Origin of the sequence: Collimonas sp. NPDC087041 (assembly GCF_044745265.1) — a bacterium.
Taxonomy (GTDB): domain Bacteria; phylum Pseudomonadota; class Gammaproteobacteria; order Burkholderiales; family Burkholderiaceae_D; genus Collimonas.
In genome coordinates this window covers 57,672-115,342 of the sequence record NZ_JBIUZX010000010.1, presented here as the reverse complement: position 1 = coordinate 115,342, position 57,671 = coordinate 57,672, and the positions used below count along the sequence as shown (strand labels likewise).

At 54.0% G+C, this 57,671-nt stretch carries 49 protein-coding genes and 1 tRNA gene; 32 read left to right on the top strand and 18 right to left on the bottom strand.

Annotated elements, in window-relative coordinates; genetic code table 11:
* Positions 1–191 precede the first annotated feature (191 nt).
* From rfbB to waaC, 19 genes are all read left to right on the top strand, one after another.
* Positions 192–1,271 (top strand): dTDP-glucose 4,6-dehydratase, encoded by a 1,080-nt coding sequence (gene rfbB, locus ACIPF8_RS18025; RefSeq protein WP_400423616.1) that lies wholly within the window; start codon positions 192–194, stop codon positions 1,269–1,271.
* Positions 1,271–2,170: a glucose-1-phosphate thymidylyltransferase RfbA gene (gene rfbA / locus ACIPF8_RS18020; RefSeq protein WP_400423777.1), complete on the top strand. Its 900-nt coding sequence runs from the start codon at positions 1,271–1,273 to the stop codon at positions 2,168–2,170. Before rfbB ends, rfbA begins: the two co-directional genes overlap by 1 nt.
* A gap of 2 nt (positions 2,171–2,172) precedes the next feature.
* Positions 2,173–2,718 carry a dTDP-4-dehydrorhamnose 3,5-epimerase gene (gene rfbC / locus ACIPF8_RS18015; protein ID WP_400423614.1) on the top strand — a complete coding sequence of 182 codons (546 nt, stop codon included), beginning with the start codon at positions 2,173–2,175 and terminating at the stop codon, positions 2,716–2,718.
* A 50-nt stretch (positions 2,719–2,768) separates the two neighbouring features.
* Positions 2,769–3,641 (top strand): dTDP-4-dehydrorhamnose reductase, encoded by an 873-nt coding sequence (rfbD, locus tag ACIPF8_RS18010; protein ID WP_400423612.1) that lies wholly within the window; start codon positions 2,769–2,771, stop codon positions 3,639–3,641.
* A gap of 69 nt (positions 3,642–3,710) precedes the next feature.
* On the top strand, positions 3,711–4,646 hold the full coding sequence (gene rfaE1, locus ACIPF8_RS18005) for a D-glycero-beta-D-manno-heptose-7-phosphate kinase (RefSeq protein ID WP_400423611.1): 936 nt from the start codon (positions 3,711–3,713) through the stop codon (positions 4,644–4,646).
* Between the two features lie 8 nt (positions 4,647–4,654).
* Positions 4,655–5,650 (top strand): ADP-glyceromanno-heptose 6-epimerase, encoded by a 996-nt coding sequence (gene rfaD / locus ACIPF8_RS18000; protein ID WP_400423609.1) that lies wholly within the window; start codon positions 4,655–4,657, stop codon positions 5,648–5,650.
* Positions 5,651–5,657: 7 nt separating this feature from the next.
* Positions 5,658–6,884, top strand: coding sequence for an oligosaccharide flippase family protein (locus ACIPF8_RS17995; RefSeq protein WP_400423607.1), 1,227 nt, complete (start codon positions 5,658–5,660; stop codon positions 6,882–6,884).
* A gap of 49 nt (positions 6,885–6,933) precedes the next feature.
* On the top strand, positions 6,934–8,124 hold the full coding sequence (locus tag ACIPF8_RS17990) for a glycosyltransferase family 9 protein (RefSeq protein ID WP_400423606.1): 1,191 nt from the start codon (positions 6,934–6,936) through the stop codon (positions 8,122–8,124).
* Positions 8,125–8,515: 391 nt separating this feature from the next.
* Positions 8,516–9,379, top strand: coding sequence for an oligosaccharide repeat unit polymerase (locus ACIPF8_RS17985; protein ID WP_400423604.1), 864 nt, complete (start codon positions 8,516–8,518; stop codon positions 9,377–9,379).
* Positions 9,376–9,951, top strand: a complete 576-nt coding sequence (locus tag ACIPF8_RS17980) for an SIS domain-containing protein (protein ID WP_400423602.1) — start codon at positions 9,376–9,378, stop codon at positions 9,949–9,951. The genes ACIPF8_RS17985 and ACIPF8_RS17980 overlap by 4 nt, the downstream gene beginning before the upstream one ends.
* Positions 9,948–11,084 carry an NAD-dependent epimerase/dehydratase family protein gene (locus ACIPF8_RS17975; RefSeq protein ID WP_400423600.1) on the top strand — a complete coding sequence of 379 codons (1,137 nt, stop codon included), beginning with the start codon at positions 9,948–9,950 and terminating at the stop codon, positions 11,082–11,084. Before ACIPF8_RS17980 ends, ACIPF8_RS17975 begins: the two co-directional genes overlap by 4 nt.
* Positions 11,081–11,626 (top strand): serine O-acetyltransferase, encoded by a 546-nt coding sequence (locus tag ACIPF8_RS17970; protein ID WP_400423598.1) that lies wholly within the window; start codon positions 11,081–11,083, stop codon positions 11,624–11,626. Before ACIPF8_RS17975 ends, ACIPF8_RS17970 begins: the two co-directional genes overlap by 4 nt.
* Positions 11,619–12,641, top strand: coding sequence for a hypothetical protein (locus tag ACIPF8_RS17965; RefSeq protein ID WP_400423596.1), 1,023 nt, complete (start codon positions 11,619–11,621; stop codon positions 12,639–12,641). The genes ACIPF8_RS17970 and ACIPF8_RS17965 overlap by 8 nt, the downstream gene beginning before the upstream one ends.
* Before the next feature lies 1 nt (position 12,642).
* A complete protein-coding gene (locus ACIPF8_RS17960) occupies positions 12,643–13,596 on the top strand; it encodes an NAD-dependent epimerase/dehydratase family protein (RefSeq protein ID WP_400423594.1) in 954 nt (317 codons plus the stop codon).
* Positions 13,593–14,153 carry a sugar transferase gene (locus ACIPF8_RS17955; protein ID WP_400423592.1) on the top strand — a complete coding sequence of 187 codons (561 nt, stop codon included), beginning with the start codon at positions 13,593–13,595 and terminating at the stop codon, positions 14,151–14,153. The genes ACIPF8_RS17960 and ACIPF8_RS17955 overlap by 4 nt, the downstream gene beginning before the upstream one ends.
* 75 nt (positions 14,154–14,228) lie before the next feature.
* The gene (locus ACIPF8_RS17950) at positions 14,229–16,157 is read left to right on the top strand and encodes a polysaccharide biosynthesis protein (protein ID WP_400423590.1); all 1,929 of its coding nucleotides are present in this window, start codon (positions 14,229–14,231) and stop codon (positions 16,155–16,157) included.
* Positions 16,158–16,201: 44 nt separating this feature from the next.
* Positions 16,202–16,522 carry an H-NS family nucleoid-associated regulatory protein gene (locus ACIPF8_RS17945; protein WP_400423588.1) on the top strand — a complete coding sequence of 107 codons (321 nt, stop codon included), beginning with the start codon at positions 16,202–16,204 and terminating at the stop codon, positions 16,520–16,522.
* Between the two features lie 202 nt (positions 16,523–16,724).
* Positions 16,725–18,113: a phosphomannomutase/phosphoglucomutase gene (locus ACIPF8_RS17940; RefSeq protein WP_400423586.1), complete on the top strand. Its 1,389-nt coding sequence runs from the start codon at positions 16,725–16,727 to the stop codon at positions 18,111–18,113.
* Positions 18,114–18,136: 23 nt separating this feature from the next.
* Positions 18,137–19,168 carry a lipopolysaccharide heptosyltransferase I gene (gene waaC / locus ACIPF8_RS17935; protein WP_400423585.1) on the top strand — a complete coding sequence of 344 codons (1,032 nt, stop codon included), beginning with the start codon at positions 18,137–18,139 and terminating at the stop codon, positions 19,166–19,168.
* Here the strand turns inward: waaC and ACIPF8_RS17930 are convergent.
* The 7 genes from ACIPF8_RS17930 to fdnG all read right to left on the bottom strand — a co-directional run bounded on the left by ACIPF8_RS17930 (position 19,130) and on the right by fdnG (position 28,556).
* A tRNA-Sec gene (locus ACIPF8_RS17930) sits at positions 19,130–19,225 on the bottom strand. The two genes, waaC and ACIPF8_RS17930, sit on opposite strands and share 39 nt — an antisense overlap.
* A 169-nt stretch (positions 19,226–19,394) precedes the next feature.
* On the bottom strand, positions 19,395–21,335 hold the full coding sequence (gene selB, locus ACIPF8_RS17925) for a selenocysteine-specific translation elongation factor (RefSeq protein ID WP_400423583.1): 1,941 nt from the start codon (positions 21,333–21,335) through the stop codon (positions 19,395–19,397).
* Positions 21,332–22,789: an L-seryl-tRNA(Sec) selenium transferase gene (selA, locus tag ACIPF8_RS17920; RefSeq protein ID WP_400423581.1), complete on the bottom strand. Its 1,458-nt coding sequence runs from the start codon at positions 22,787–22,789 to the stop codon at positions 21,332–21,334. The genes selB and selA overlap by 4 nt, the downstream gene beginning before the upstream one ends.
* Positions 22,790–23,734 carry a formate dehydrogenase accessory protein FdhE gene (gene fdhE, locus ACIPF8_RS17915; protein ID WP_400423580.1) on the bottom strand — a complete coding sequence of 315 codons (945 nt, stop codon included), beginning with the start codon at positions 23,732–23,734 and terminating at the stop codon, positions 22,790–22,792.
* A 144-nt stretch (positions 23,735–23,878) separates the two neighbouring features.
* Positions 23,879–24,520 (bottom strand): formate dehydrogenase subunit gamma, encoded by a 642-nt coding sequence (locus ACIPF8_RS17910; RefSeq protein WP_400423578.1) that lies wholly within the window; start codon positions 24,518–24,520, stop codon positions 23,879–23,881.
* Positions 24,517–25,479, bottom strand: a complete 963-nt coding sequence (gene fdxH / locus ACIPF8_RS17905; protein WP_400423577.1) for a formate dehydrogenase subunit beta — start codon at positions 25,477–25,479, stop codon at positions 24,517–24,519. Before fdxH ends, ACIPF8_RS17910 begins: the two co-directional genes overlap by 4 nt.
* 8 nt (positions 25,480–25,487) lie before the next feature.
* A complete protein-coding gene (fdnG, locus tag ACIPF8_RS17900; protein ID WP_400423576.1) occupies positions 25,488–28,556 on the bottom strand; it encodes a formate dehydrogenase-N subunit alpha in 3,069 nt (1,022 codons plus the stop codon).
* Positions 28,557–28,785: 229 nt separating this feature from the next.
* Between fdnG and ACIPF8_RS17895 the strand changes: the two genes are divergently transcribed.
* From ACIPF8_RS17895 to ACIPF8_RS17875, 5 genes are all read left to right on the top strand, one after another.
* Entirely contained in the window at positions 28,786–29,667 is an 882-nt protein-coding gene (locus ACIPF8_RS17895) for a Kdo hydroxylase family protein (protein WP_400423574.1), read from the top strand.
* Positions 29,668–29,705: 38 nt separating this feature from the next.
* Positions 29,706–30,995: a lipid IV(A) 3-deoxy-D-manno-octulosonic acid transferase gene (waaA, locus tag ACIPF8_RS17890; RefSeq protein WP_400423775.1), complete on the top strand. Its 1,290-nt coding sequence runs from the start codon at positions 29,706–29,708 to the stop codon at positions 30,993–30,995.
* 2 nt (positions 30,996–30,997) lie between these two features.
* Entirely contained in the window at positions 30,998–31,768 is a 771-nt protein-coding gene (locus tag ACIPF8_RS17885; protein ID WP_400423572.1) for a YdcF family protein, read from the top strand.
* A 267-nt stretch (positions 31,769–32,035) separates the two neighbouring features.
* Positions 32,036–33,037, top strand: a complete 1,002-nt coding sequence (locus tag ACIPF8_RS17880; protein ID WP_400423570.1) for a glycosyltransferase family 8 protein — start codon at positions 32,036–32,038, stop codon at positions 33,035–33,037.
* A 132-nt stretch (positions 33,038–33,169) separates the two neighbouring features.
* Entirely contained in the window at positions 33,170–34,414 is a 1,245-nt protein-coding gene (locus tag ACIPF8_RS17875) for an O-antigen ligase family protein (RefSeq protein ID WP_400423568.1), read from the top strand.
* A gap of 91 nt (positions 34,415–34,505) precedes the next feature.
* Here ACIPF8_RS17875 and galE read toward each other — a convergent pair whose 3' ends face one another.
* From galE to ACIPF8_RS17855, 4 genes are all read right to left on the bottom strand, one after another.
* On the bottom strand, positions 34,506–35,564 hold the full coding sequence (gene galE / locus ACIPF8_RS17870; protein WP_400423566.1) for a UDP-glucose 4-epimerase GalE: 1,059 nt from the start codon (positions 35,562–35,564) through the stop codon (positions 34,506–34,508).
* Between the two features lie 136 nt (positions 35,565–35,700).
* Positions 35,701–37,143, bottom strand: coding sequence for an efflux transporter outer membrane subunit (locus ACIPF8_RS17865; protein ID WP_400423564.1), 1,443 nt, complete (start codon positions 37,141–37,143; stop codon positions 35,701–35,703).
* The gene (locus ACIPF8_RS17860) at positions 37,136–40,288 is read right to left on the bottom strand and encodes an efflux RND transporter permease subunit (protein ID WP_400423562.1); all 3,153 of its coding nucleotides are present in this window, start codon (positions 40,286–40,288) and stop codon (positions 37,136–37,138) included. Before ACIPF8_RS17860 ends, ACIPF8_RS17865 begins: the two co-directional genes overlap by 8 nt.
* A gap of 11 nt (positions 40,289–40,299) precedes the next feature.
* Positions 40,300–41,508, bottom strand: a complete 1,209-nt coding sequence (locus tag ACIPF8_RS17855; RefSeq protein WP_400423560.1) for an efflux RND transporter periplasmic adaptor subunit — start codon at positions 41,506–41,508, stop codon at positions 40,300–40,302.
* A 241-nt stretch (positions 41,509–41,749) separates the two neighbouring features.
* On the opposite strand from ACIPF8_RS17855, the gene ACIPF8_RS17850 reads away from it, so the two are divergent.
* Entirely contained in the window at positions 41,750–42,394 is a 645-nt protein-coding gene (locus tag ACIPF8_RS17850) for a TetR family transcriptional regulator (protein WP_400423558.1), read from the top strand.
* Positions 42,395–42,506: 112 nt separating this feature from the next.
* Here ACIPF8_RS17850 and ACIPF8_RS17845 read toward each other — a convergent pair whose 3' ends face one another.
* The 4 genes from ACIPF8_RS17845 to ACIPF8_RS17830 all read right to left on the bottom strand — a co-directional run bounded on the left by ACIPF8_RS17845 (position 42,507) and on the right by ACIPF8_RS17830 (position 45,785).
* Entirely contained in the window at positions 42,507–43,808 is a 1,302-nt protein-coding gene (locus tag ACIPF8_RS17845) for a TolC family outer membrane protein (protein ID WP_400423556.1), read from the bottom strand.
* Positions 43,809–44,009: 201 nt separating this feature from the next.
* On the bottom strand, positions 44,010–44,333 hold the full coding sequence (locus ACIPF8_RS17840) for a rhodanese-like domain-containing protein (protein ID WP_400423555.1): 324 nt from the start codon (positions 44,331–44,333) through the stop codon (positions 44,010–44,012).
* A gap of 8 nt (positions 44,334–44,341) precedes the next feature.
* Positions 44,342–45,001, bottom strand: coding sequence for a protein-L-isoaspartate O-methyltransferase (locus ACIPF8_RS17835; RefSeq protein ID WP_400423554.1), 660 nt, complete (start codon positions 44,999–45,001; stop codon positions 44,342–44,344).
* A 130-nt stretch (positions 45,002–45,131) separates the two neighbouring features.
* The gene (locus ACIPF8_RS17830) at positions 45,132–45,785 is read right to left on the bottom strand and encodes a TetR/AcrR family transcriptional regulator (RefSeq protein WP_400423553.1); all 654 of its coding nucleotides are present in this window, start codon (positions 45,783–45,785) and stop codon (positions 45,132–45,134) included.
* Between the two features lie 254 nt (positions 45,786–46,039).
* On the opposite strand from ACIPF8_RS17830, the gene ACIPF8_RS17825 reads away from it, so the two are divergent.
* The 5 genes from ACIPF8_RS17825 (at position 46,040) to recQ (ending at position 50,704) form a co-directional block, all read left to right on the top strand.
* Positions 46,040–46,303, top strand: a complete 264-nt coding sequence (locus ACIPF8_RS17825; protein ID WP_400423773.1) for a YkgJ family cysteine cluster protein — start codon at positions 46,040–46,042, stop codon at positions 46,301–46,303.
* 80 nt (positions 46,304–46,383) lie between these two features.
* Complete coding sequence (locus ACIPF8_RS17820) at positions 46,384–46,917, top strand: DUF1439 domain-containing protein (protein ID WP_400423552.1); 534 nt, start codon at positions 46,384–46,386, stop codon at positions 46,915–46,917.
* A 107-nt stretch (positions 46,918–47,024) separates the two neighbouring features.
* Positions 47,025–47,870 (top strand): undecaprenyl-diphosphate phosphatase, encoded by an 846-nt coding sequence (locus tag ACIPF8_RS17815; RefSeq protein ID WP_400423550.1) that lies wholly within the window; start codon positions 47,025–47,027, stop codon positions 47,868–47,870.
* A 75-nt stretch (positions 47,871–47,945) separates the two neighbouring features.
* Positions 47,946–48,818, top strand: coding sequence for an undecaprenyl-diphosphate phosphatase (locus ACIPF8_RS17810; protein ID WP_400423548.1), 873 nt, complete (start codon positions 47,946–47,948; stop codon positions 48,816–48,818).
* Positions 48,819–48,859: 41 nt separating this feature from the next.
* On the top strand, positions 48,860–50,704 hold the full coding sequence (recQ, locus tag ACIPF8_RS17805) for a DNA helicase RecQ (RefSeq protein ID WP_400423546.1): 1,845 nt from the start codon (positions 48,860–48,862) through the stop codon (positions 50,702–50,704).
* 101 nt (positions 50,705–50,805) lie between these two features.
* On the opposite strand, the gene ACIPF8_RS17800 is transcribed toward recQ, so the two are convergent.
* Positions 50,806–51,984 carry an FAD-dependent oxidoreductase gene (locus tag ACIPF8_RS17800; protein ID WP_400423544.1) on the bottom strand — a complete coding sequence of 393 codons (1,179 nt, stop codon included), beginning with the start codon at positions 51,982–51,984 and terminating at the stop codon, positions 50,806–50,808.
* 127 nt (positions 51,985–52,111) lie between these two features.
* Positions 52,112–52,219: a rubredoxin gene (locus ACIPF8_RS17795; protein WP_400423771.1), complete on the bottom strand. Its 108-nt coding sequence runs from the start codon at positions 52,217–52,219 to the stop codon at positions 52,112–52,114.
* A 248-nt stretch (positions 52,220–52,467) separates the two neighbouring features.
* Between ACIPF8_RS17795 and ACIPF8_RS17790 the strand changes: the two genes are divergently transcribed.
* Positions 52,468–54,780, top strand: coding sequence for an NADP-dependent malic enzyme (locus tag ACIPF8_RS17790; RefSeq protein WP_400423542.1), 2,313 nt, complete (start codon positions 52,468–52,470; stop codon positions 54,778–54,780).
* A 204-nt stretch (positions 54,781–54,984) separates the two neighbouring features.
* On the top strand, positions 54,985–56,637 hold the full coding sequence (locus ACIPF8_RS17785) for a 3-(methylthio)propionyl-CoA ligase (protein ID WP_400423540.1): 1,653 nt from the start codon (positions 54,985–54,987) through the stop codon (positions 56,635–56,637).
* A gap of 18 nt (positions 56,638–56,655) precedes the next feature.
* On the opposite strand, the gene ACIPF8_RS17780 is transcribed toward ACIPF8_RS17785, so the two are convergent.
* Complete coding sequence (locus ACIPF8_RS17780) at positions 56,656–57,573, bottom strand: 5'-nucleotidase (protein WP_400423539.1); 918 nt, start codon at positions 57,571–57,573, stop codon at positions 56,656–56,658.
* Positions 57,574–57,671 lie beyond the last annotated feature (98 nt).

Here is a 57,671-nt window from a genome sequence, read left to right as displayed (position 1 = left end):
GCAACAAAATGTTACATTGCTTACCCTATTACACAGGGTTAAAGATGGTTAAATGTTATTTAGGTAACTTATATTGGCCGCCAATAGTGGATAATTCGGGGTTACGCTCGGATTTTGTGAATTCGAAAAGCGCGGGGCTCGTGTAGCTCGTTGCGCATGGTTCTTCGGAGCTCTATTTTTAGGACATATATATGATTTTTGTTACTGGCGGGGCCGGCTTTATCGGTTCCAATTTTGTACTCGACTGGTTGGCGCAAAACGACGAGCCGGTAATTAATTTCGATAAGCTGACTTACGCCGGCAACATGAATAACCTGGCCAGCGTGCGCCAGGATCCGCGTCATATTTTCGTGCAGGGCGATATCGGCGATACCGCACAGGTTGCGGCCCTGCTGGCGCAGCACAAGCCGCGCGCCATCGTCCATTTTGCAGCAGAGAGTCACGTGGATCGTTCGATTCACGGCCCGGCAGCTTTTGTGGAAACAAACGTCAATGGCACTTTCGGTTTGCTTGAGGCCACCCGTGCCTACTGGAACGCGTTGCCTGACGCCGAGAAGGCCGCATTCCGCTTCCTGCATGTTTCGACCGACGAAGTCTATGGCACGTTGGGCCCGAATGACGCGCCGTTTACCGAAACCACCCAGTACGCGCCGAACAGCCCGTATTCGGCATCGAAAGCAGCCTCGGATCATCTGGTGCGCTCCTATCACCATACCTATGGCTTGCCGACCCTGACCACCAATTGTTCAAATAACTACGGCTCCTATCACTTCCCGGAAAAACTGATCCCGCTGATCATCACCAACGCCCGCGCCGGCAAACCGCTGCCGATATATGGCGACGGCCAGCAAGTGCGCGACTGGCTCTATGTAAGCGATCACTGCGCGGCAATTCGTCGGGTGCTGGAAGCAGGCAAGCCCGGTGAAGTCTATAACGTCGGCGGCTGGAACGAGAAAGCCAACCTGGACGTGGTCCATACGCTGTGCGATATCCTCGACGAACTTGATCCCAAAGCCAGCGGCAGCTATCGTGAACAGATCACTTACGTCACCGACCGCCCCGGCCATGATCGCCGCTACGCCATCGACGCCCGCAAGATCGAGCGCGAGCTGGGCTGGAAGCCGGTCGAGACATTCGATACCGGTATTCTCAAGACAGTGCAGTGGTATCTGGCCAACCAGGAATGGGTTAAAGATGTCCAGTCCGGCGATTACCTGAAGTGGGTCGAAAAAAACTACGAGCAACGTCAGAATCCGGTGGAGACCAAGTAATGACAGCGCCAACATCCCCAAGCCGCAAGGGCATCATCCTTGCCGGTGGTTCGGGCACACGTTTGTACCCGGTCACCATGGCAGTGTCAAAACAGCTGCTGCCGGTCTACGACAAGCCGATGATCTACTACCCGCTGACCACGCTGATGCTGGCCGGGATACGGGAAATCCTGATCATTTCGACGCCGCAGGATACGCCGCGCTTCAAGGAGCTGCTTGGCGACGGACGGCAATGGGGCATTGAACTGAGCTACGCAGTGCAGCCAACTCCCGACGGCCTGGCGCAAGCCTTCATTATCGGCCGCGATTTTGTCGGCGACTCGCCTTCGGCGCTGATCCTTGGCGATAATATCTATTACGGGCATGATTTCGAAAATCAGTTGCGTGCTGCTTCGGCGCGTACTGAGGGTTCCACGGTCTTTGCCTATCATGTGCACGATCCGGAACGGTATGGCGTGGTCGAATTTGATGACCAGCGCTGCGCCGTCAGTATTGAAGAAAAGCCCACCCAGCCGAAATCCAACTACGCCGTCACGGGGCTGTATTTCTACGACAACAAGGTGTGTGACATCGCTGCACGTATAAAACCGTCACAACGAGGTGAATTGGAAATTACTGACGTCAATCGATCCTATCTTGAGGCACATCGTCTGAACGTCGAATTGATGGGACGTGGCATGGCGTGGCTCGATACAGGGACGCATGAATCTCTGCTTGAGGCAGGGCAGTTCATCGCTACGATTGAAAATCGGCAAGGTTTGAAGGTTGCATGTCCAGAAGAGATTGCGTATCGCAAAGGTTATATCTCGGCTATGCAATTGGAAGCATTAGCGCAACCCCTGAAGAAAAATGGATATGGTCAATATTTGTTGGGCCTATTAAAAGATAAGGTATTTTGAACATGCAAGTGCAAACCACACATATTCCCGGCGTCTTTATTTTTGAACCAAAAGTTTTTGGCGACGACCGCGGTTTTTTTTACGAAAGCTTTAATGAACGCCGCTTCCAGGAGCTGACAGGTGTCAGCACGAGTTTTGTCCAGGACAATCACTCAAAATCTGCGAAGAACGTTTTGCGCGGCCTGCATTACCAGATTCGGCAGCCTCAGGGTAAATTGGTCCGGGTTGTTGCTGGCGAAGTTTTTGACGTTGCGGTTGATATTCGCAAGAGTTCACCGACTTTTGGCCAATGGGTCGGGGTGACTTTATCAGCTGAAAATAAGCGCCAGTTATGGATTCCCGAGGGCTTTGCACATGGCTTTGTGGTGACCAGTGAGTCAGCAGAGTTCCTGTATAAAACCACCGATTATTGGGCGCCAGAGCATGAACGTTGCATTCTATGGGATGACCCGGCTATTGGAATCAAATGGCCCAACGATAATATTCCACTGCTATCGGGAAAGGATCAGGCCGGAAGTCTGCTGGCGAATGCGGAGTTATTCGCATAATCGGTGAAGTATTTATTTTGATTAATTATTACCTGAATAAAGAATAAGCAATGACTCGAATCTTGTTAACCGGAAAGAACGGCCAGGTCGGATATGAGCTGGAACGTAGCCTGCAAGGCTTGGGCGAAATCATTGCGGTTGACCGCAGTCGGATGGATTTGTCTGATCTAGACCAAGTGCGTGATGTTATTCGGCAAGTAAAGCCTGACCTGATCGTGAATCCGGCGGCATACACTGCAGTAGATAAGGCGGAAACCGAGCCGGGGTTGGCGATGCGCGTTAACGGCGAAGCACCAGCTGTCATGGCTGCCGAAGCGAAGAAGCTGGGAGCCGCCCTTATTCATTACAGTACCGATTATGTTTTCGACGGTACAAAGAATTCACCTTATGCCGAAGATGATGAAACCAATCCGATCAATATCTACGGTAAATCGAAGCTGGCTGGTGAACTGGCAATACGGGAAGCCGGTATTCCACATCTGATTTTACGCACGAGCTGGGTATACGGAATGCGAGGTAAGAATTTTCTGTTGACAATCCTGCGGCTTGCACAGGAGCGCGATGAACTGCGCATCGTTGGCGATCAATTCGGTGCGCCGACATGGAGTCGTACCATTGCCGAGGTCACGTCTCACATTGTTGCCCAATTAAATGTAGCTGGAGATTCCGCCACGTGGTGGCGCGAGAATCAGGGAACCTATCACTTGACAGCGCAGGGAAATACGTCCTGGGCAGGGTTCACGAAGCAGATACTGGCCAATGCCAAATCACAAAAATCTGTCCTGGTGTCGGCAATCACCACCGCAGAGTATCCGCTGCCAGCAAAGCGGCCTCAATATTCGGTGATGTCTTCGGAAAAATTGATGGGGCGATTTGGTGTGCTGCCAACTTGGGATATGGCACTTGGACTGTGTCAAAGTTAATTTCTTTCAGACTGCGAAAGTGGTAAGCAGATGTCCGGGATACTCCGGTAATCACGATAAGTATGCATTATGAATAACGAGAATTTGAAAAATAAACTATCTGGCGCGAAAGTCCTTGTGGTTGGGGACGTCATGCTTGATCGTTACTGGTTTGGTGACGTCGACCGGATTTCTCCTGAGGCGCCGGTGCCCGTCGCCAGAATCAAACGCAAGGAAGATCGTGCCGGGGGCGCAGCGAATGTTGCGCGTAACATTTCCAGCTTGGGTGGCGGGGTAACTCTTTTATCTGTGATCGGAGATGATGAGGCGGGGGACACCCTGGAAAGACTGCTCAAGGAAACTGGCGTCAATACCAATTTGTATCGCGATGGAAAAATTTCTACGACGGTCAAATTGCGCGTTCTTTCGCGCCAGCAGCAACTAATCCGAATCGATTTCGAAGAGTTGCCAACTGATGAAATTTTGTCGAATAAGTTGGATGTTTATTCCCAGCTCGTCCACGAACATGATGTTGTTATTCTGTCGGACTATGGCAAGGGTTGCTTAATGTATGCAGATGCCATGATACGCGCCGCTCGGGGCCAGAAAAAACCGATTCTGGTAGACCCTAAGGGAAGCGATTATAGCCACTACAAGGGGGCAACGCTGTTGACTCCGAATCGGAGCGAGTTTCAAGCCGTTGCTGGTGCTTGGACAAGCGAAACTATACTGACCGAAAAAGCGCGTAAATTACGGCGGGACTTGAATCTGGATGCGTTGTTGGTGACACGCAGCGAAGACGGCATGACGTTGTTCACGGAAGATCGGATCATCCATGAGCCGACCGTTGCGCGCGAAGTCTATGATGTCTCGGGAGCGGGTGATACTGTTATTGCAACCTTGGGCTTGATGCTAGCTGCCGGTTGCGAGTATGCCGAAGCGATCAATATTGCAAATAGGGCAGCAGGCATTGTCGTCGGCAAATTGGGCACGGCCGTTGTAACGCAAGACGAATTATTTTGTTAAAGGAATATATGTACATTGTTGTAACTGGAGCGGCAGGCCTGATTGGTTCCAATATCGTCAAGGCACTGAATGATCGCGGCCACAAGAACATTATTGCAGTCGATAATTTGACCAGAGGAGATAAATTCAAGAATCTGGTTGATTGTGATATCGCTGATTATCTCGATAAGGAAGCGTTTCGGGAAAAAATAAGCAGTAAATTCTATGATGGAAAAATTACTGCCGTCTTTCATCAAGGTGCCTGCTCCGACACGATGGAGCAGGATGGCAAGTATATGATGTCAAATAATTATCAATATTCATTGGTGTTATTGGATTATTGCCAAGAAAACAGTGTTCCATTCCTCTACGCATCTAGTGCCGCCGTGTATGGCAAAGGCACCGTTTTCAAGGAAGAGCGCGAGTACGAAAATCCACTGAATGTGTACGGCTACTCGAAATTCCTTTTTGACCAGATCGTGCGACAGCGCATGTCGGATCTGAAATCCCAAGTCGCGGGGTTCCGTTATTTCAACGTGTATGGTCCACGCGAAGGCCACAAGAATCGCATGGCATCCGTTGCATTCCATCACTTTAACCAGTTCCATGAGCACGGGAAGGTTAAACTTTTTGAAGGGCGCGATGGGTATGCCGATGGCGGCCAATTGCGTGATTTCGTATCCGTGGAAGATGTGGTCAAAGTAAATATGTGGTTCTTTGATCATCCGGAAAAATCTGGAATATTCAACTTGGGAACTGGCCAATCTCAGCCCTTTAACGACATTGCCATTGCGGTGGTGAACACCTCCCGGGAACTACAATCCCTGCCGCCTTTGACAAAAGAGGAAATGATTACCGGAGGGATTCTTGAGTACATCAAATTCCCCGAAGCGTTGATTGGCAAGTATCAATCTTTTACCCAGGCGGATATCACTAAATTACGATCAGTCGGCTATTCTGAGCCATTCCTTACTGTGGCTGAAGGGGTAAATCGTTATATAAAAAATTGGTTGAATAACCAATAATATTATTTTGTTTAAAAATATACTTGGCAATTCGATTCTCACGGCGCTGATCCGTGGGGCTTCATTCGGCGTAAGGATTTTTGCCCTACTGATTTCGGCGCGCTATTCTGAGCCTGCATATTTCGGGACAATTGCCCTATTTTTTACGGTCGCAGAGATCGGGCGCCTGGTTGCCGATTTCGGGGTCGATACGTATACGATGCGAGAGTATGCGTCTCATCGCAATAAGCAAATGCTTGAGCGCACCATCGGCTCGGCCATCTGCGTGAAAATTACATTCGGAATACTTGTCTCATGCTTGGGACTAGGAGTGATGTGGTATTTGCGAAGTGATAATTTTTTATTGATGCTTCCATTTGCATTGATGATTATTTCTCCTCTGATAATGAACTTGCCGATAAATTTCTTTATCGCAAAAATGAGGGGGCGCCATATTGTTTTCTTTGTATTGGCCGCAGGGCTGATGTCATTGGTGATCTTTTATTTAATATTTGCAGTAATCAAAAAGCCACAAGCGGCTTTCTTTATCATCCCCATCATTGAAAGCATTGTCGGACTTGTCTTGATATGTAAGGTCCCGGTCATCAGGCGCAGCTTGCACAGCCTTCACTTTGATGGCATGGTTGAGTTGATAAAAATGACACTGCCCATTGCAGTTGCGACAATATTGGGCATTGCCTATGGTCGAATGGATGTCTTTTTTCTCGAAAAATTTCGCTCCGCTGAAGAGCTGGGTTTGTATGCATTTTCGGTCCGCCTGGTTGAACCTTTTCAATTTATTGCCGGTGCATTGGCTGTAAATGCGTATGGGCATATTGCTTCTTCTTTGAAGAAATCGGCAATAGAGAGTGCCAACATGAATTCCAGATACAGGAAAGTAATGGCGATTTATGCAGCAATAGCATTTGTTTTGATTTTAATAATTGCGAATATTTTTCTCGGATCTTTATTTGCAAAATATGCTGTCACGCAGTGGATGTTGAATATTGCAGGAATTATATTGATATTTAAGTGTGGCAATCTGATAACCACTTCCGGCATTCAGGCCCACGGAAAATATAAATTCATCACGTCAATTGCTATCTGGAATTTTTCCTTTTTGATAATTGCCATGTTTATTTTGGTGCCACGAATGGGGGCGTATGGTGCTCTCATATCTGTGCTGACGATGGAAGCTACCAATTTTTTATTGCAAAATTATTATTTGAGAAAATTGCTGGTAGAAAAGTCTTAGAATGATACAAAAAATATTAATAAAAGCATTCATGAGAGGGAGTGTCGGGTTGGCACTGCTGCTCGCTTTTTTCCTGAAGCTTGTGATGAAACAATCTTCAGGTGAAAAGATGTCAATACTTCTAATTCGCTTGGATCAAACTCTAGGCGACAGTGCAATGAATTCGCCACTTTTGAGAGAGTTGCGAAGGGCTTACCCGGATGCAGAATTGTCATTGGTTGTCCATCCGAGAATTTTTGAAATGGTGAGATTTTGTCCTTATGTCGACAGGATTCATACCTATGACTGGGGCACATCATTATCTAAAAGCTTGATCAAGCGACATTGGTTGAGTTTGAAATTTTGTTACCAGAATTTACGATTTAAAAAAATCGATTTAGCAATGGTTCCGCGTTTCGATGAGGATCATCACGCCGGGTTTATCGCATTGTTTAGTGGGGCAACGCGGCGTATTGCCTATACAGAAAGAGCTTCCGCGCGTAAAAAAATTCTGAATGCAGGCTTTGATCATCTTTATACAGATATATTGCCCGCTCAGGGAATTGAGCATGAGGTGGAACGTAATCTGAACATGGTTCGATATCTGGGATTTCAGCCTCAGAGCGAGGAAATGGAGTTTTGGTGCGGCAAGGATGATGATGCGTATGCAAAAAAAATCTATCTGGAGCATGGTATCGATCTGAAGGAAACAATATTGGTTGGCTTGGGGCTTTCAGGTGGATATTCAGCTTTAAAGCGCTGGCCTATTGAATACTATATTGAACTGGCCGGTTCAATATTGGGAAAATATAAAAATAGAAATGTCAAATTTTTACTGGTCGGCGGCAAGGAAGATGTCAATCTGGGGGCGAAATTTCAAGAAGCATTGCCTCTGAATACAATTAACATGATTGCAAAAACCAGTATTTTGCAAATGGGTGCTTTATTAAAAAGTGTTAATTATTTCATAGGAAATGACTCGGGAGCGATGCATGTTGCCGTTGCTAATAGCGTAAACGTCATTGGTATTTTTGGATCTAGCTGTCACCATCGTTTCGGAGCCTGGGGAGTTCGATCTCATTCTGTCTCCCTGGAGTTGGATTGTGGGCCGTGCAGGACAGGGCACGTAATTGACAGGTGTGGGAAATGCATATACGAGTCACCAAAATGTATGGATGATTTGATGCCCAATCAAATATCACAAAAAATTGATATTGAAATACTCGAAAATATTCGGCCGTTCACCTCGCAGAGTCAATAAATAAAAGTGAAATATGTATCAGTATTCAATCATTGTCCTTGTTCTTTTGTCACTATTTGTTTTTTGGTTGATTTTTTATGGCATTAAAATTTACAAAACTCCTTTAAACCCGTTGTCATTCTATTTGGCATTTGATAGTGGATTACGAGTAATTTTAAGTTGTTCGTTAATATATTATTTTAATTACACCGAATTTTCTGATGGCGACATTGTTGATGCGCTGGCATTACATTCTCTATATGTCGTATGCTTTTCCTTGCCATTTTTGATACGGCCTCGTTGGCTGTTAATTCTAGCGGATCGGCTAACAAAATTAGTTTCTTTGAGAATGCCAAGAACGAAAACTAAATTTTCGATCATTGTTTTTTTTCTGATTTGCATATTTGTTTTTGTGAACTTCTACCTTTTAGCGACTGCGGGTGGAGGAGGAGCATTATGGTTATCTGACCCCAGAGAGGCATATCAATATAATAAATTTGGAGCTGGTAATTATTATCTTTTCTGGATTTGGGGAATTTCTTTTCTTTTGTTGTATATCTTATATACAATCAGGCCAACGACAAAATTAGAGTTTCTCAAGATTTCTCCATTGCTAATGATAATTTTGTGTTCGACATATTTTACCGGTTCGAAGCAAGTGTTGATGGTGAATTTGCTTTTAGTGATATTTTATTATGTGAACTATGTTAAGCCGATAAGATTGAAGTATTTTGTTCTGCTGGCAGCCGGCCTACTAGCAGGCTTTCTATCGTTGCAATTGATTCAGGGAACAACTACGGATTTGGGTGGCGCATTTGCATATTTTGATTATTTTCAAAAAACCATTGAGTTTGTTTCTAAATATGACCAGATCGGACCCAAATACGGTGAGGCTTTTTTAAGTAGTTTTTGGGGGTACATACCTAGATCATTCGCCCCAGACAAACCTTTGGTTTATGGACAAATTCTCATTCAGGAATTTTTATATCCTGGGGCTGCAGATGCGGGCTATTATCCGGCTTTTAGTCCCTGGTCTTTTTTGTATTTGGATTTTTGGATTTTTGGCGTGGCCATATCAGGTTTTTTTTCTGGAATTCTTTCATGGGTTTTTTACGAATTATTTATAAAAAATAAAGATGATATATTTTTATTTTCATTAGCGGTTCAGGCAACAATATCGCTATATATGGTGCCGTTGCATGGTGAACTTTACTTGGCTGCCTGGTTTGTATTGCAGAGAATTATTTTAAATTTTGGATTACTGAGAGTGAAATGACCATTTTTTCTGAATCATTAAAACAGCATGTTGAATTATTTCAAAAAATTGTAGCAATGGAAACTTTAGTTGATGCCGCTGCTGCAATTTGTGCGAACTCGATAAAAAATGGGAATAAAATTATTTTCTGTGGGAATGGTGGATCTGCTGCCGATTCTCAGCATATTTCTGCGGAGTTGGTTGGACGTTTGGTCGATGATCGTCCGGCATTGCCCGCATTGTCATTAACAACGGACACCTCCGCATTGACATGCATTGCAAACGACTACGGCTACGAACAAGTTTTTTCCCGCCAATTGGCAGGAGTGGGTCATAACGGAGATGTATTGGTCGCGATCTCAACGTCGGGAAATTCGACAAACATAATTAAGGCTGTGGAAGTTGCAAAGGAACTTGGAATACATACTATCGGTTGGCTTGGCAAAGATGGGGGAAAGCTTGGAAAATTAGTCGACTCTCCACTTATTGTTCCAAGTGAAATCACAGCGAGAATTCAAGAGGTTCATATATTTTGGGGGCACGTAATCTGTGCTCTGATAGAGAAAAAATTAGGTTTTGGAGATTGGAAATGAGCAAGAGCCATATATTGATTACAGGTGGCGCAGGGTTTATCGGTAATAATCTCGCCCTTAAACTTTTGAGTGATGGCTATAAGATAACCATTCTTGATAACCTGTCACCGCAAATCCATGGCCACTATCCAAACGTGGATGGCCAGGTATTGCTGGCACAAGGGGTTGAATTTATTCGAGCTGACGTGCGTGAACCATCGGCAATCAAGTTGGCGCTGGCAAATGCCGACATGATTGTGCATCTCGCTGCGGAAACTGGGACCGCGCAGTCTATGTATCAGATTGCGCATTACAACGAAGTCAATACACAGGCAACTGCACTTATCCTGGATTTCCTAGCCAACAATCCTCATGCAGTCAAAAAGATTGTTCTGGCATCGTCGCGCTCGATATATGGCGAGGGCGCGTATCGCTGCAAGACCCATGGTGATGTTTTCCCCGGTGCGCGAACCGCCGCCCAGCTAAAGAGCCATCAATGGGACCCACTTTGCCCGTCATGTGCCTCGGCATTGACTGCAATACCGACTCCCGAGTCGGCACGTCCTAGTCCAGCCTCGATATATGCCGCGACTAAATATGCTCAGGAGGATCTGATCCGCATCGCTGGCGATTCGCTGGGCATCGGAACCGCAGTGTTGCGTTTCCAGAATGTATATGGAGCAGGGCAGTCGCTTAATAATCCTTATACCGGCATATTGTCGATTTTTTCGACGCGCATTCGCCGTAGCATGTCCTTGCCGATCTTTGAGGATGGACTCGAAAGTCGGGACTTCGTGCATGTCAGCGATATCGTGCAGGCAATTCAACTGGCGCTGGAGAGCGAAGCGGCTAATGGCGGAACGTTCAACGTTGGTGCTGGCGAGCCTACCTCGGTGCTTGAAATTGCCAATATGCTCGTGGATGCCTTTGGCGGAAAAATTCGACCTGAAGTGACTGGGCAGTATCGTCTTGGCGACATCCGGCATTGCTATGCTGATCTGAGTCAGATACGTGGGAAGCTCGGTTTTGCGCCGAAAATGTCATTGAAAAAGGGGATTGAAGAATTCACCAGCTGGGTATTGTCGCAGCCTTTGCCTGAAGATGGTCTGGACAAAGCGAATGAAGAGCTGAAAAAACGCAAGATGATGTCATGAGATTGAAAGAGACCTTGTATGCTGACTTGGCTAGGCAATATTTTTTTTCGGGCCAGACTGGGAAAAGCCCGACCGCACTAGGGTTAATGTTGGCAACATTTTCGCCAAGGTTTACGCCTATTGTCATTTTCCGTCTGTCTCATTGGTGTTTTCAGAAAAAGTTGTCGCCGCTGGCCAAGATATTGTCGATGGTGAATTTCGTCATATTTGGTCTTGAAATCGCTGTGCGCTGTGAAATCGGTCCCGGGCTCTATTTTCCTCATACACAGGGAACTGTCATCGGTGCGCTGCGTATCGGTGTAAATGCAACCATTTACCATAATGTTACTTTTGGCGCCCGTGAAGTCGATATCGAGTACCAGGCGGAGGCACGCCCAATTGTTGGCAACAACGTGATAATCGGTGCCGGCGCAAAGGTTTTGGGGGCCGTCTTGATCGGAGATGATGCGCGGGTAGGTGCAAACGCCGTGGTGCTTGAAGATGTTGGGCCAGGGACCACCGTGGTGGGTATTCCGGCAAAACCAATAAACAGAATTGATTGATCTAAATAAAGTGGAAAATTTTTTTTGCGGGAAAAAAATCCTGTTCATAGCCCCCAAGTTTTTTGGCTATGAACGCGAAATAAAAAATCGACTTGAAAGCCTAGGTGCACAAGTCGATTTTTACGACGATCGCCCTTCGAATAGCGCATGGTCGAAATTTGCTATCCGAGTGATTCCGCAAACGCAGCAGGGAAAAATAAAGAAATACTTTTCAGCCCTATTGGAGAAGCATTCTAGCGGCTACGATTTCATTTTTATTGTGAAGATGGAGTGTATGCCGGCCGAAATTTTAGTCGGATTACGAAAGCAAAATCCCGAGGCAAAATTTATTTATTATTCTTATGATTCGGTAAAAAATAATAATAATTTCAAAAAATCAATTGAATTGTTCGATTCAGCATTTACGTTTGACGATGAGGATGCCAAGGCAATTGCTGGAATAAAGTTGCGCCCATTGTTTTTCTTGAATGAATATCGCGATTTACCTATTGGGAATATTAAATACGATATAAGCTTCATTGGTACGGCACATAGTGACCGCTATCTATTATTGCAGAAAATAAAATCGGCAATGCCTGATGAGAGTTTTTGTGGTTTTTTCTTCCTTTTTGTCCCAAGCAAGTATATTTTTTGGTTGAAAAAAATCTTTGTTCCTGTTTTCTGGCATTCGAAAAAATCAGATTTTTCCTTTTTGCCAATGGGTAAAAAAGATGTATTATCTGTAATTTCCCAATCCAGCTCAATTCTTGATTTTCAGCATCCGAATCAGACGGGATTAACCATGCGGACAATAGAGATGCTTGGGGCTCGCAAAAAACTTATTACGACTAATGCGAATGTAAAGAGGTACGATTTTTATCGCAAAGAAAATATCAAAATCATTGATAGAGAAAATCCGATCATCGAAAGCGAATTTTTCCACACTCCTTACGTTGATTTACCTGAAGAGTTGTATGAAAAATACTCCATAGACGGTTGGCTGCGCGAAGTATTTTCGATTCCAGATAAAAATTGATATGAATATTCTTGTTACCGGGGCTTCGGGTTTTGTTGGTCGATATTTGTGTCAATACTTGAGTAGTGCAGGCCATGAGGTGACGGCACTGGTCAGGACTCGTGGCGCTTCGATTCCAGGAGTAAAGAATGAACTAGTTGTCGCCGACTTCAATAACCTGGAAGTCATTGGCGACACCTTGAAGGATTGTGACGCAGTTATTCATCTTGCCGGCAGAGCGCATGTATTAAACGATACAGTCACCGACCCATTGCATGAATTTCGGCAAGTAAATGTCGGGATGACGGAAAAACTCTTGCACTTGGCGATAAATGCAGGAGTCAGACGCTTTGTGTATGTCAGCTCGATTGGTGTTAATGGCAACAAAAATGCCAATCGGCCATTTGTAGAGACGGATGTCGAAAGTCCGCACGATTTATACGCAATTAGTAAGTTGGAGGCCGAACAGGCTGTCAAGAAAATCGCCGGGCAGGCCGGGATAGAGTATGTAATCGTGCGCCCTGTGCTGGTTTTTGGTCCGAATGCACCAGGCAATTTTGGCCTCTTGCTGAAACTTGCTTCTCGTAGATTGCCGCTTCCATTCGGAAGCCTGGCGGCGCGACGGAATTTGGTGAGTGTTTGGAATCTCGCCAGTTTCTTGGGACGTTGCGCAGATTATCCGGGGGTATTACGGGATACATTCCTGATTGCCGATAAGGAAACCGTCACCTTATCCGATATTTTTTTGGGGCTCGGCAAGGGAATGAGTAAGACACAAATGATCTTTCCTGTGCCGAAAATGTTTCTGATCGCTATTTGTAGTTTATTTGGAAAAAGACAATTATTTGATAAATTGAACTCGGAGTTGCGGGTTGATATCAGTAAGGCAGAAGAAAAACTTAATTGGACAGCGCCATATACAACGGCTCAAGCATTAATTAAAACTGGTAAAGAATATATATTGGGTTCACAATGAAAAGATTTTTTGATTTGTCTTGCGCATTAATCATTTCGATCATATTGATTATTCCGATAATCATTATTTCCCTCCTGGTCCGATTTACGTCAATCGGACCAATTATTTATTGGTCCGATCGTGTCGGACGTAATAATAAGATATTCAAAATGCCAAAATTCCGTACAATGAGAATTGATACGCCAGCGGTTGCCACGCATTTATTGCCAGACCCCAAAAAATTTCTGACCCCAGTGGGATCTTTTTTGCGCAAATCGAGTCTCGATGAATTGCCACAATTATGGAGCATAATAGTTGGAGATATGAGTTTCGTTGGCCCCAGGCCGGCTTTATTTAATCAGGATGATCTGGTAGAGCTGAGGACGAGACATGGAGTCGATAAATTATTGCCCGGATTGACGGGGTGGGCGCAGATAAACGGCAGGGATGAGCTACCTATCCCAGAGAAGGTAAAGCTGGACGTCGAATATCTACAGCGCCAATCTTTTTTTCTTGATATAAAAATCATGTTTCTGACTTTTCTCAAAGTCATTCGAAGAGATGGAATTACGCACTGAGAGCCGGCTTCTCAGTAAAGAGCTTTCCGCTGATGTTTCAATTTTCCTATCGTAGTGAAACACTGAATTATCGACATGATTTCATTTTTAAATTTATCGCGCCTAAAGAAGCAAATAATTGCAGCATCTGCTGACCTTATTATGCTGCCGCTAACATTTTGCCTTGCGATATGGCTGCGGCATGATGGTCTGAGCAGCTGGTTGTTGCACCAGTACGGTTTGTTGATTGTCGCGGCGCCGCTGATATCTATACCGATTTTCATCAGACTCGGCTTGTATCGAGCCGTCATCCGTTTTATAGATCACAAAATTGTCTATGTTGTAGTGCTGGGCGTCACATTGTCGGTGATCGCGCTTGGGGCAATCGGTACATTTACACAAACTGCGGGTTATTCCCGCGCGGTTTTTGGTATTTATTGGGTCAGTGCGATCCTGTATGTCGCGGCCAGCAGGTTTCTAGCGCGAGGATACTTGTTGCGCGTCAGCGGAATCGTTGGTGCGGTGCCCGTAGCGATTTATGGTGCCGGCCAAGCAGGTACGCAATTGGCGAGTGCTTTGCGCGCTGGCAACGAATATCTGCCAGTGGCGTTTATTGATGACAAAAAAGAGTTGCAACGGGCGACTATTGCTGGGATTAAGGTTTTCTCGATTGACCAAATACACGATTTAATTGCGCGCTACAATTGCAAGGAAATTTTGCTGGCAATGCCGTCTTTGAGCAAGCTGCAGCAGAAACATATCCTCGATAAGCTTGAGCCGCTCAAGGTCAAGATTAAAGTAACACCCCCGATCAAAAGCTTGATCAACGGAGAATTGCGCGTGCAGGATATCCGCGAGGTCGAAATTGAAGACCTGCTGGGACGCGATCCTGTGGAGCCAAATCCGGAATTGATTTCCGTTTGTATCGCAAGCAAGTCGGTTATGGTAACCGGTGCTGGTGGCTCCATCGGGTCCGAGCTTTGTCGTCAGATTGTTCGTCAGCGGCCGTCACGTCTAATATTGCTTGAAATGTCGGAATTCGGCCTCTATGCGATCGAGCAAGAGTTAAGTGAACTACAGAGAAGCCTGGATCTGGATATCGAATTGCTGCCCTTTTTAGGGTCGGTATTGGAGACAGAGAAGTGCGAACGCATCATGCGGACCTTTGCTGTGGAAACCGTATATCACGCTGCGGCCTACAAACACGTACCGTTGGTCGAGCATAATCCGATTGAAGGAATCCGGAATAATGTGTTCGGGACGTTAAGTGTGGCCAAGGCCGCCATGGCCGCAGGCGTCAAATCATTTGTATTGATTTCAACTGACAAGGCGGTACGTCCGACGAATGTAATGGGATCCACCAAGCGTTTCGCGGAGCTGATATTACAGGCGTTTTCCCGCGTACAGGCCAAGAGTGTGTCAAAAACCAGATTCTGCATGGTGAGGTTTGGGAACGTACTTGGTTCGTCCGGTTCAGTCGTGCCGCTATTTCGCAAGCAAATCATGGCTGGTGGGCCAATTACGTTAACGCATCCTGAAATCACGCGTTATTTCATGACCATCCCTGAAGCAGCGCAATTAGTGCTGCAGGCCGGTGCGATGGGACAGGGGGGGGACGTATTCGTGCTGGATATGGGGGAGCCGGTCAAGATTATCGATTTGGCGAAACGCATGGTCCATTTGAGTGGGTTGGAGGTACTTTCCGACCTGACGCCCGATGGCACGATAGAAATCAACCATGTCGGTTTGCGTCCCGGCGAGAAGTTATATGAGGAGCTATTGATCGGCGAAAATGTGGAGGGAACCGAGCACCCGCTGATCATGCGCGCACAGGAGATTGAGATTCCGTGGAACGTTCTTGAAGATCTGTTGGCCAAATTGGATGACGCCTGCAATAGATTCGCCTACGAGGAAGTGCGTGCTTTATTGTTGCGGGCTGTCGCTGAATATTCTCCGCAGTGTGGGATCGAGGATTTCATCTGGCGGGCGAAGCAGCGCTCGGCTGGTGATGTCTTGTTGCACTAATTGCCAAAGCAGTATTTGATTAAATTTCATTTCGTGGGGGTAGTATGGATTTATCGGGATTATCGGTTGCTGAATTGCGTGTACTGCAGGACAAGATCCAGCAGTCTTTGAAAGATCGGGAACAGCAAGAATTGACCAAAGCGCGTGAGCAGATTTTGGCAATTGCACAAAGCGCAGGCATCTCTCTGCAAGATCTGCTGGGAGCTGGTTCGCGTACTAAAGGTTTGCCGGTCAAGGCGAAGGTTGCCGTGCGCTATCGCCATCCATCTGATTCCACCTTGCAGTGGACAGGTCGCGGTCGTCAGCCCAAGTGGGTACAGGAGTGGGTTGCTTCCGGTCAAACACTGGATGCCATACGGGTCTAAACAAGGTTTTACCATTCGCTGTGCCACTTTGCCGCACAGCATGCATTCCTGATTGCGGAAAGCCCACTGGGCAGGCGCTTGTTTTCAGGCTGTTGCCCGGTTGGTTCTTGCATCTTTCCTTTGCATTGGCTATAGCGAGAGTTAGTTAGATGTTTCATGTTGAGTCTCGCTACAACCAGCCATTGCGCTTATACAAAAAATTATGCTGTCACTTTCCAAATCGATTTTTAAGGCCTATGACATCCGGGGGATAGTTGGCCGAACATTGGATGCCGGCATCGCCCGACAGATCGGATATGCATTTGGTGTCGCAGCCCGTATAAGGGGCGAGAAAACCGTAATTATTGGCAGGGACGGCCGTTTGTCCGGGCCGGAGCTTGCCGGGGCCTTGGCGACTGGATTGCAGGATGCAGGTGTCGATGTTGTTGATCTGGGGCTGGTGGCGACGCCGATGGTGTATTTTGCGACGCATGTTCTCGGAGCACAATCCGGCATCATGGTCACCGGCAGTCATAATCCGCCGGATTACAACGGTTTCAAGATGGTGCTGGCGGGCGAGGCGATCTACGGCGACACGATTCAGCAGTTGTACCAGGCGATCGTCAGCGACAATCTCAGCGCTACTGTGTCTTCAATCGCCGGCAGCTATCGCCAGCATGACATCAAGGATGCCTATTTGCAGCGCATTATTGGTGATACCAAGCTGGCGCGGCCGATGAAAATCGTGGTCGACTGCGGCAACGGTGTTGCCGGCGCCTTTGCTGGGGAGTTGTACCGTGCGCTCGGTTGTGAAGTGCAAGAGCTGTTTTGCGAGGTGGACGGCACTTTCCCTAATCATCATCCCGATCCGGCTCATCCAGAAAACCTGCAGGACGTGATTCGCGCCTTGCAAAATTCGGATGCTGAATTGGGCTTGGCATTCGACGGCGACGGCGATCGCCTTGGTGTAGTCACCAAGGATGGACAGATCATTTATCCGGACCGGCAACTGATGTTGTTTGCGGCCGATGTGTTGACGCGCAATCCTGGTCGCGAGATTTTGTATGACGTCAAATGCACCCGTCATCTGGCGCCCTGGATTGCCGAGCGCGGCGGCAAGCCATTGATGTGGAAGACCGGCCATTCACTGGTCAAGGCCAAGATGCGCGAAACCGGCGCACCGCTCGGCGGTGAAATGAGCGGGCACGTTTTCTTCAAGGATCGTTGGTACGGCTTTGATGACGGCATGTATGCGGGCGCACGATTGCTTGAGTTGTTGAGCCGCGAAAACGATCCTTCAGCCATCCTGAATGCCTTGCCGCAGTCAAGCAGCACGCCTGAATTGCATCTCACCCTGAATGAAGGGGAGAATTTCGTCTTGATCGAAAAACTGCAAAGCGACGCGGATTTTGTCGGCGCAGAAAGCATCATCAAGATCGATGGCCTGCGGGTTGAATATGCAGATGGTTTCGGCCTGGTGCGTTCCTCCAACACTACTCCGGTAGTGGTCATGCGCTTCGAGGCTGAGTCTGGGCAGGCCCTGGCGCGCATCCAGGCTGAGTTCAAGCGCGTGATCCTGGCTGCCAAGCCGGATGCCGTCTTGCCTTTCTAATCTTCTGTCGAAGCGAACCAGGTTTGAACATTCTCATTGTCCGCGTCTCTTCACTGGGAGACGTGGTTCACAACATGCCGATGGTGTCCGACATTCGATGCCATTATCCCGATGCAAATATAGATTGGGTTGTCGAGGAGGGCTACACCAGCCTGGTGCGGATGAATCCGGAAGTGCGCCGCATTATCCCGATTGCCTTGCGGCGCTGGCGCAAAAGCTTGCTTTCAGCGGCCACGCGGGCGGAGATCGCCAATTTCCGTCGACAGCTGAAGCAGGATGCTTACGACGTCATCTTCGATACCCAGGGTTTGTTGAAAACCAGCGTGGTGATGCGCATGGCGCGCCTTGCCCCCGGAGGACAGCGCATCGGTCTGGGGAATGCAACCGAGGGTTCGGGTTATGAGCCGCTGTCGCGTCTGTTTCACACCAAGAGCGTGACGGTCGGCTTGCACACGCACGCCGTGCTGCGGGCGCGCCAGGTCGCGGCGCAAGCGCTTGGTTACCATGTCGATGGCGTAGCCGACTTCAACATGCACATGCCGTCAATGAGTGCGGCAGATTTGCCACCCTGGATGCCGGATCAGCCGTATGCCGTTTTTTTCCACGGCACCGCGCGCGCAGAAAAACAATGGCCAGCATCACATTGGGTGCAGATCGCGGGTTTGCTGGCCGAGCGTGGGATGCTGGTCTTGCTGCCTTGGGGTAGCGAAGCTGAGAAGCGTGTTGCGGAGCAATTGGCGAGCCAGATGAGCAATGCCCGCGTGCTGCCGCGATTGCCTTTGATGGAAGCCGTGCTGCTGGCCCAGCGCGCCGCACTGGTGATTGGCGTCGACACCGGCTTGACGCATATCGCGGCCGCCTTCAATCGGCCAACCATCGAGTTGTATTGCGATTCTCCGCGCTGGAAGACCGAGGGTAATTGGTCATCGCAAATTATCAATCTGGGCGACATCGGCAAGCCTCCAACCGTCGATGAGGTTTTACTGGCGTTGGATAGTCTGGGTAGTCAAATTCAATGGCGGAAGGCAGCAGGAGTCGAACCTACCCGGGAGTGACTGGCACCCCCCTCCGGGTTTGAAGCCCGGCCGTATCACCGGATACGTATGCCTTCCTTGTTTTCATTTTCCGCCTGGTGGGCGCGCTCAATATCTGCAGCGCAGCCACCGTCTGTTCCATGCCGCTTGCAGTGGCTGCCTATTGCGGACTTGCAAAAACGGTATTGTACATTCTGATACGATTTTCTGAATTGCTTTGATCCCGATTGATTGCGCATCGACGCGATCAGAATGAAACTGCATCGCCTCCGCGCAACATGTGCGTATCGCGAACGCGACGGGTATAGCCGACGCGGTCGAAGAATTCCAGTATCTGGATTGCGCGCTTGCGGCCGAGGCCCGTCGCATCGCGCCAGCTGGCTGCGTTTACTCCTGGGTGGGACACGGTGCTGGATACCGGCAATTGTTCGGTCGCTAGCGTGGCCACCAGCTGCGCCAGTTCGCGCACACAGTCGCGGTGGTAAAACAGATCGCGTTCGATTTGGTACACCATGCCTTGCCTGACCATCTTGCGCAGCAATTGCCGCACCTGTTCTTCGGGAATGGCTAGGGTTTTCGCCAGCTCGCGCACCCACGGTGGATCGAAGCGTCCGGTCGCCAGCTTTGGCAGCAATTGCTGCGCCAGCACTTGTTCGCTTTCCGACAAAGTCACCACATGTTCCGCCAGATGCAGCCACGGTCCGCTACGCAGGATTGCGCCTTCGTTCAGCAGCGACGTGATGACTGCTTGCCACAGCGTCATGTCAAGTGCGGGCAGCGTCATGCGTCGCAACCTGGCGGCGTCCACTCCCTGTTCGTCCGGGAAGCGCGCATGAAAATCAGCCAGTGCGGCTGTTGCGCGAGTTTGTAGCGACAGCCATTCGGCCGACAGCATGACAAAGTGATCTTGTTCCTGCGAGCCGGTTGCAACGAGTTGCACGTTATCCGGCAATGCCAGCGCCGCTGGCGGCAAACCGCTTAATTGCATCAATGTCGACAGGCGCAAGCCGTCGGGCGCCGCCGTTTGCAGCAAGGCCGTCATGCCTGCGCCGTCGAGCATGTGTTCCAGTGCGTCGAGCCATGCGCGGCGCTCCGGGGTTCGGCGCTTGCGCGCAGGGGCGAACGGATCGAGTACGCGGCCGCCGCCGATCGTCATATTGGCCTGTGCGTTGCGGACGATGAAGCGGTCGCCGGGTGTGGTGCAAAGCGGATTTTCAAATTGCAGCTGCACCCTGGCGCGATTGCCGGGGACTAGTGAATTTCCTTCCAATAGCGTCACGTGCGCGACTTGATGCGAGGTGCCCAGATGCACGTGGAGCGGGGAGCGGTTGCGTATTGTCACGCCGGCGCCGGCCGATAGCTGCAGCTCGACATCAACGCGCGTCACCGCTGTCATTGCACGCGGATCTGCGGCCCAGTCGCCGCGCTTGATCGCGTCTTTGTCGATGCCGCTCAGGTTGAGCGCGCAACGCTGTCCTGCGTGGCCGCTTGTTGCCGCGCGGTTTTGTACATGCAGGCTGCGAACGCGCGCGGTTGCTCCGGACGGCATCAACGCGATGTGATCACCGGCTTCGATGCTGCCTGAGAATATGGTGCCGGTGACGACGGTGCCGTGCCCGGCGAGCGTAAATACGCGGTCTATCGCCAGGCGGAACAAACCGTCGTCACGCCGCGGTTGCAGATGCTGCGCGACTTCATGCAAATGGCGTCGTAGCGCTGCGGTTCCGGCATCCTGCGGAAGATGGGCGGCGACCGGAAAGATCGGGATGTCTGCGAGCGCGGAGGAGGCGAGGAATTGCCGGATTTCTTCGCTGACTTCGGCAATCCGCGTCTGGTCAACGCGGTCGGTCTTGGTCAACGCGACTGCGCCGGCGCGGATGCCTAGCCATTGGAGGATCTCGACATGTTCGCGCGTTTGCGGCATGACGCCGTCGTCTGCGGCGATCACCAACAATGCAAAGTCGATGCCGGATGCGCCTGCCACCATCGTATGGACTAGACGCTCGTGGCCCGGCACATCGATGAATCCCAGCACGTCGCCATTCTCCAGCGGTGTGTAAGCGTATCCGAGTTCAATTGAAATGCCGCGCGCCTGCTCTTCCTTGAGGCGATCGGTGTTGACGCCGGTCAGTGCCTTGATCAGCGTGGTCTTGCCATGATCGATATGTCCGGCGGTGCCGACGATCATAGGGCGATGGCGCGCAGTTGCGTGCTGAACAAGGTTTCGTCGCGCTCTTCCAGGCAGCGGCAATCCAGCCACAGCGTATCGTTGCCGATGCGTCCGATCACTGGGCGCGGCAACTGGCGCAAGGCTTTTTCCAACTTGTCGAGCGCACGGCCGTGGCGTTTGCCGCCGTTGGCGGCATTACCGGCACGCACCGCGAGGCCATAGCTTGGCAACTGATCGACCGGCATCGCGCCGCTGCCGATCTGGCTGAACATCGCTTCCGCGGTGACGGTGTAGTGGGTTCCCAATACGCTTTGCAATACGGGCAGCAGGCGTTCGGCCTGGGTGCGTATCGCCAGTTGGTGGCGGGTAAGCAAACGTAATGTCGTCAGGCGCTCAGTCAGGAATTCCGGTGCCAGGTAAAGTCGCAGCACCGGTTCCAGCGCAGCCAGGGTGAGCTTGCCGACGCGCAGTGCACGTTTTAGCGGATTCTTCTTGATCCGGCGGATCAGATCGGCACGGCCGACGATCAGGCCGGCTTGCGGTCCGCCCAACAGCTTGTCGCCACTGAAGGTAACCAGGTCGGCGCCTTGCTGGATGGTCTGGCGTACCGTGGTTTCGCTGGGCAAGCCCCACTGCGCCAGATCGACCAGCGTGCCGCTGCCGAGATCGACGGTGACGGGAATGCCATGCGGCTGCGCCAGTTGCGCCAGCGCGTCGACTTCGACGCTGCGCGTGAAGCCGCTGATGGCGTAATTGCTGCAGTGGACTTTCATCAGCATCGCGGTGCGTGCGGTGATGGCATTGGCATAGTCTGCCGGATGGGTGCGATTGGTGGTGCCGACTTCCACCAGTTTGGCGCCAGCCCGTTGCATGATGTCGGGAATCCGGAAGGCGCCGCCGATTTCGACCAGCTCACCGCGCGAGACGATCACTTCCTTTTTTTGCGCCAGCGCATTCAGCATCAGCAGCACGGCAGCGGCGTTGTTGTTGACCACGGTCGCCGCTTCGGCGCCAGTCAGTTCGCACAACACATCTTCGACCAGGTTGTCGCGATCGCCGCGGCCGCCGCTGTCGAGGTCGAATTCGAGATTGCCTGGCGTGGTCAGTGCGCTGACCACGGCCTGAACCGCTTCATCCGGCAGCAAGGCGCGGCCGAGATTGGTGTGCAATACAGTACCGGTGAGATTGAACAGCGCGCGCAGGCGTGGCTGGTTGGCTGCCGCCAATTGCTTTTCAAGGGCGGAAACCAGTTGGGTGGTATCGACATCAGCTGGCGTTAGCCTGTCGGCCAAGGCTGCGGCTCTGAGTTGGTCGAGATGCTTGCGCAGCGCGCCGGTCAGTTGGGTACGGCCGAATTGGGCCAGCAGCGGCTGGACTTCCGCCAGGTTCAGGATACGATCTACAGAAGGAAGATCGCTGGCAGAAGCCTTGGCGGCGATCGGAGTGACGGTCTGCGTGCTGGCTCCGGTCATTCAGTTCTCCATGGATTGCCAGAGCAGGGGATTGCCGTGGCGGCGCTCGTAATCGGTTTCGCCCATCAGAAGATCCAGCGTCACGCTGGCCAGGTCGTCCGCCAACGGTTCGAGGTATGGATCTTTTTCCTGGTAGAAGATTTTCAGCCAGCTGTGGCATTCGTCGCAGGTTTCGGCTTTGACAGCCTGTGAACCATCTTCGATGGCCTGATAGGCGATGCCCTTGGTCGAATCGCAAGACGTGCATTTGATACGCACCATATGCCATTCGGCGGCGCACATGCCGCATTGCAGGTAACGATGCCCCTGCGACTCGCCATCCATCCGCACCACGCTGGCTACCGGCAGCGTGCCGCAGCAAGGGCAAACGCCGGGTGTGTCGAGCAATGGCACATCACGTACTTTGAAGCGGCTTACCAGGTCGACGCAAACGACTTGCAGGGCCGCAGCAATGAAGGGGGCGGCGATCGGGTCGACGGCGGCGTTGCTGCGCTGGAGAATGGCCTCGGCTTGGCTATCGCGTTCATTTTGACTGCTGTTCCGGATACGCGTCAGCAGTTCTTGCAGTGGCGTCGGCATGTCCTGCGCTGCGGTGACTTGCGCGACATGGTCCAGTAGTTGTTCCAGTACGCCTTGCCAATGCGGGCTGCGCACTTGATCGCTGGCCAGGATGAGCGGCATCAGATGGGCATGCGCAAGATTGACGCGCGCCTGGTCGATGGCGTTGTTGTCCGGCTCGGCGGACAGCCGGTCCAACGCTTGTTGTTGTGCTTCTACCAATATCGCCATCAGGCGCAGATAGTCGCCGATAGGATTGCCCGATGCCAGCTGTTTCAGGCGCTGGGAACGGGTTTTGAATACGGTGGCACGCTCCGGCATGCGTATGCGCGGGATGCTGTTATGGTCGAGCGCTTCAATTTCGCCCGGTTCGAGGATGCGTTGCAAGGCAGTTCCTTCATTTTGATACGGCCTAATCGTAATACTTGGCCGTTCTTTATTTTCGTGAATTACCTTGGGAAATTCAAGACGATTGTGGGGCTAGCGGACAGGATAGCCCGAAAAGCCATTAAAGGCTTTCCGGGCCGTCCTTCATTCACCAGTCATTTTGCGATACCAGGCCGGATGGTGCTTGCGGGCCCAGGCGCGTGGGACGGTACCGCGCGTCATGGCGCGCACGGTGCCCTTGATCCAGATCGCGGCATAAATATGCACGACGATGCCGACGATGAGCAGGAATGCACAAACTGCATGCAGGACAGCGGCGGCGCGAATCACGAAGATCGGAAACATCCACGAAAACCAGGCGCGCCAGATGACGATCCCGGACAGCAGAAGGCCGATCATGCAGCCGATCATCATCCAGAACAGCAGCTTCTGGCCGCCGTTGTAGCGACCTACCGGCGGCAGGTTTTCTTCGCGATTGTTGACGACATCGCGAATCCCCTTCAGCCATTCGACATCATTCTTTTCGATCAGGTTATGGCGCCAGAATCCAATCGCCAGCACGGCAAAGCAGATGAACATCACCAGGCCGATGAATGGATGCAGGATGCGAGTCCAGGGACCGCCACCCAGCACGAAGCTGAGCCAGAACATCGATGGATGAAACAGCGCCAGCCCGGACAGCGCCAGCAGCACGAAGGTGATGGCGACGATCCAGTGGTTGATGCGTTCCTTGGCGTTGTAACGTTCGATCGTGTCGTTTTTTACGTCTCGTTCGGAATGGTTCATGGCGGCAGATCCTGCGAGTTAACGTTGCTGTCGGATGGCGTCGCCGGTAGTTTGGCGCGCCGCTTGGCATCGGTTTCTTCTCTTTCTGCAGCCTCGTCTTCCGGCGTGACTTCGTTCGGACCGACCTTGATGTAATGGAAGAATCCCGCCAGTGCCGTCAGTGCGATGCCGGCCAGCGCCAGCGGCTTGGCGGCACCTTTCCACAAGCCGACCATCGGGCTGATGCGCGGGTTATCCGGCAGTCCGTGATACAGCGACGGCTTGTCGGCATGATGCAGCACGTACATGACGTGGGTGCCACCGACGCCTTGCGGATCGTACAGTCCAGCCTTGTCGAAACCGCGCTCCTTGAGGTCGACGATGCGTTCTTCCGCATGCGTCTTCATGTCTTCCTTGGTGCCGAAGACGATAGCGCCGGTAGGGCAGGTCTTGACGCAAGCCGGTTCCTGGCCGACTGCCACGCGATCCGAGCACAACGTGCATTTGTAGGCCTTGTTGTCCTTCTTCGAAATGCGCGGCACGTCGAATGGACAACCGGTCACGCAATAGCCGCAGCCGATGCAGTTTTCTTCGTGGAAGTCGACGATGCCGTTGTTGTACTGGACAATCGCGCCCGGCGACGGGCAGGCCTTGAGGCAGCCCGGATCTTCGCAGTGCATGCAGCCGTCCTTGCGGATCAGCCATTCGAGATTGCCGTCCGGATTCTCATATTCCGAGAAGCGCATGACGGTCCACGAGTGTTCCGTCATGTTCGGCGGGTTATCCAGTACGCCGACGTTGACGCCGATGTCATCGCGCAGGTCGTTCCATTCCATACAGGCGGTCTGGCAAGCCTTGCAGCCGATGCATTTGGTGACGTCGATCAGCTTGGCGACGGTGCCGGTCACCGGCTCACGCACGCTTGGCGGCGGCGTGGTGGTGGCGGACACCCGCTTGATATCTAATGATTGCATTGACATGGTTTCTCCTATGCTTTCTCGACCTTGACCAGGAACGACTTGAATTCCGGTGTTTGCGAATTCCCGTCGCCCACACCAGGCGTCAGTGTGTTGGCAAGGTAGCCCGCTTTTGCCACGCCCTTGAATCCCCAGTGGATCGGGATGCCGACGTGATGCACAGGTTTACCCTCAATCATCATTTTCTTGATGCGCTTGGTTACTACCGCGACGGCAACGATGTGGCCGCGCTTGGAGCTGACCTTGACGCGCTCGCCGGCAACCACGCCGACTTCCTTCGCCAGATCTTCGCCAATCTCGACAAACTGCTCGGGCTGGAGAATCGAATTCAGGCGCGCATGCTTGGTCCAGTAGTGGAAATGCTCGGTGAGGCGGTAGGTGGTGCCGACATGCGGGAACGCATCGACCTTGCCGAACATGGCGCGATCGTCGGGGAATACCCGCGCTCCCGGATTGCTGGTCGCCGCTGGATTCTTTGGAAACAGCGGGTTGTAGCCGACCGGCGTTTCGAACGGCTCGTAATGCACCGGGAACGGCCCTTCAGCCATGCCGGCACGCGCGAAGAAACGCGCCACGCCTTCCGGATTCATGATGAACGGCCCCATGCCGCCGGTTGGGGTTTCGTCCACCTTGAAGTCAGGCACATCCGCGCCGCCCCATTTCTGGCCGTTCCAGCCGATCACCTTGCGCTTGGCATCGAACGGCTTGCCGTTGACATCGCAAGATGCGCGGTTGTACAGGATGCGGCGGTTGGCCGGCCACGCCCATGACCAGTTCAAGGTCTGGCCGATGCCGGTCGGATCCGAGTTGTCGCGGCGCGCCATCTGATTGCCTGCTTCAGTCCAGCAGCCGGCAAAAATCCAGCAGCCGGAAGCGGTGGTGCCATCGTCGCGCAACTCGGCGAAACCCGCTACCTGCTCGTTTTTCTTGCGGACGATCTTGGTTGGATCCTTCGGATCGGCCAGGTCCACGAGTGCTTTACCGTTGTATTCCTTGGCCAGTTCTTCCGCGGTCGGGCTTTCCGGATCGGAGTAAGGCCAGGCCAGGTTGACGATCGGATCAGGGAATGTGCCGCCGTCCTTGATGTACATCTTGCGCATCTTCAGGAACAGCGTCGACATGATTTCCAGGTCGCTACGCGCTTCGCCGGGAGCGTCCGCGCCTTTCCAGTGCCATTGCAGCCAGCGGCCGGAATTGACCAGCGAACCTTCTTCTTCGGCAAAGCAGGTGGTTGGCAGGCGGAATACTTCAGTCTGTATCTGGCTTGAATCGACGTCATTGAACTCGCCGAAGTTCTTCCAGAACTCGGACGTTTCAGTGGCCAGCGGATCCATCACGACCAGGAACTTCAGCTTGGCCAGGCTGGCGCCAATCTTGCCCTTGTCCGGCGCTGCCGCCAGCGGGTTGAAGCCTTGCGCGATGTAGCCGTTGACCTTGCCTTGCTTCATCAGCTCGAACACCTGCAGCATGTCGTACGGCTTGTCCAGCTTGGGCAGGTAATCGTAGGCCCAGTTGTTTTCCGCCTTGGCGGCATCGCCCCACCATGATTTCATCAGGCTGACGTGGAACTTGCCGTAGTTCTGCCAGTAACTCAGCTGGTTCGGACGCATTGGCTTGCTGGCGCGTGCCGCGATGTACTTGCTGAAGTCCTGTTCGGATTCCGAAGGCAGCGTCATGTAGCCCGGCAGCAGGTTGGTCATCAAGCCGAGATCGGTCAGGCCCTGGATGTTGGAGTGACCGCGCAATGCGTTCATGCCGCCACCGGCGATGCCGATATTGCCGAGCAGCAGCTGCACCATGGCGCCGGTACGGATGATTTGCGAGCCAATCGAGTGCTGAGTCCAGCCGAGTGCATACAGGACGGTGCCGGCGCGCGTCGGCGATGCGGTCGAAGCCAGCATTTCGCACACCTTCAGGAATTTTTCCTTGGGCGTGCCGCATACGCTTTCCACCATTTCCGGCGTATAGCGCTCGTAATGCGTCTTCATCAAGTTGAAGACGCAGCGCGGATGAGTCAGGGTTGGATCGGTTTTTACGAAGCCGTCGTCGCCCAGTTCATAGTCCCAGGTGGTCTTGGTGTAGTTGTGCTTGTCCGCGTTGTAGCCCGAGAAAATCCCGTCGTCAAAGGTGAAGTCCTCCCGCACGATGAACGTGAAGTCGGTGTAATTTTTGACGTACTCATGCTGGATCTGATCTTTTTCCAGCAGGTAGCGAATCACGCCACCGAGGAAAATGATGTCGGTGCCGGTACGGATAGGCGCGTAGAAATCCGCCACCGAGGCCGAGCGCGTAAAGCGCGGATCGACCACGATCAGCTTTGCCTTGTTATGTGCTTTTGCTTCTGTTACCCATTTGAAGCCGCACGGGTGCGCTTCGGCGGCGTTGCCGCCCATGATCAATATTACGTCCGCGTTCTTGATGTCGACCCAATGGTTCGTCATCGATCCTCGGCCAAACGTCGGGGCAAGACCTGCCACCGTCGGGCCGTGTCAGACACGGGCTTGGTTATCGAACGCCAGCAGTCCGAGACTGCGCATGGTTTTGTGGGTCAGGTAGCCGACTTCATTGCTGCTTGCCGAGGCTGCCAGCATGCCGGTCGTCAGCCAACGGTTGACGGTCAGGCCTTCCGGTGTCTTCTCGACGAAATTGGCATCGCGGTCTTGCTTCATCAGGGTTGCAATGCGGGTCAGCGCATCGTCCCACGACATCCGCTTCCATTCCTTGGAACCAGGCGCGCGGTATTCCGGGTATTGCAGGCGGTTGGGACTGTGGATGAAATCCAGCAGGCCTGCGCCTTTAGGGCACAGCGTGCCGCGGTTGACCGGGTGATCCGGATCGCCCTCGATGTGAAAGACGCTGGCCTTGGCGTTTTTTGCGCCATCGCCGAGGCTGTACATCAGGATTCCGCAACTGACGGAGCAGTAGGGGCATGTGTTGCGGGTTTCGGTGCTGCGCGCCAACTTATAGGTGCGCACTTCCGCCAGAGCCGGCGTCGGTGAAAACCCCATCAGCGCCAGACTCGAACCTGCCAGGGTAGCGCCAGTCGTTCTTAAGAACTGACGCCGTGACATGTGAACCATGGGTGGACCTCTCTTTGTGCAGTATTGCCAAATCGCGTCGGAACATGCTGTTTTATTATAGGATGGATTACTGTTTGCCAATAGATGGAAATGTTGCTTTTCCACTGCCATGGCAACCGTCCGGAGGAGAGTTGACAGAATGTTCCGATAGTTATCGAATTGGTAATTATACCTCAAGCTGTTGGATACTGCGGTTCACGCCGCCAGTGCAACGCGGCATAATACGGGCATGGAACAACAAATTATCGACATTGATACTGCCGATTGGCAGATCAGCACACCGAACTCAGCCTGGATTTCTGCGCTTGAAGCAGGAAAAGTCTTGTATTTTCCTCGCCTGAGTTTTACTTTCACCGCCGATGAGCAGCGTTTCCTGACGCCGGCGATTCGTGATCCAAAGAGCCGCAATATCAGCCTCGATGCCAACGGCCAGTTGAAAGGCGCGTTGGGCGATGCGGCGGACCAGGCCGCACTGGCCAACATGATCGGGCGTTTCCGCACCCAGGCGCAGCAACTGATCCATTCCTTGCTCCCGGCGTATGCCGACACGCGCAGCGAGTTACGGCTGGCGCCGACCAGCTACCGGCCGATGCAGGTGGAAACGCGCGCGCAATCCTGGCGCGCCGACGACCGTCGCATGCATGTCGATGCCTTTCCTTCGCGACCGAATTACGGCGAGCGCATCCTGCGCGTCTTCGCCAACGTCAATCCAGAAGGCGTGCCGCGCGTTTGGCGCGTCGGCGAGCCGTTCGAAGATGTGGCGCAGCGCTTCCTGCCGCGGGTGAAGAAGTATTCGCGCTGGCAGGCGCAGGTATTGAATGCCTTGCACGTGACCAAGTCGTTCCGCAGCGAATACGATCACCTGATGCTGCAACTGCATGATGCGATGAAATCGGATCTGGATTATCAGAAAGACGGTCCGCAAGTGACGCAGCCGTTTGCTGCCGGATCGGTGTGGGTATGTTTTTCCGACCAGACGCCGCATGCCGTGATGTCGGGCCAGTACATGATGGAGCAGACCTTGCATCTTCCTCCTTCCAGGCAGTATGACCCGGACGCCAGTCCGTTGGCGATCCTGCGTCGTCTCACCGGCCGTGCGCTGACCGAATGAAATCGGCGGTGGGGTTTGATGCAGGGCGGGCCTGGCGTATCCGCTTGTTGTATTCGGCAGTATGGTGGCTGGCAATGCCGATGGTATTGCTGCGCTTGTGGCGGCGTGGCAGCAAGGAGCCAGGTTACCGGCAGCATGTACTGGAACGTATCGGCTTTTATCCGCGCCTGGCGCCGGAACTGGCGTCGCGCAAATTTTTGTGGGTCCATGCCGTGTCGGTTGGCGAAACGCGTGCCGCCGAGCCGCTGATTGCCGCGCTGCTTGACGCCTATCCGCAACATGCAATCCTGCTGACGCACATGACAGCGACGGGGCGCGCCACCGGGCAAGCCTTGTTCGGCAAGTCGCCGCGCGTGCAGCAATGCTTTCTTCCGTACGATACCGGCTGGATGGTGGGACGCTTCCTGCGTCATTTCAAGCCCGCCCTGTGCGTCCTGATGGAAACCGAGGTATGGCCTAACCTGATCGTCCAATGCGGACAGTATCGGGTGCCGGTGGCGCTGGTCAACGCACGCCTGTCAGAACGTTCGTTGCGGCGCGGGAAGCGTTTTTCCACGTTGATGACTGAAGCCGCCAGCGGCATGTCCTGCGTCGGCGCGCAAACCGAGGCTGACGCCGGACGTTTACGCCAACTTGGCGGTAACAATGTGCATGTGACCGGCAGCGTCAAATTCGACGTGACGCCGCCACCGGCTTTGCTGGAGGTTGGCAGCGCGCTGCGCGCGCAGATCGGCAAGCGACCAGTCCTGCTGTGCGCCAGTACGCGCGAAGGCGAGGAGGAACTGATCCTCAATGCCTTGTCGCGTCGCAGCCATGATCCGGCATATGCCGATTTGCTCACCGTGATCGTGCCGCGTCACCCGCAACGCTTTGATGAAGTGGCCGATATGGCGGCGAGCAAGGGGTTGCCGCCGTTGCGCCGGACACGCTTGGGGAGTTCCGAGGTGCCTGCGGAAGTGAAGGTGCTGGTCGGCGATTCGATGGGCGAAATGTTTGCTTATTACTCATTGTGCGACGTTGCCTTCATCGGCGGCAGCTTGTTGCCCATGGGCGGGCAAAACCTGATCGAGGCTTTTGCCGTGGGCAAGCCGGTATTGATCGGGCCGCACACATTCAATTTTTCCGCGATTACCGAACAAGCCATCGCCGCCGGTGCTGCGCAACGGGTGACAGACGTCGACAATATGTTGGATGCCGCAGTCCACCTGCTGGAGAATGACCAGGAGCGCCAGGCGATGGGCGAGCAAGCCGGCAACTTTGCACGCCAGCATCGCGGCGCCACAGCACGCACCATGGCATTGCTGCAGCCGTTGATCTCCAGCGCTTGAACATGCATGGCACAGTAATTGCGACGAAACTAGTCAGTGCGTTGTTTCTGTTGCCGACTAATCTGCTATTGGCATGCGTTGTCGGCATGCTGTTGCGGCGCAGGTATCCACGCCTCGGCGTCGCGGTCTGCGTTGCATCATTGCTGCTGTTGGCGGTATTGAGCAGTAAAGCCGGGGCCATGTTGCTGGCGGCGCCGTTGGAACAGCGCGTCTTGCCTTTGGTCGAGGCGCGCGCCGGCGACGCGCAAGCGATCGTGATACTCGGCGGAGGGCGCTTGGCGAATGCGCCGGAATACGCGAACAGCGATGCGCCAAATTATTGGACGCTGGCTCGCCTGCGATATGGCGCCAGGCTGCAGCGGCAGACTGGTTTGCCGATCCTGGTGTCGGGCGGGATGCCGGAAGGCAGCAAAGTATCCGAGGCGGCGCTGATGGCCAACAGCTTGCGAGACGATTTTGCGGTCCCGGTAAAGTGGCTGGAAGGCGCATCTGATAACACCGAACAGAATGCCGTCTTTTCGGCGGAGATACTGAAGCGGGCCGGGGTAACGAAAATTTTGCTGGTTACCGATGCCTTGCATATGCTGCGAGCGCAAGCCATGTTCGTTCACGCGGGCCTCGACACGGTGGCGGCACCGACCGTATTTCTCAGCCGGGATCGGCTGACGTTGTTGAGTTTCCTGCCTTCGGGGGAGGGTATGCAGCGTAGCGCTTATGCCTTGCATGAGTGGCTCGGATTGTTGTGGTATCGGATCCGCAGCGGCCATTCGTAAGGCCCTGGAACTGCAAGATGGGTGCTTGAATCAAACCCATCTCATGACTCGGGGCAGTACATTTTTCACTGATGTATGTAGGTGATTTAACAACACAGGACACTTTATAGTGCCGTGCGGAATTTAAATTTGCTATCCTTCGTTTCTTAAAAAGTACAAACTGGTATTAACGCATTGTTTTCACGAAATATTTTTTACAAATTATTTCAATTAAGTTTATCCGTGAATTTCAGGGATATTTATAATATAAGCCGGTAAGGATTGCAATTGGGCACCAATTTATCCAGTAATTCAACTCCCAGCATCTCTCCGAATTCAGATGCTGTGCATATTGCCTTTGGTGTCGATACCAATTATTTTCGGGGTATGGCGGTAAATATTACCTCCATACTGAAAAATAATCCTGGCATGGTTTTTATTTTCCATGTGTTCGCTTTTTCCATTACTGACGATAGTCGTCGCAGATTGGAAGATTTGGAAAAGAAATATGATATTGCCATTAATATTCATATTCTTCATCAAGATATATTATCTGACTTTAACCAATTCCCGTGTTTTTCTCAGCATCCATTGGGCACCTTCATTCGTATTTTGATTCCTAATTTACTGCAAGGAATAACGAATAAAGCACTTTATCTTGATGCCGATATTTTATGCTTAGGAGAGTTAAGGGAGCTGCAGTCCATTAATATAGACGACTGTATTGCCGCTGTTGTGCATGATGAAGTTGAAACTACTGCAAAAACACAAATTGCGGCATTGAAGCTTTCGCATGCCGACTATTTCAATGCCGGGGTCATGTATATCAACATTGACAATTGGGTAGCGAATGACTGTCAAAGCAAGGCGCTTACCGTCCTGTCGACGCAGCAATTGCTTTTCGCCGATCAGGATGCATTAAATGCCGTATTGAATGGGCACGTAAAGTATATCGATGAAAAATGGAATTTTCGCTACCATTTGGTGGATTTTCTCAGCAAAGGCGGTAAAACGTTGAATGTTACTGCGCCAGTTGTCTTCATGCATTTTACCGGACCGGTAAAACCTTGGCATGATTGGTGTCTGCATGAAGCGAAAGATATTTTTGTTCGCTATCAATCAGCATCTTCTTGGGCTGATGTACTGTTGGATCAACCTAAAAGCACAAGAGAAATGAAATTGTTCTCAAAATTTCTTCTTAAACAAAAAAGGCCTTTTGAAGGTCTTTTTTGGCATGGTAAATATTTGTGGTCAAGATCGGTAAAGAATATTAAATTTCACATCAAGTGAAAATCCATTTTTTGACGATACGATATTTTTAAATAATTATCGTTTGGATAAATTAAATATTTTTTATTTCTGTTGAATTGTTTTTGTGTATTTATCATCGGTTTGGGAAATATCTGGAAATTGGAGAAATACTTGCGTCACGTAAAGTTATTGATTGCTTTTTTAGTCGTTTCTTTCTATATAAGCGCATTGCTTGTGGATCGTGCAGCTGGAGTGATTTTTGGTGTGTTGTTGCTGCTTAGCTTAATACTCCTTGTGTCTTCGAGACAATCGGATAGTGAATCATTCGGCGGTTTGGTAAAGCAATATTGGCTTCTTGGCCTAGCAATGTGTGGCCCTCTGATTGCGGTTTTCGCCAATCAGGTTGGATCAAATCATTTCGTGGCAAGAACATACGATTCGCCATTCCGTCTCGCAATGTTTAGTTTAATATTTTGGTTATTCTCATTTTTACCCATAAAATATATGCGATATGTTCAATGGGGATGGGTTATCGGAGCTCTTCTCTCCGCCGTAAAAATTTATGACCTTACTTATGGAGGGGTTATTCGTTATGGGGATGATTTTATTCCGATAATTATTTTTGCTGAGATGGCGCTCCTGCTAGGCATGTTTGCGACATTATCAATTGCGTGGGATACGCACCACGATAAATTAATTATACTATTAAAAATTTCTGCGTTATTTGCGGGGCTATATGCGGCATATTTATCGCAATCACGCGGCGTTTGGATGACGATTCCAGTTTTCTTATTTATTGCAGGCCTAGCAGCAAAAAATATTTCTTTTCGCTATAAATTTTATTTAATTATTTTCTTCGTGGCTATATTGGGATCGATTTCATATTTTGGGAATATTGTAAAAACCCGAATGTCAGGTGCTGAAAATGATATCAGTCAATATTCGATGGGTGAAAATGTAGATACGTCCCTTGGTATTCGCCTGCAATTGTGGCGTGGATCATGGGTGTTGTTCAAGGAACATCCAGTTTTTGGTGTTGGTGTCGAAAACTTCCCAAAAGCTTTAACTGAATTGGCCGAGCGGAAAATTATTACACCTGTCTCGGCGACCTTCCCGCATTCACATAATGAAATATTGTTTGTGATGTCTCGATTGGGAACATTTGGATTATTAGCAATACTCGGATTATATTTTATTCCGGTATATTATTTTTTCCGAGAAATACGACATAATGATTCAGAAGTTCGATGTACAGCAGCAATGGGGCTGTCATTATGTTTGGGGTTTTTTACATTGGGATTGGTCGATGTGGTTTTCCTGTGGTGGGAAATTTTCCCCTACTATGTTATAAGCATTGCTTTTTTTCTTTCCTATATAATAAAACGCAAGAAAGAAGTCACAGTGTCATTATCTTGAGCCGTAATCTTCAATATATAAAAAATGTCGCGTAAGCGGCATTTTTTTGAGATAACCAATGGAACATCTCAATCAAGTTTTTGAGGATAGATCACTCGAGTCTCTCGATAATGGGGCGAGTATCGACAATTCCATTTGGGTTCATGTTTTGCCAGCGCCAGGAATCGGCGCAAATGGCATCAATTCCTCGTGTCGCATGCCAATCCAATATTGTTGCTGCCAGGGAGGGATCTGCATAATATGCCGGAACGTCGCCTGGCCGCCGGGCAACAATGTCATATGGAATTGGTCGCCCGCTCGCTTTTTCATAAGCCTGAATCACTTCCAGAACGCTAATCCCTTGGCCAGAGCCGAGATTGATCGTGAAGGAAGAACTATTCGACGCATCGCGATTGAGCAAGTGCGACAGCGCTGAAACGTGGCCCTCCGCCAAATCCATCACATGGATGTAGTCGCGCACGCCGGTGCCGTCCTGGGTGGGGTAGTCGCCGCCGTATACACGGAGTTTTTCGAGTTTTCCGACGGCAACTTGTGCGACGTAAGGCATCAGGTTGTTGGGGATGCCCCGCGGGCTTTCTCCGATCAATCCGCTTTCATGCGCGCCGACCGGGTTGAAATAGCGCAGGTAAGCAATGCGCCAATCGTTGTCCGAATGTTCCAGATCGCGCAACATTTGTTCGCTCATCAATTTTGTATGGCCGTACGGATTGGTTGCCTTTAAGGGGGCGTCTTCTTTGATCGGGATGGATTCCGGGTCGCCATAAACTGTCGCGGAAGAGCTGAATACCAGCGTTTTTACCGCATGCGCGGCCATGGTGCTGCAGACGTTCAACAGGCCGTTCAGATTTGTGTTGTAGTAAGCCAGTGGGTTTGCGACCGACTCGCCAACAGCTTTCAACGCGGCAAAATGAATCACGGCATCAATCTTGTTCTGCGAGAAAACGGCATCGACAAGGGCTTTGTCCCGGACGTCGCCTTCGATGAAAGTCGGGCTGTTTCCAGTTATTTGGGAAATTCTGTCGACAACGCCAACAGCGCTGTTGCACAGGTTATCCAGGCCGATAACGTTGTATCCGGCTTCAATCAAGGTACACCAGGTGTGGGAGCCAATATATCCAGTAGCACCGGTCAGGAGGATGGTTTTCTTCATAAAGAAATATTCAATTTATATTGGCAATCCAGGACATTTCTCGCTGCCGTATCGACGATAGAGGCAAACTGTAACAAAAAAAACGCCGCACATGTGCGGCGTTTTTGTTGGCATGACGACCTGAGGTCGACAGAAACTACGATTTTGGCGTTACCGTATTTTCATTCAATCCACCGCCCAATGAACGATACAGATCAATCGCATTATTCAAGCGCAGTTGACGGGTCTGGATCAGCGATTGCTGTGCCGAGAACAAGTCACGCTGTGCGTTCAGGCGGTCAGTCGAGCTGGCGATGCCGTTCTTGTAACGCAGATCGGTCAGCCTCGCGCGTTCTTCCTGCGCCTTCACGAAAGCATCCTGCGCCTCCAGCTGTTCATCCAGCGTGCTGCGGGCGACCAGTGCATCAGATACTTCCCTGAATGCGCTCTGGATGGTCTTTTCATAGGTGGCGATCGCCTGATTCTTGCGAATCTCGCTCAGCGACAGATTGGCGCGGTTGCGTCCACCTTCAAAGATCGGCAGCGTCAGTTGCGGCACGAACGACCAGGTGCGGCTGCCGGCCGAGAACAGGCTGCCCAGCGAGGTGCTGGAATTGCCGATTCCTGCGGTCAGCGAAATGGTCGGGAAGAAGGCCGCGCGCGCAGCACCGATATTCGCGTTGGCGGAGCGCAGCTGCTGCTCTGCCTGGCGGATGTCGGGACGGCGGTTCAGCAAGTCGGAAGGCAGGCCGGCAGGGATGTCGCTGACGATCTTTTCATCCGACAGCATTTGCGGCGCAGGCAGATCGCCTAACGGCTTGCCAACCAGTAGCACCAGAGCATTGGTAGCCTGGCCGCGCTGGCGCACCAGTGTGGCCAAGGAGACGCGCGCCGATTGCACCAGCGTTTCCGAGTTGCGCAGGTCGAGCGCCGAGGAGGCGCCGACTTCGAAACGCATCTTGTCCAGCTTGTAATCGTCCAGGCGGCTATCCAATGTCTGCTGCGCCAGCCGCTGCTGTTCGGCATACGACTGCTCAGTCAGATAGGCTTGGGCGACTTGCGAAATCAGGCTGATTTGCGCCGATTGCCGCGCTTCCTCGGTGGCCAGATAGCTCGCCAGGGCGGCATCTTTCAGACTGCGCACACGACCGAAGAAATCCAGCTCGAACGCTGTCATGTTCAAGCCGACCTGGTAGGCGGTGCCGACGGCAGGCTGGCCAGGAAACAGCTGATCCGAGGCTGTACGGCTACGGGTACGGCTGAAGTTGCCGTTGAAGTTAGGCAGCGCATCGGCAGCAGTGATGTCGTACTGTGCCCGTGCTTCCTCGATATTCAAGGCCGCCGTGCGCAGGTCACGGTTGTTTTCCAGCGCGGACGAGATCAGCGCTTGCAGGCGCTGGTCCGGGAAAAATTCGCGCCAGCCGAGCTCAGCCGCATCGTATTGCGCCTTGCCGTCAGCCGCAGCCGGGTAGGTGCCGGCCACCGGCGCCTCCGGACGGACGTAGGTCGGCGCCATGGTGCAACCCGAGAGAACGCCCACCAGCAGCAGTGCGCCAGTCAGGTTCTTGGGTAAGAACGCCGTAGTTGCCATATTAAACATGCTGATTCTCCACATCTATTTTTTTGTTGGCCGCATACATCTTCCGTTGGCGTTCGCTGCCTTTGAAGATCTTGCGCACCACCACGAAGAACACAGGCACCAGGAACACTGCCAGTAATGTCGCTGTAATCATGCCGCCCATGACGCCGGTACCGATCGCGCGTTGGCTGCCTGAGCCAGCGCCGGTCTTGATCACCAGCGGCAAGACGCCGAGGATAAATGCGAACGAGGTCATCAGAATCGGGCGGAAGCGCAGATGCACCGCTTCCAGAGTCGCTTCGATCAGGCCCTTGCCTTGTGCTTGCAGGTCTTTGGCGAACTCGATAATCAGAATCGCATTTTTTGCCGACAAGCCGACCACGGTAATCATCCCGACCTTGAAGTAGACGTCGTTCGGCATGCCGCGCAAGGTAACGCCGAGCAGCGCACCGAGAATACCCAGCGGCACCACCAGCATCACTGCCACTGGAATCGAAGTGCTTTCATACAAGGCTGCCAGCACCAGGAATACGGCAATCAACGACAGCAGATACAGCATCGGCGCTTGCGAACCGGAAGTCTTTTCTTCCAGCGACTGGCCGGTCCATTCAAAGCCGAAGCCAGGAGGCAGCTTGGCAGTCAATGCTTCCATTTCGTCCATCGCTTCGCCGGTGCTGTGGCCAGGAGAGGCGCCGCCGGAAATCTTCATCGCCGGATAGCCGTTGTAGCGGGTCAGCTGCACAGGGCCTTTGGTCCATTCCGAAGTGGTGAACGACGAGAACGGCACCATGGTGCCAGCTGTGTTCTTGACGTACAGCTTGGCCAGATCTTCCGGTTGCAGACGTTGCGGCGCATCGGCTTGCACGATCACGCGTTGTTGACGACCCTGGTTCGGGAAGTCATTGACGTAGGAAGAACCGAGTGCAGTCGACAGCGTGCTGTTGATGGCGCTGAACGACACGCCCTGGGCATTCGCCTTGTCGCGGTCAATATTGAGCTGCAGCTGTGGCGAATCTTCCAGGCCTTCTGGACGGACGCCGGCCAGGATCTTGCTCTGCGATGCCATGCCGAGCAACTGATTACGGGCCGCGGTCAGTGCCGCATGTCCTTGTCCCGAACGATCCTGCAGGCGGAAGGTAAAGCCAGTGGCGTTACCCAGTTCCGGGATCGGTGGCGGGTTCAGCGGATACACAATGGCGTCCTTGATTTGCGAGAACACGCCAAATGCCTTGCCAGCGATGGCGTCGGCGGATTGGTCCGGACCACGTTCGCTCCAGTCTTTCAGCGGCGTGAACACCAGGCCGGCATTCTGCCCATTACCGGAGAAGCTGAAGCCGGTAATGGCAACGACATTGGCGACGCCAGGCAGTTTGCCGTAATAGGCTTCAATCTGCTTGATGACTTCCAATGTGCGGTTGGCGCTGGCGCCGGCCGGCAATTGCACGTTGGTGATGATGTAGCCCTGGTCTTCCGATGGCAGGAACGATGCCGGCAAGCGGGTGTACAGCAGGCCCACGCCGACCAGGATCGCGCCATAGATGAACAGATAGCGGCCGGTCTTGGCCAGCATCTTGGCGACTACGCCTTGATAGCTGTTGGTGGTGGCGTTGAACTTGCGGTTGAACCAGCCGAAGAATCCCTTCTTCTCATGGTGATGTCCTGCTTCCACCGGCTTCAGGATGGTGGCGCACAGCGCTGGTGTCAGCGTGAAGGCCATCAATACCGAGAACACCATCGAAGCAACCATCGACAGCGAGAACTGTTTATAAATCGCGCCCACAGCGCCGCTGAAGAAAGCCATCGGGATGAACACCGCGATCAGCACCAGCGTGATACCGATCAGCGCGCCGGTGATCTGGCCCATTGCCTTGCGGGTTGCATCGCGCGGCGACAAACCTTCTTCGCTCATGATGCGCTCGACGTTTTCCACCACCACGATCGCATCGTCAATCAGGATACCGATCGCCAGCACCATACCGAACATGGTCAGCACGTTGATCGAGAAACCAAACAGCAGCAGTGTGGCAAAAGTACCCATCAGCGCCACCGGCACGACGATTGTTGGAATCAGCGTGTAGCGGATGTTTTGCAGGAACAGATACATCACCAGGAACACCAGGACGATCGCTTCGACCAGGGTCTTGACCACTTCTTCAATCGAGATCTTGACGAATTTCGAAGTGTCGTATGGGATTTCGTATTGGACGCCGGCCGGGAAATACTGGGACAGCTCCTTCATTTTGGCCTTGACTGCCGTCGCGGTACCTAATGCGTTTGCAGTTGGCGACAATTGCACACCGACGAACGAAGTAGGCTTGCCATCGAGTCGGCCGGCAGTCGCATAAGACTGACCGCCGATTTCGATGCGGGCAACATCGCGCAGGCGCACGATCGAACCATCCGAATTGGCGCGCAACTGGATATTGCCGAACTGTTCAACAGTAGTCAGCTGGCCGGTTGCCACCACGGTAGCCGAAATCTGCTGCGTGCCAGGGCTCGGCAGATCGCCAAGCGTACCGCCGGCGACCAGCGCATTTTGCGCGGTGATTGCGGCAGTGACGTCAGCAGGCGTCAGGTTGAGTCCGACCAGTTTGGCCGGATCAATCCAGATCCGCATCGCGCGCTCGGTACCGAACAGCTGTGCCTGGCCGACGCCTGGCACGCGTTTGATTTCATTGAGCACGTTGCGCGACAGGTAGTCGCCCAGCGCGATCGGATCAAGCTTGCCGTCGGTCGACGAGAGGCCGATGAACATCAGGAAGTTACTGCGCGACTTGGTAACCTGCACGCCGTTCTGCGTCACCACGGCCGGCAGACGCGCTTCGACACGCTTGAGGCGGTTCTGCACATCCACCGCTGCCAGGTCGGCATTGGTTTCCGGGGTAAACGTCACGGTGATGGATACGGAACCGTCGGCCTGGCTTTGCGATTCAATGTATTGCAAGCCGTCAGCGCCGTTCATTTCCTGTTCAATCAGGCTGGTAACGCTATCGTCGATGGTTTGTGCGGTAGCGCCTGGATACGATGCGCTAACGACAATCGTTGGTGGTGCAATCGAAGGATACTGGGCCACCGGTAATTGCGTGATCGCCAAGGCACCCCCGAGCAGGATGAAGATGGCGAGCACCCACGCAAATACGGGGCGGTCGATGAAAAACTTGCCCATTAATAGGCTCCTTATTTAGCAGTTGAGGCAGCTGCGGCGGCGCTGGCGCCGGTTGCTGCAGCGGGTGCGGCTGCGGCGGCCGGATTCCATGGCGATGGATTAACCACCGCACCAGGCTTGACCTTTTGCAAACCATCGACGATCACTTTGTCGCCGCTCTTCAAACCTTCAGTGACGATCCACTTGTCGCCCTGCGCCTTATCGGCAACTACCGGCCGTACCGAGACCTTGTTGTCGGCGCCGACCACAAACACCGATGCGCCGTTCAGGTCACGCTGGACCGCTTGTTGCGGAACAGTGAGGGCTGATTCGTCGACCGCTTGTTCCAGCTTGGCGCGTACGTACATGCCAGGCAACAGGTTGTGGTCAGGGTTAGGGAATTCGGCGCGCAAGGTCACCGAACCAGTGTTGGGATCAACGGTCAGGTCGGAGAACAGCAGCTTGCCGGATTGCGGATAAACGCGGCCATCTTCGGTCTTCAACGTGACCTTGGCTTGTCCTTGGCCGGCGCTTTTCAGTTGGCCATTGCGCATTGCATCTTGCAGCTTCAGGATGTCGGTGCTGGATTGGGTCAGGTTGACGTAGATCGGATCGATTTGCTGCACGGTTGCCAACTGGGTCACTTCACCCTGGCCGACCAGTGCGCCTTCAGTTACCAACGCTTTGCCGATGCGGCCGGCGATTGGCGAAGTCACGGTGGCGTAGCCGAGATTGAGGCTGGCGGTCTGGCGTGCGGCCTTGGCCGATGCCACGTCTGCAGCTGCCTGCTTTTGTGCGGCGACGGTGTCGTCGTAATCCTGCTTGCTGACGGCATTCACGTCTACCAGCGGTTTATAGCGCTGTGCTTTCAAGGTCGCAGTCGTCAGGTTGGCTTCGGCTTTGGCCAATGTTGCTTGCGCATTGTCGTAGGCCGCTTGCAACGGCGCCGGATCGATCAGGTACAGCACTTGGCCTGCCTTGACGTCGCTACCTTCGCGGAAACTGCGCTTGAGTACGATACCGGCTGCGCGGGCGCCGATCTGGGCGACGCGTGTCGCTTCCAGGCGACCTGGCAGTTCAGTACTCAGCGCCAGGCTTTCCGGTGCGATGGTGACAACGGAAACGCCAGGCGGCGGTGGCACTTGCGCTTCAGGTTTTTTACCGCAAGCGGCAACAGCGGAGAGGACCGCAACGGCCAGGGTGATACGCGTGAGACGACTGATAGAGCTAACTGAATTCATAAAATTCTCGCACGGTAATTGAGGAGGGACTGCAAATCTGACAAGGGACTCTGTTTCTTGAAAGGACATAGGATATATAAGTAATTGCCGGGCTGCATGAGCAGACCAGAGGAAACGGGTAAAACGGCCAGAATCCTGCTATTATACATACATGCATGAATGTATGTACTGCTGCTCATCTTCGTATTAAATTATTGCTGCGAATGCACAAAGCATCTGAACGGCTGGAGGTCGACCCAAAATGGCTAGAAGTACAAAAGAAGAAGCACTAGAAACCCGTGGCCGCATCCTCGATGCGGCGGCGGAGGTGTTTCATCAGCGCGGCGTATCCCGTACCACATTGGCCGATGTCGCCACTGCGGCCGACGTGACGCGCGGCGCGATCTATTGGCACTTCAAGAACAAGGGCGATTTATTCGATGCCATGTGCGAGCGGGTGCGTTTGCCGCTGGAAGCGATGTTCGAAAAAACCGCCGACGAAAATGCACAGGATCCGCTGACCCAGTTCCGCAACAAATGCCTGTTTGCACTGCAAGAAGCAATCTCGAATCCGGAGTCGCGCAAAATCTTTGAAATCGTCATGCACAAATGCGAACTGGTGGACCCCGAGGATCCGATCATGATTCGCCAGCATGAATGTTTTCTGCAAGGGCGGACCGATATAGAACGTTTGTTGCGGTTCGCCGTCGCGAAAGGTCAATTGCCGCGTGATCTTGATCCAATTCTGGCTGCGGTCATGGCGCAAGGGCTGCTGTTTGGTATTCTCAGCAACTGGACTTTCAGCCCCCATAGCTTCGATCTGGCGGAGAATGCGTCGAAAGTGATCGACAACTGCATCCACATGTTCAAGACATCGCCGTTCGTGCTGAAAAATAACGGCAACTGATTGAAGATCGATTCTAAGAGTGAACTGCGGGCTTTGGCAAGCGACGCAATCCTGCGTTGAGCAATCTGTGCACGCCTGACGACACCGTCCGTGGCTTTTCCGGTACTTTTAGCTAGTAGGGAACCGGCACCAGCAACGCGTTGATCTGTTGCAGGTCTTCTTCTTTCAGCGCGCCCGCCGCCGACTTCAATTTCAAACCGTTCATCAAGGTGTCGTAGCGTGCCTTGGCCAGATCCCTGCGGGTCGAATACAGTTGCTGCTGAGCGTTCAGCACATCGATGTTGATGCGCACGCCGACCTGGTAGCCGAGGCGGTTCGAATCCAGCGACGACTGGCTGGAAATTTCCGCCGCTTCATAGGCCTTGACCTGGGCCAGGCCGTTGCTGACGCCGAGATAGGCCTGCTTCGCGTTCAGAACTGCGGTCCGACGCGCATTTTCCAAGTCCGAACGGGCCTTGTCTTCGAGCGCCACTGCCTGGCGTACGCTGCTGTTGACGGCGCCGCCGGAATACAGCGGGATATTCCACTGCACGCCGACCGAATTGGTCATCTGCGATATGTTATAGAAAGGAATGTCGCTGCCGCTGACATCCGAGTGCGCGCGGCTGACCACCAGGTCAAGCGTCGGCAGGTGGCCGGCGCGGCTCTTCTTGATGTCGCGCTTGGCGATGTCCAATGTAATTTCCTGGCCCAGCACGCCGAAATTCTGCTGCTCGGCGCTGGTCACCCAGGCTTCAATGGCGGCCGGTTCGGGGGGGCTCAGCTTGACACCGGGGCGCAAGGTCGCCAATGGCGCCGGTGCTTTGCCGATGATCTGCTGCAACGCGTTGCGCGCCACTTCCAGGTTGTTGTTGGCGGCGATTTCCTGCGCGATCACCAGATCGTGGCTGGCCTGCGCCTCGTTGGTGTCGGTGATGGTGGCGGTGCCGACTTCGAAGTTGCGCTTGGCCGAAGCCAGTTGCTCGGCAATCGCGCTTTTCTGGGCTTGCAGGGATGCCAGCACATCTTGTGCGGTCAGGATATCGAAATAGGCCTGGCTGACGCGCAGGATCAAATCCTGCTGCGCTTGCGCAAACTGGACTTCGCCGGCGGCTACCGACAGTTTGCTTTCCTGGTACTGCTGCCAATACGCCGGACGGAAAAGCGGTTGGGTCAGCTGCAGGCTGTAGTTGTTGGTGATGGTTTGCCAGGACTGACCGGAGCGGCTGTAATTGCCGCCGAAACCGACGCTGGGCAGCAGTGCGGCACGGCCCTGCACGCTGGCTTCGTTATTGGCGCTGAGCGCGTAGCGGGCGCTGGTGTAGACCGGATCGTTGGCGAGCGCCTGCTGATAGGTTTGCATCAGGTCGAGGGCGTGTGCGTTAGTCGCCATCAGGGCGGTTGCGATCAACGAAGCAATCAAGGTATTGCGCATTACATTCTCCGGGACATCATGTGTCGGGGCTGGCGCCGCGGGCAGGTGTGGCCACAACGTCAAACAAATACAGCAACGCTTTTCCAATAATTTCTTTTACTTCTTGCAACGGACCCCAGGCGCACGGCGCAAGCTGCCCCGGTCTGCGGCGGATGTCGCCGCAGACGCAAGGACGCTATAACTGGCTGGCCAGGGCCTGTACTAGTAGGTCGGCATCGCCGGATCGACCTGCTGGGCCCAGGCATGCACGCCGCCGGTCAGGTTGCTCACCGCAGAAAAACCGTGGCGTTCGAGGAATGCTGCTACCTGCATGCTGCGCGCACCGTGATGGCAGATGCAGACGATGGCCTGGTCTTCCTCCAGGTCATTCAGGTGTGCCGGCACGGTCTGCATCGGCATCAGCCGCGCTGCATCGATGTGGCAAGTCTCATATTCCCAAGGTTCGCGCACATCCAGCAACAACGGCGCGGGGCGTTGCGGATCGGCGATCCAGGCTGCAAGTTCCGAGGCGGTCAGATGTTGCATACGCTGTCTCAGAATTTGAAGTGGGAGTGCACCGCAGCTTCGCGCAATGGCTTGACGTTGGTTTCGAACAAATGCACCGTGCTGTAGCTGTCGTCCGCATTGCGGGTGATGATTTGCGCCGTCATCACCGGTGCATCGCCGAGGATGGCGACGACGCGGCCGCCGACGTTCAGTTGTTTCAGGAAAGCGTCCGGCAGGGTTGGCAGCGAGCCCGAGATGAAGATCACGTCGTAGGTCTTCGATGCGCCCAGATCCCAGCCTTGGGCGCCATTGCCGAGTGCGACGTCGACATTGGTGATGCCGTAAGCGGCCAAATTCTTTTCGGCCAGCGCTTTCAGTTCCGGGTCGATTTCGACGGTGGTGACGTGGCGTGCCTTGTAGCACAGCAGGGCAGCCATGTAGCCGGAGCCGGCGCCGATTTCCAGTACCTGTTCATGCTTCTTGACCTGGGCTTGCTGCAGCAGGCGCGCTTCGATCTTCGGCGCCAGCATGCTTTCGCCGCCAGGCAACGGGATTTCGGTGTCGGAGAATGCCAGGCTCTTGTAAGCGGCCGGGACGAATTCTTCGCGGCGCACCACAGACAACAATTCCAGGATGTCCAGTTCCAGCACGTTCCAAGGGCGAATTTGCTGTTCGATCATATTGAAGCGGGCTTGTTCGATATTCATGTCAAAGGCTCATGGTGAAGAAATTAAAGGGCTCATTCTATCAAGGGCATCCCTAAAAACCTACAGTACGGCGCAATCTGCGGTCGGTAATAGCCATTCTTCCAGTATTCTGTTTCAGGACATTCCGTGATCAGGTTGGCGTAGGGGCCGGCTGGCTCAGCAAGCCATTCAGGCACAGGTCGATGAAGCTGTTCAGATAGTCTTCCGCCGGAATGGTTTCAATATGGCAAGTATTAAAAGGCTGCTGCCACATCATCAGCATGATCACCGGTGCGATCACGACATTGGCTACCTGGCGCACATTGATGGCCCGGAATTCGCCGCGATCGACGCCACGTTGCAGCATCCGCACAATCATGGCGTCGCCGCGCATGCTGACTTCTTCGCGGTAAAAAGTCACCAGATCCGGAAAATTGCCCGATTCAGCCATCATCAGCTTGGTAATGCCAGCCAGCTTTGTGGCGCCGATGCGCTCCCACCAGCCGAGCATGATTTCGCGGAACAGGTCGGCGCTATGGCCTTCGTGGCTATCGATAATATCGTCAGCCTCGTCCAGCAGCGGCAGCAGATTTTCACGGACCACCGCCTTGAACAACTCTTCCTTGTTTTCAAAATACAGGTACAGCGTGCCTTTCGAGACGCCTGCCAGGGAGGCAACATCGCCCAAGCGGGTGGCGGCAAATCCGCGTTCGACGAACACGTCCAGCGCAGCCGCCAGCAGCTCCTGTGGACGGGCTTCCTTGCGTCGCTCCCAACGGCGTTTGGATGTGAAAGGGCAATTCATGAATGCGTGCTTGTCTTTATTACTGACTTTGGAGTCAGTAATGTAAGCGGCAACTGTGGGGGTGTCAAGGAAGTCGGCGGCGATCTGTCGGTTTTTGTGGTTCCACAGCGCGCTGCGCGGCAGGCGAGTATAAACTCCGGAGCCGGGTACAGCGATTACAAGTAGAATCTGGCCTTCGCATGAATCACGGTAAGTTGCTTGAAGAATCACATGTTTGTAGAAATGATATTAATCCCCGAGGCTGGCGCGTGAGCCTGCCGGTTCTTTCCTGTCGTCCGGATTGCGGCGCCTGTTGCACAGCGCCGTCGATTTCGTCGCCGATTCCCGGCATGCCGAACGGTAAGCCGGCCGGTATCCGCTGCATTCAACTGGATCACGCCAACCTCTGCCGGATCTTCGGCAGCCCTGAGCGCCCTGCGGTTTGTGCCAGCCTGCAACCGGCGCTGGACATGTGCGGCAGCTCACAAACCCATGCAATGCATTATCTGACCAGGCTGGAGCAACTGACCGCCGTGTAGAATCGGTCTTTTGCAAGCTGGCAAACAAGGAAGAACCCCCAATGGAATCAAAGCGACTGTCACAGGGCACGGCACTGTCTGTGCTTTTTATATTATTTGCCACGTTACTGCTATCTTCTTGCGCAGCGCTGATCGGCCCGCGCGATGTTGAATTCCCACTCGCCAAACTGCAGCAATCGATGGACAAGCGCTTGCCGTTTTCGCAGCGCTACATGGGGTTGTTTGAAGTGACCGCCAATAAGGCGCAGCTGGCGTTGCCCGCCGGGCAGGGCCGTCTGTCAATTGATACGGATGTGACGGTGGCATTGCCGATGCTGGGCAAGTCGTGGAGCGGCAAGATGGAAATCTCGGGCGTGCTGGCGCTGGACAATCCGCATAACGCCGTAACGCTGACCGAGCCGCGGCTGGACCAGTTGACATTGAACGGTGTCGACAAAACCTATGCGGCGCAAGTGACGCAGATCGGTAATTTGCTGGCCGGCCAGTTGCTCAACCAGGTTCCGCTGTATACCTTCAGGCCGGAAGACCTGCGCTATGCGGGCGTGGCCTTCATGCCGACCAGAATCGCTACCAAGCCGGAACAGCTCGTGGTGACTTTCGAACCGCAAAAGTAACCCTTAGTAGTCTTTAAGGAAACATCTGGTGCGGCGGCAAATCGTGCGGCTGTATCATGCATTCCAACCCTGAATTTTCTCTGTTTTTTTCTTATTTTCCTGACGACATGGATATTGTTCTCGCGTTAAAAGTTCTCATCATGGGTCTGGTCGAGGGCTTTACCGAGTTCCTGCCGATTTCATCGACCGGTCATTTGATCCTCGCCGGCAGCCTGCTCGACTTTACCGCCGACATCACCCGCGAAAAAGCCGAAGTGTTCGAAATTGCGATCCAGGCCGGCGCCATCCTCGCCGTCTGCTGGGAATATCGCGCACGCATCGCCGCGGTATTGCGTGGCTTGCCGAACGATCCCAAGGCGCGCAAGCTGGTCATCAACCTGGTGATTGCTTTCATACCGGCGGCAATATTGGGGCTGGCCTTCAGTCGGATGATCAAGGACAAATTGTTTGCGCCGCTGCCGGTGGCGATTGCGCTGATCGTCGGCGGCTTCATCATCCTCTGGGTCGAGCGTCGCAACAAGAACCGCGCCAGCGTGGCCCGGATTGAATCAGTCGACGACATGAGCGCACTCGATGCATTGAAGATCGGCTTTGCCCAAGCCTTTGCACTGATCCCCGGCACCAGCCGTTCCGGCGCAACCATCATTGGCGGCATGTTGTTCGGTTTGTCGCGCAAGGCGGCCACCGAGTTTTCCTTTTTCCTGGCGATCCCGACGCTGTTTGCCGCCACCATCTATTCGTTGTACAAGGATCGCGCGCTGCTGTCGGCTGCCGATATTCCGCTGTTCTCGATCGGTACCGTGGCGGCATTTGTCTCGGCGTTCCTGTGCGTGCGCTGGTTGCTGCGCTACATCAGCAGCCATGATTTCACCGCCTTTGCCTGGTATCGGATCGTGTTCGGCCTGGTGGTGGTTGTCACCGGCTACATGGGGTGGGTGAACTGGGCGCATTGAGTGCCGTGTGCACCCCGGCGAAACCGAACCGTCTTTTTTAATTTGTGATTGTCTATTCCTGAACAGGAGAACGTTGTGGCAAGTGTATGTTCCGCTGGTACCGATATCGGGTTTGCATCGCTCGACTATCTGCAGGTCGCAATTCTTGGCGTGATTCAGGGGATTTCTGAGCTATTGCCGATTTCCTCCACCGCGCACATGCGCATCGTGCCGGCGGTGCTCGGCTGGCACGATCCCGGCTCGGCGTTTTCGGCAGCGATGCAGCTGGCGGCATTGGCTGCCGTGGTCAGTTACTTCTGGCGCGATGTTCGTGAAGTCACGGTTGGCAGCATTGCCGCAGTACGCCAGCGTGATTTCAACAGCCCGCGGTTTCGTCTCGGCGTAGCGATCATCCTGGCGACGATTCCCATCGGGATTGCCGGCCTGGCGCTGTCGCATGTGCTGAATGCCTGCGGCTCGCCGCTGCGCAGCCTCAACGTGATCGGCTACGCCTGTATCGCGATGGGCGTGCTGCTGGCGCTGGCAGAGGTCAGCTGCAAGCATCGCCGCACGGTCGGTGAAATGCGTTTGCGCGACGCGCTGATTGTCGGCCTGGCGCAAGTCGGCGCATTGATCCCGGGTGTATCGCGTTCCGGCTCCACACTGACTGCTGCCTTGTTCCTCAATTTCAAGCGCGAAGAAGCGGCGCGTTTTTCTTTCCTGCTGGGCTTGCCGGCAATCGCACTCGCCGGTTTGAAAGAACTGTTGGTGCTGTTCCATCTGCACATGCCGGTGGAAACCTGGATGCTGCTGATTTTCGGTTTGGTGGTCGCCAGCATTTCTGCGTTCGCGGCGATCTGGGGCTTGATGAAATTCCTCGAAAAATTCTCCACCTGGCCGTTCATCGTGTACCGCATTGCATTGGGTATCTTCCTGCTGGTCGCAGTCAACAATGGTTTCTTAAGTTAATTAATTAAGCTAATTCAAGTCAAGCAAAGCAAACGTATTTAATGCCAAATTCAGCACAAGCAACCTCGGCGACCTCCGCCGACCCGCAAGCCCTGCACATATTGCAGACGGTATTCGGCTATCCGTCTTTCCGTGGCCAGCAGGCGGAAATTGTCAGCCATGTCGCCAATGGCGGCGATGCGCTGGTGCTGATGCCGACCGGCGGCGGCAAGTCGCTGTGCTACCAGATCCCGGCCTTGCTGCGCGACGGTGTCGGCGTGGTGGTGTCGCCGCTGATCGCGCTGATGCAGGATCAGGTCGATGCGCTGGCCGAGGTTGGCGTGCGTGCGGCGTTCCTGAATTCGACCCAGACTTATGAAGAAGCATCGCGGATCGAGCGGCAGGTACGCAACGGTGAACTCGACCTGGTCTATGTGGCGCCGGAGCGCTTGCTGACGCCACGTTGCCTTGAGTTGCTGGAGTCGTCGAAGATCGCCTTGTTCGCGATTGACGAGGCGCACTGCGTGTCGCAATGGGGTCATGATTTTCGGCCTGAATACATCAAGCTGTCGATCTTGCATGAACGTTTTCCGCAGGTGCCGCGGATTGCGCTCACCGCGACGGCTGACCAGCAGACCCGCGAAGAAATCGCGTTGCGGCTGCAACTGGAAGACGGCGCGCGTTTCGTTTCTTCTTTTGATCGTCCCAACATCCGTTATCAGATTGTAGAAAAGGCCAACGGCCGCAAGCAGCTGCTCGATTTCATCGAAAGCGAGCACGTCGGCGATGCCGGCATTGTGTACTGCCTGTCGCGCAAGAAGGTGGAAGAAACCGCCGAATTCCTGCAGCAGCAGGGAATCACCGCCTTGCCCTATCACGCCGGCATGGATTACGCAGAACGCACCAAGAACCAGGGGCGTTTCCTGCGTGAAGACGCCATCGTGATGTGCGCCACCATTGCGTTCGGCATGGGGATCGACAAGCCGGACGTGCGCTTCGTCGCCCATCTGGATCTGCCGAAAAGCATTGAGGGCTATTACCAGGAAACCGGCCGCGCCGGCCGCGATGGTGGTCCCGCCAATGCCTGGATGGCGTATGGCTTGCAGGACGTGGTGCAGCAGCGCCGCATGATCGATGAATCCGAGGCAGGCGAAACTTTCAAGCGTGTACTAGGCGTCAAGCTGGACGCCATGCTCGGCCTGTGCGAAACCTTGCATTGCCGGCGCGTGCGCTTGCTGGACTATTTCGGCCAGAGCTCCGAGCGCTGCGGCAACTGCGACACGTGCATGAGTCCGCCGGTATCCTTCGACGCCACTGTGGTGGTGCAAAAGCTGCTGTCGACGATCTACCGCGTTGACCAGCGTTTCGGTGCGATGCATGTGATGGATGTCTTGCGCGGCATCGATTCCGACAAGATCAAGCAATGGCGCCACGATCAACTCTCGACCTTCGGCATCGGCAGCGATCGCAGTGAAGCGGAATGGCGCGCCATCCTGCGGCAGTCGATTGCGCTCGGCCTGATCACAGTCGATCACGAAGCCTACAGCGCGCTCAAGCTGACCGATGCGGCGCGGCCGGTGCTGAAGGGTGAACAGCCGGTGCAGTTGCGGCAATACCAGAAGCCGGTCAAGCAAAAGCGCAGCAGCGGCAAATCCAAGGGTTATGTGGAAACCGATCTGTCGACGCTGGAACAGGCGATCTTCGAGAAGCTGCGTTGGTGGCGGGTCGAGACCGCGCGCAAGCACAATGTGCCGGCCTATGTCATTTTCCACGACGCCACCATGCGCGAAATCGCCAAGGCGCAGCCGGCTTCGCTGGATGATTTGCGTGGCGTCAGTGGTGTCGGCGAGAAGAAGCTGGAGACTTATGGGGCTGAGATCGTTGAGTTGATCGCCGAGTTTGTCTAGGCTTAGTTTTCAGTCTTGCCGTGATTGTTTACGGCCCAAATAAATACGGCCGCCATCTTTTTTAGATAGCGGCCGTATTGCATGGCAATGTCACATGATGCTTAAGCCGTCGTCCCCAACGCCGCCATCAATGCCTGCCTGATTTTGGCTTCTTGTGGCGCTACGCCAAATCCAACCATCACGCCTTGCGCATCGAAGAAGCGGCAGACAGTCCGGTCGCCATCGACTTCGGTTTCCCAGCGGCCGGTGGCGACTGCATGCTGTGGCGGCGGCACCAGCGCCAGCGGATAACTTGGTGTTTTGACGATCACCGGCGAGTGCTTCAGATCGATTTCGGTATCTTCGCCGGTCAGGGTCTTGGCAATCGCGCGGGCGGCGGTCAGGATCGGTGCGATGTACGGCAGCGGGCTGGTGCGGCCCTCATTGTCTATCCGGTATTCGGCGCAGTCGCCGAGTGCATACACATCGGCGGCGCTGGTGCGGCCATGGCTGTCGACGATGATGCCGCGTCCGGTGGCCAACTGCGCTGCTTGCGCCAACGTCAGGTCAGGGCGCAGGCCGACTGCAGACAAGACCACGTCCGCCGCCAGCACGTCGCCGTTGGCCAGCGTGACCTTGAAGGCGCCGTCGGCGTGGTCGACGCTTGTTGCGGTAGTGCCGAGCCGCAGATCGATGCCGCGGGCGCTGAGCGCTGCCTGCAAACCTTGCGACAGCGCAGGCGCTGCCAGTGCAGCCAACGGCAACGCGTTGGGATCGATCAGCGTGACATGGTGACCGTGCGCCGCCAGGTCGTCGGCGAATTCGCAGCCGATCAAGCCGGCGCCGAGGATCGTCACGCGTGCCGATGCTTTTTGATCCGGCAGCAACTTGTCGCGGAAGGTGGCGTAGTCGTCGATGTGATTGACTGACAGCACATGATCGCTGGCATCGCCTGCCAGGCCCAGTCGTATCGCTTGCGCGCCGACGGCGATCACCAGTTGCGCGTAGTCGAAAGCGCCGCTGCTGGTGTCGACTTTCTTGTTGACCGTGTCGATATGCTTGACCCGGGTTTTGGTCATGATGTGGGCGCCAACTTGTTCGGCCATTTGCACGGCGCTTTGCGAGATCAGCTGGGCCGCCAGTTTCTTTTGCGCGAATGCATTGGACAGCATCGGCTTCGAATAGAAGCCACCATCGTCGGCGGTGATGATGAGCAGCGCGGCGGCCTTGTCCAGCTTGCGCACTTCACGTGCCAGCGAATAGGCAGCCATGCCGGCGCCGATGATGATAATGGGTTTCATGGGATGTCCTGAAGATTATTGGCAGTGATGATAAGGCTGTTCAGTCTTATTTCAAATGATGTATGGCGCGCGACATTGGATAGGCCCGTGTCGCGCCGCTGCTGCAAGCATGATGCGGCGGCAGATTTTACAACACGTTATTAGAACGCATTTCAAAATCGGCCCTGGCCACGCCGCAGGCTGGGCATTGCCAATCGGCAGGAACGTCGTCCCGTTGATGTCGGCGGCGATACAGGCGTCCGGCCAGCCTGCCGCTTGGTCATCAATCAGCCAAGGCGTTATCTCGCTTTATTGAGGTTTGCCGAGAATGGATTGTCATTATTGCATCAATAGTCTTTTTGTTGTTTTTTTTAAAATTTAATAGTTTTTTTGAAATGAGAAAATATGTGAAATCGCCCTTCACCATGCGAAATTCACATAATCGGGCGCAACCAGTCTGATAAAATCAAGGACTTTCACTTGTTACACTGGGGACAGACGCATATGGATTCGATGATCGATAAAAAAGAAGAGCTCCGCCAACAATTGCGTCAAGCTGCGCTTGAATATCACGAGTTTCCGACCCCCGGAAAAATCAGCGTAACGCCAACCAAATTATTGACAAATCAGCGCGATCTGGCGCTGGCTTACTCTCCAGGCGTAGCCGCCGCCTGCGAAGAAATCGTGGCCGATCCGGCCAACGCATTCCGTTACACCGCACGCGGCAACCTGGTCGCGGTCATCACCAACGGCACTGCCGTGCTGGGCCTGGGCAACATCGGGCCGCTGGCATCGAAGCCGGTGATGGAAGGCAAGGGCGTGCTGTTCAAGAAGTTCGCCGGCATCGATGTCTTCGATATCGAAATCAACGAACACGATCCGGAAAAGCTGTGCGATATCATCGCCTCGCTGGAGCCGACTTTCGGCGGCATCAACCTGGAAGACATCAAGGCGCCGGAGTGCTTCGAGATCGAACGCAAGCTGCGCGACCGCATGAAGATCCCGGTCTTTCACGATGACCAGCACGGCACCGCAATCATTGTCGGCGCAGCGATCCTGAACGGCCTCAAAGTAGTCGGCAAGGACATCAAGAATTGCAAGCTGGTGGTATCCGGCGCTGGCGCTGCCGCGCTGGCCTGCCTGGATCTGATCGTCGATCTCGGCTTCCCGATTGAAAACATTTTCGTCACCGACCTGGCCGGCGTGGTCTACAAGGGCCGCGTCGAACTGATGGATCCGGACAAGGCACGCTTTGCGCGCGAGACCGATGCCCGCACCCTGGCCGAACTGATTCCTGGCGCCGATATTTTCCTCGGCCTGTCGGCCGGCGGCGTGCTCAAGCAAGACATGGTCAAGGCGATGGCGGCGCGGCCGCTGGTGCTGGCGCTGGCCAACCCGACGCCGGAAATCCTGCCGGAAGATGTCAAGGCAGTGCGCGACGACGCCGTCATGGCGACCGGCCGTTCGGATTATCCGAACCAGGTCAACAACGTGTTGTGCTTCCCATATATTTTCCGCGGCGCCCTCGATTGCGGCGCCACCACGATCACCCGCGAAATGGAAATCGCCGTGGTGCACGCGATTGCCGAACTGGCGCAAGCCGAGCAGTCCGATATCGTGGCGACCACCTACGGCATCACCAACCTGTCGTTCGGTCCTGAATACATCATTCCAAAGCCGTTCGATCCACGTCTGATGATCAAGATCGCGCCCGCTGTGGCCAAGGCCGCTGAGGCGTCCGGCGTTGCCAGCCGTCCGATCAAGGACATGGAAGCCTACATCGACAAGCTGCAGCAATTTGTTTACCGCAGCGGCACCTTCATGCGGCCTTTGTTCCAGATCGCCAAGAAGACCCCGGCCGAGAAGAAGCGCATCGTCTATGCCGAAGGCGAAGAAGAACGCGTCCTGCGCGCGGTGCAAGTTGTGGTCGACGAAAACCTGGCGCGTCCGATCCTGGTCGGTCGTCCGGCGGTGCTGCAGCAACGCATCGAACGTTTCGGCCTGCGCCTGAAAGCGGATGTCGATTTTGAAGTCATCAATCCGGATTTCGACGAACGTTATCGCGATTACTGGCAGACATTCCTGGCCATGACCAAACGCCAGGGCGTGACCGAGCAGTACGCCAAGCTGGAAATGCGCCGCCGTCACACGCTGATCGGTTCGATGGCGATCCACAAGGGCCATGCCGACGGCATGATCTGCGGCACCTACGGCACCACCAGCCTGCATTTGAACTACATCGACAAGGTGCTTGGTCGCCGCGAAGGCGTCAATGTCTACGCCGCGATGAATGCGCTGATCCTGGCGGATCGTCAACTGGTCCTGGTTGACACGCACGTCAACGAAGAGCCGACTGCCGAACAATTGGCGGAGATCACGATCCTGGCTGCAGAAGAGATGCTGCGTTTCGGCATCAAGCCGCGCGCTGCGCTGCTGTCGCACTCCAACTACGGTTCCAGCAACAGTGCTTCGGCGGTGAAAATGCGCAATGCGCTGGCGATCATCAAGGAAATGGCGCCGGACCTGGAAGTCGACGGCGAAATGCACGGCGACACTGCACTCAACATCGAGCTGCGCCGTCAATTGATGCCGGATTCGTCGTTGACGGGTGATGCCAACCTGTTGGTGATGCCAAACATCGACGCCGCCAATATCGCCTACAACCTGCTCAAGAACACTTGCGGCAACGGCGTCGCGGTTGGTCCTATCCTGCTGGGTTGCGCCAAGCCGGTCCATATCCTGACACCGTCGGCCACCGTACGCCGGATCGTCAACATGACCGCCTTGTGCGTGGTGGACGCCATCTCGGCCCGCTAAGTCTCAGCGCGAAGTACCCGCAGCAAGCAGCAAATAAGGAGGGCCCGGTTTCAGCGACAGATGATCGTCGTTGGAACCGGGCCCTTTTTTTTGTTTTTGACGGAGGGCTGGCCATAGCAACGATAAAGCGTGTAAATTGCAATGGAAAATAATACGTTGGCTGAAAGCGGTTAAAAAACCGTATCCATTACAACAGGAGATGCGATGTCACAGTATCCGAAGAGTCCGTTGATGGGCCAGATGATGGATCAACCGTTGCTGATTTCGAGTATTCTCCAGCACGCAGATCGTCATTTCGGCAGCAATGAAATCGTCTCGCGCCGGGTTGAAGGCGACATCCATCGTTACACCTACCGCGATTGCCATCGCCGCGCGCGGCAACTGGCCAATGCACTGGCCGCGCTGGGCGTCGGCATGGGCGAGCGGGTGGCGACGCTGGCCTGGAACGGCTACCGCCACATGGAAGCCTACTATGCCGTCTCCGGCTCCGGTGCGGTGCTGCACACCATCAATCCGCGCCTGCATCCGGAGCTGATCGGCTACATCGCCAACCACGCCGAAGATCAATTCCTGCTGTTCGATGTCTGCTTCCTGCCGTTGGTCGAGGCGGTGGCGCCGCTGGCCAAGACCATCAAGGGTTACATCGCCATGTGCGACCGTGAGCACATGCCACCGGACAGCAAGCTGCCCAATCTGTTGTGCTACGAAGAGCTGCTGGCCACCAGTTCCGATGATTACGCGTGGCCCTTGTTCGACGAGAATTCCGCCTCCAGCCTGTGCTACACCTCGGGCACCACCGGCAACCCCAAAGGAGCGCTGTATTCGCATCGTTCGACGCTGTTGCATTCGTATGCGTCAACCATGCCGGACAGCATGAACGTCTCCGGCCGCGATGCGGTGCTACCGGTGGTGCCAATGTTCCATGTCAATGCTTGGGGCTTGCCGTATGCAGTGCCGCTGACCGGCGCCAAGATGGTGTTTCCAGGGCCGGGCCTGGATGGCAAATCGCTGTATGAATTGTTCGAACAGGAACAGGTCACGGTATCGGCCGGTGTGCCGACCGTCTGGCTCGGCCTGCTGACCTACATGGCGCAAAACAATCTCCGCTTTTCCAGTTTCAAGCGCACCATCATCGGCGGCTCGGCGTGTCCGCCGGCGATGATGAACACCCTGCGGCATCGCTATGGCGTCGAGGTGGTGCACGCCTGGGGCATGACCGAGATGTCGCCGCTTGGCACCACCGGCACCCTGCAAACCAAGCACTTGAGCTTGCCGTTGGAGCAGCAGGAATTACTGTTGCAAAAACAGGGGCACGTTATTTTCGGCGTCGACATGAAAATTGTCGACGACGCCGGCGTCGAACTGCCCTGGGATGGCGTCACCTATGGCAATCTGTTGGTCAAGGGGCCGTGGGTGGTCGACGCCTACTTCAAGAATGAAGGCGGCCAGGTGCTGCGCGACGGCTGGTTCCCGACCGGCGACGTCGCTACCATCGATGCCGATGGCTACATGCAGATTACCGATCGCAGCAAGGATGTGATCAAGTCGGGCGGCGAGTGGATCAGCAGCATCGATCTGGAAAATATCGTGATGGGACACCCGGCGGTGCAGATGGCCGCTTGCATCGGCATCTTTCATCCGAAGTGGGATGAACGGCCGTTGCTGGTAGTGGTCAGGAAGCCAGGAGTGGAGGTGAGTGCCGCTGAGCTGCTGAAATTTTTCGAAGGCAAGATCGCCAAATGGTGGACCCCGGACGACGTTGCGTTCGTCGATGCATTGCCGATCGGCGCCACCGGCAAGCTGTTGAAGAACAAGTTGCGCGAACAGTTCAAGGGCTACACCTTGCCGACCGCCTGAGGCAGTGGCACGATTGTTCTATGCCGGTTCGTCCAGCTGTTTGATCGGTACGCGGCCGGTTTGCACGCGGCTGGCGGCGCGGTCGCAATGGCCGGGCTGGTCGTCGAAAAACATGTGTGGCTTGAAGGCGGCAAGTACATCCGATTTGGTGACGCCGCCCATGAAGAAGGTTTCGTCGATGGTGACGTTCCAGGCGCGCAAGGTGCGGATCACCCGTTCGTGGGCCGGCGACGAACGCGCCGTGACCAGCGCTGTGCGGATCGGCGCAGCGCGGCCATCGGGATTCTTGAAATTGTTCTGGATGTACGACAGGGCAATCAGCAGATGGGCGAACGGACCTTGCGGCAACGGCAGCATGGCGTTTTCGCGTTCGTGTTTTTCAAAGGCTTCAATGCCTTCAGTCTGGTAGATCCGTTCCGATTCATCCGAAAAAATCACTGCATCGCCGTCGAAGGCGATGCGGATCTGATCCAGTTCCTCCATCACATTATCCGGTTTCTGATACAGCAAAGCCGCCGCCGCGCCGGCGTTCACGGCCGCCTGCACGTCATCTTCGTGCAACGACAGGAACAGGCTGACGTTGAATGCCTGCAGATACGGCGCCAGCGGCGCGCCGCCGGAGAGCACAGCACGCGTGATGTCGAGATCGTAGTGCTTGATCGAATTGAAGATGCGCATCGAGGTTTCGCTGGAATTGCGCGACATGATGACTACTTCGACAAAGCGCTGACCTGGCGTCAGGCGATTCAGTTTCAACAAGGCCCTTACCAGCGCGAAACCGGCGCCGGGTTTGAGGATCTCGTTTTCATTGATCAGTTGATGACGGCGATACTCATCCAGCCCCTGCGCACGAAAGATCGCCTCTTCGGCTTCCAGATCGAACAGCGCGCGCGACGATATGCCGACTACCAGCAAATTATCTAGGGACTGGGGCATGGGTTGTGGTCTTTAGGTCAATGATGGGAGCGCTCATTATAGGCGCTTGCCCGGTCTGCGCTGGGCAAGTTGAAGAGTTTTGAATGAATATATTTTTG

Bases quoted from the DNA above. Each gene is read 5' to 3' on its own strand.
- rfbB (WP_400423616.1), top strand. From the start codon at position 192: ATGATTTTTGTTACTGGCGGGGCCGGCTTTATCGGTTCCAATTTTGTA.
- rfbA (WP_400423777.1), top strand. From the start codon at position 1,271: ATGACAGCGCCAACATCCCCAAGCCGCAAGGGCATCATCCTTGCCGGT.
- rfbC (WP_400423614.1), top strand. From the start codon at position 2,173: ATGCAAGTGCAAACCACACATATTCCCGGCGTCTTTATTTTTGAACCA.
- rfbD (WP_400423612.1), top strand. From the start codon at position 2,769: ATGACTCGAATCTTGTTAACCGGAAAGAACGGCCAGGTCGGATATGAG.
- rfaE1 (WP_400423611.1), top strand. From the start codon at position 3,711: ATGAATAACGAGAATTTGAAAAATAAACTATCTGGCGCGAAAGTCCTT.
- rfaD (WP_400423609.1), top strand. From the start codon at position 4,655: ATGTACATTGTTGTAACTGGAGCGGCAGGCCTGATTGGTTCCAATATC.
- ACIPF8_RS17980 (WP_400423602.1), top strand. From the start codon at position 9,376: ATGACCATTTTTTCTGAATCATTAAAACAGCATGTTGAATTATTTCAA.
- ACIPF8_RS17975 (WP_400423600.1), top strand. From the start codon at position 9,948: ATGAGCAAGAGCCATATATTGATTACAGGTGGCGCAGGGTTTATCGGT.
- ACIPF8_RS17970 (WP_400423598.1), top strand. From the start codon at position 11,081: ATGAGATTGAAAGAGACCTTGTATGCTGACTTGGCTAGGCAATATTTT.
- ACIPF8_RS17960 (WP_400423594.1), top strand. From the start codon at position 12,643: ATGAATATTCTTGTTACCGGGGCTTCGGGTTTTGTTGGTCGATATTTG.
- ACIPF8_RS17955 (WP_400423592.1), top strand. From the start codon at position 13,593: ATGAAAAGATTTTTTGATTTGTCTTGCGCATTAATCATTTCGATCATA.
- ACIPF8_RS17950 (WP_400423590.1), top strand. From the start codon at position 14,229: ATGATTTCATTTTTAAATTTATCGCGCCTAAAGAAGCAAATAATTGCA.
- ACIPF8_RS17945 (WP_400423588.1), top strand. From the start codon at position 16,202: ATGGATTTATCGGGATTATCGGTTGCTGAATTGCGTGTACTGCAGGAC.
- ACIPF8_RS17940 (WP_400423586.1), top strand. From the start codon at position 16,725: ATGCTGTCACTTTCCAAATCGATTTTTAAGGCCTATGACATCCGGGGG.
- selB (WP_400423583.1), bottom strand. From the start codon at position 21,335: ATGATCGTCGGCACCGCCGGACATATCGATCATGGCAAGACCACGCTG.
- selA (WP_400423581.1), bottom strand. From the start codon at position 22,789: ATGACCGGAGCCAGCACGCAGACCGTCACTCCGATCGCCGCCAAGGCT.
- ACIPF8_RS17910 (WP_400423578.1), bottom strand. From the start codon at position 24,520: ATGAACCATTCCGAACGAGACGTAAAAAACGACACGATCGAACGTTAC.
- fdxH (WP_400423577.1), bottom strand. From the start codon at position 25,479: ATGTCAATGCAATCATTAGATATCAAGCGGGTGTCCGCCACCACCACG.
- ACIPF8_RS17895 (WP_400423574.1), top strand. From the start codon at position 28,786: ATGGAACAACAAATTATCGACATTGATACTGCCGATTGGCAGATCAGC.
- ACIPF8_RS17885 (WP_400423572.1), top strand. From the start codon at position 30,998: ATGCATGGCACAGTAATTGCGACGAAACTAGTCAGTGCGTTGTTTCTG.
- galE (WP_400423566.1), bottom strand. From the start codon at position 35,564: ATGAAGAAAACCATCCTCCTGACCGGTGCTACTGGATATATTGGCTCC.
- ACIPF8_RS17865 (WP_400423564.1), bottom strand. From the start codon at position 37,143: ATGTTTAATATGGCAACTACGGCGTTCTTACCCAAGAACCTGACTGGC.
- ACIPF8_RS17860 (WP_400423562.1), bottom strand. From the start codon at position 40,288: ATGGGCAAGTTTTTCATCGACCGCCCCGTATTTGCGTGGGTGCTCGCC.
- ACIPF8_RS17855 (WP_400423560.1), bottom strand. From the start codon at position 41,508: ATGAATTCAGTTAGCTCTATCAGTCGTCTCACGCGTATCACCCTGGCC.
- ACIPF8_RS17850 (WP_400423558.1), top strand. From the start codon at position 41,750: ATGGCTAGAAGTACAAAAGAAGAAGCACTAGAAACCCGTGGCCGCATC.
- ACIPF8_RS17845 (WP_400423556.1), bottom strand. From the start codon at position 43,808: ATGCGCAATACCTTGATTGCTTCGTTGATCGCAACCGCCCTGATGGCG.
- ACIPF8_RS17840 (WP_400423555.1), bottom strand. From the start codon at position 44,333: ATGCAACATCTGACCGCCTCGGAACTTGCAGCCTGGATCGCCGATCCG.
- ACIPF8_RS17835 (WP_400423554.1), bottom strand. From the start codon at position 45,001: ATGAATATCGAACAAGCCCGCTTCAATATGATCGAACAGCAAATTCGC.
- ACIPF8_RS17830 (WP_400423553.1), bottom strand. From the start codon at position 45,785: ATGAATTGCCCTTTCACATCCAAACGCCGTTGGGAGCGACGCAAGGAA.
- ACIPF8_RS17815 (WP_400423550.1), top strand. From the start codon at position 47,025: ATGGATATTGTTCTCGCGTTAAAAGTTCTCATCATGGGTCTGGTCGAG.
- recQ (WP_400423546.1), top strand. From the start codon at position 48,860: ATGCCAAATTCAGCACAAGCAACCTCGGCGACCTCCGCCGACCCGCAA.
- ACIPF8_RS17800 (WP_400423544.1), bottom strand. From the start codon at position 51,984: ATGAAACCCATTATCATCATCGGCGCCGGCATGGCTGCCTATTCGCTG.
- ACIPF8_RS17790 (WP_400423542.1), top strand. From the start codon at position 52,468: ATGGATTCGATGATCGATAAAAAAGAAGAGCTCCGCCAACAATTGCGT.
- ACIPF8_RS17785 (WP_400423540.1), top strand. From the start codon at position 54,985: ATGTCACAGTATCCGAAGAGTCCGTTGATGGGCCAGATGATGGATCAA.
- ACIPF8_RS17780 (WP_400423539.1), bottom strand. From the start codon at position 57,573: ATGCCCCAGTCCCTAGATAATTTGCTGGTAGTCGGCATATCGTCGCGC.